51 protein-coding genes (1 of these 51 running past the window's edge) are annotated in these 56,776 nt (G+C 64.5%); 30 read left to right on the top strand and 21 right to left on the bottom strand.

Annotated features, from left to right (window positions below; translation table 11 throughout):
• Nucleotides 1-714 carry the start of a M13 family metallopeptidase gene (locus KW825_RS08595; protein WP_218328944.1) on the bottom strand. It extends 1,320 nt beyond the left edge of the window, so 714 of the gene's 2,034 nt are visible here — the first part of the coding sequence; its start codon is at nt 712-714; the stop codon falls past the left edge of the window.
• Nucleotides 715-842: 128 nt separating this feature from the next.
• Here KW825_RS08595 and tilS point away from each other — a divergent pair, with 128 nt between their 5' ends.
• Nucleotides 843-2,177 carry a tRNA lysidine(34) synthetase TilS gene (gene tilS / locus KW825_RS08590; protein WP_218328943.1) on the top strand — a complete coding sequence of 445 codons (1,335 nt, stop codon included), beginning with the start codon at nt 843-845 and terminating at the stop codon, nt 2,175-2,177.
• 77 nt (nt 2,178-2,254) lie between these two features.
• Here tilS and KW825_RS08585 read toward each other — a convergent pair whose 3' ends face one another.
• Nucleotides 2,255-3,175 carry a GGDEF domain-containing protein gene (locus KW825_RS08585; protein WP_218328942.1) on the bottom strand — a complete coding sequence of 307 codons (921 nt, stop codon included), beginning with the start codon at nt 3,173-3,175 and terminating at the stop codon, nt 2,255-2,257.
• A gap of 304 nt (nt 3,176-3,479) precedes the next feature.
• On the opposite strand from KW825_RS08585, the gene KW825_RS08580 reads away from it, so the two are divergent.
• Nucleotides 3,480-5,432 (top strand): cation:proton antiporter, encoded by a 1,953-nt coding sequence (locus KW825_RS08580; RefSeq protein ID WP_218289869.1) that lies wholly within the window; start codon nt 3,480-3,482, stop codon nt 5,430-5,432.
• Between the two features lie 13 nt (nt 5,433-5,445).
• On the opposite strand, the gene KW825_RS08575 is transcribed toward KW825_RS08580, so the two are convergent.
• From KW825_RS08575 to KW825_RS08560, 4 genes are all read right to left on the bottom strand, one after another.
• Nucleotides 5,446-6,591: a patatin-like phospholipase family protein gene (locus KW825_RS08575; RefSeq protein WP_218328941.1), complete on the bottom strand. Its 1,146-nt coding sequence runs from the start codon at nt 6,589-6,591 to the stop codon at nt 5,446-5,448.
• Nucleotides 6,592-6,770: 179 nt separating this feature from the next.
• Complete coding sequence (locus KW825_RS08570; protein WP_218328940.1) at nt 6,771-7,628, bottom strand: alpha/beta hydrolase; 858 nt, start codon at nt 7,626-7,628, stop codon at nt 6,771-6,773.
• Between the two features lie 69 nt (nt 7,629-7,697).
• Entirely contained in the window at nt 7,698-8,279 is a 582-nt protein-coding gene (locus KW825_RS08565; protein ID WP_218328939.1) for a TetR/AcrR family transcriptional regulator, read from the bottom strand.
• 90 nt (nt 8,280-8,369) lie between these two features.
• Entirely contained in the window at nt 8,370-9,014 is a 645-nt protein-coding gene (locus tag KW825_RS08560; protein WP_042654036.1) for a response regulator transcription factor, read from the bottom strand.
• Nucleotides 9,015-9,171: 157 nt separating this feature from the next.
• Here KW825_RS08560 and KW825_RS08555 point away from each other — a divergent pair, with 157 nt between their 5' ends.
• Nucleotides 9,172-9,798: a glutathione S-transferase gene (locus KW825_RS08555; RefSeq protein WP_218328938.1), complete on the top strand. Its 627-nt coding sequence runs from the start codon at nt 9,172-9,174 to the stop codon at nt 9,796-9,798.
• Nucleotides 9,799-9,866: 68 nt separating this feature from the next.
• Here KW825_RS08555 and KW825_RS08550 read toward each other — a convergent pair whose 3' ends face one another.
• From KW825_RS08550 to KW825_RS08530, 5 genes are all read right to left on the bottom strand, one after another.
• On the bottom strand, nt 9,867-11,990 hold the full coding sequence (locus KW825_RS08550; RefSeq protein WP_218328937.1) for an alpha-amylase: 2,124 nt from the start codon (nt 11,988-11,990) through the stop codon (nt 9,867-9,869).
• Nucleotides 11,991-12,224: 234 nt separating this feature from the next.
• Entirely contained in the window at nt 12,225-13,385 is a 1,161-nt protein-coding gene (locus KW825_RS08545) for a membrane protein (protein ID WP_042654033.1), read from the bottom strand.
• Nucleotides 13,385-13,756 (bottom strand): GtrA family protein, encoded by a 372-nt coding sequence (locus KW825_RS08540; RefSeq protein WP_042654032.1) that lies wholly within the window; start codon nt 13,754-13,756, stop codon nt 13,385-13,387. The genes KW825_RS08545 and KW825_RS08540 overlap by 1 nt, the downstream gene beginning before the upstream one ends.
• The gene (locus KW825_RS08535; RefSeq protein WP_042654031.1) at nt 13,753-14,817 is read right to left on the bottom strand and encodes a glycosyltransferase family 2 protein; all 1,065 of its coding nucleotides are present in this window, start codon (nt 14,815-14,817) and stop codon (nt 13,753-13,755) included. The genes KW825_RS08540 and KW825_RS08535 overlap by 4 nt, the downstream gene beginning before the upstream one ends.
• Nucleotides 14,818-14,872: 55 nt before the next feature.
• Complete coding sequence (locus KW825_RS08530) at nt 14,873-15,418, bottom strand: hypothetical protein (protein WP_042654030.1); 546 nt, start codon at nt 15,416-15,418, stop codon at nt 14,873-14,875.
• Nucleotides 15,419-15,738: 320 nt separating this feature from the next.
• On the opposite strand from KW825_RS08530, the gene KW825_RS08525 reads away from it, so the two are divergent.
• The 4 genes from KW825_RS08525 (at nt 15,739) to KW825_RS08510 (ending at nt 19,141) form a co-directional block, all read left to right on the top strand.
• Nucleotides 15,739-16,506 (top strand): ABC transporter substrate-binding protein, encoded by a 768-nt coding sequence (locus tag KW825_RS08525; protein ID WP_218328936.1) that lies wholly within the window; start codon nt 15,739-15,741, stop codon nt 16,504-16,506.
• Nucleotides 16,507-16,585: 79 nt separating this feature from the next.
• On the top strand, nt 16,586-18,067 hold the full coding sequence (locus tag KW825_RS08520; protein ID WP_042654028.1) for a murein L,D-transpeptidase: 1,482 nt from the start codon (nt 16,586-16,588) through the stop codon (nt 18,065-18,067).
• Between the two features lie 149 nt (nt 18,068-18,216).
• Nucleotides 18,217-18,762 (top strand): YcbK family protein, encoded by a 546-nt coding sequence (locus KW825_RS08515; RefSeq protein ID WP_042654027.1) that lies wholly within the window; start codon nt 18,217-18,219, stop codon nt 18,760-18,762.
• Between the two features lie 127 nt (nt 18,763-18,889).
• Nucleotides 18,890-19,141, top strand: coding sequence for a DUF3862 domain-containing protein (locus KW825_RS08510; protein ID WP_218289878.1), 252 nt, complete (start codon nt 18,890-18,892; stop codon nt 19,139-19,141).
• 93 nt (nt 19,142-19,234) lie between these two features.
• On the opposite strand, the gene KW825_RS08505 is transcribed toward KW825_RS08510, so the two are convergent.
• Nucleotides 19,235-19,849, bottom strand: coding sequence for a trimeric intracellular cation channel family protein (locus KW825_RS08505; RefSeq protein ID WP_218289879.1), 615 nt, complete (start codon nt 19,847-19,849; stop codon nt 19,235-19,237).
• Between the two features lie 136 nt (nt 19,850-19,985).
• The gene (gene cysZ / locus KW825_RS08500) at nt 19,986-20,747 is read right to left on the bottom strand and encodes a sulfate transporter CysZ (RefSeq protein WP_042654024.1); all 762 of its coding nucleotides are present in this window, start codon (nt 20,745-20,747) and stop codon (nt 19,986-19,988) included.
• Nucleotides 20,748-20,908: 161 nt separating this feature from the next.
• On the opposite strand from cysZ, the gene KW825_RS08495 reads away from it, so the two are divergent.
• The 3 genes from KW825_RS08495 (at nt 20,909) to ligA (ending at nt 27,518) form a co-directional block, all read left to right on the top strand.
• On the top strand, nt 20,909-24,283 hold the full coding sequence (locus KW825_RS08495; protein ID WP_218328935.1) for an AAA family ATPase: 3,375 nt from the start codon (nt 20,909-20,911) through the stop codon (nt 24,281-24,283).
• A gap of 15 nt (nt 24,284-24,298) precedes the next feature.
• Nucleotides 24,299-25,411 carry a cell division protein ZipA gene (gene zipA / locus KW825_RS08490; RefSeq protein ID WP_042654022.1) on the top strand — a complete coding sequence of 371 codons (1,113 nt, stop codon included), beginning with the start codon at nt 24,299-24,301 and terminating at the stop codon, nt 25,409-25,411.
• A 100-nt stretch (nt 25,412-25,511) separates the two neighbouring features.
• A complete protein-coding gene (gene ligA / locus KW825_RS08485; protein ID WP_218328934.1) occupies nt 25,512-27,518 on the top strand; it encodes an NAD-dependent DNA ligase LigA in 2,007 nt (668 codons plus the stop codon).
• A 60-nt stretch (nt 27,519-27,578) separates the two neighbouring features.
• Here ligA and KW825_RS08480 read toward each other — a convergent pair whose 3' ends face one another.
• Entirely contained in the window at nt 27,579-28,553 is a 975-nt protein-coding gene (locus KW825_RS08480) for an ABC transporter substrate-binding protein (RefSeq protein WP_218328933.1), read from the bottom strand.
• A 431-nt stretch (nt 28,554-28,984) separates the two neighbouring features.
• On the opposite strand from KW825_RS08480, the gene nrdD reads away from it, so the two are divergent.
• The 4 genes from nrdD (at nt 28,985) to KW825_RS08460 (ending at nt 32,570) form a co-directional block, all read left to right on the top strand.
• Nucleotides 28,985-31,102 (top strand): anaerobic ribonucleoside-triphosphate reductase, encoded by a 2,118-nt coding sequence (nrdD, locus tag KW825_RS08475; protein WP_218328932.1) that lies wholly within the window; start codon nt 28,985-28,987, stop codon nt 31,100-31,102.
• Nucleotides 31,103-31,191: 89 nt separating this feature from the next.
• On the top strand, nt 31,192-31,713 hold the full coding sequence (gene nrdG / locus KW825_RS08470; protein ID WP_218328931.1) for an anaerobic ribonucleoside-triphosphate reductase-activating protein: 522 nt from the start codon (nt 31,192-31,194) through the stop codon (nt 31,711-31,713).
• Between the two features lie 123 nt (nt 31,714-31,836).
• Nucleotides 31,837-32,007 carry a YqaE/Pmp3 family membrane protein gene (locus KW825_RS08465; RefSeq protein WP_042654017.1) on the top strand — a complete coding sequence of 57 codons (171 nt, stop codon included), beginning with the start codon at nt 31,837-31,839 and terminating at the stop codon, nt 32,005-32,007.
• 167 nt (nt 32,008-32,174) lie between these two features.
• Complete coding sequence (locus KW825_RS08460; RefSeq protein ID WP_218289887.1) at nt 32,175-32,570, top strand: TonB family protein; 396 nt, start codon at nt 32,175-32,177, stop codon at nt 32,568-32,570.
• A gap of 42 nt (nt 32,571-32,612) precedes the next feature.
• On the opposite strand, the gene KW825_RS08455 is transcribed toward KW825_RS08460, so the two are convergent.
• The 5 genes from KW825_RS08455 to slyA all read right to left on the bottom strand — a co-directional run bounded on the left by KW825_RS08455 (nt 32,613) and on the right by slyA (nt 37,048).
• Nucleotides 32,613-32,972: an MliC family protein gene (locus KW825_RS08455; RefSeq protein WP_042654015.1), complete on the bottom strand. Its 360-nt coding sequence runs from the start codon at nt 32,970-32,972 to the stop codon at nt 32,613-32,615.
• 104 nt (nt 32,973-33,076) lie between these two features.
• Nucleotides 33,077-33,949, bottom strand: a complete 873-nt coding sequence (locus KW825_RS08450) for a beta-1,6-N-acetylglucosaminyltransferase (protein ID WP_218328930.1) — start codon at nt 33,947-33,949, stop codon at nt 33,077-33,079.
• A 529-nt stretch (nt 33,950-34,478) separates the two neighbouring features.
• On the bottom strand, nt 34,479-35,507 hold the full coding sequence (locus KW825_RS08445; protein WP_218328982.1) for a DUF2955 domain-containing protein: 1,029 nt from the start codon (nt 35,505-35,507) through the stop codon (nt 34,479-34,481).
• 10 nt (nt 35,508-35,517) lie between these two features.
• Entirely contained in the window at nt 35,518-36,573 is a 1,056-nt protein-coding gene (locus KW825_RS08440) for an HlyD family secretion protein (protein ID WP_218328929.1), read from the bottom strand.
• A 1-nt stretch (nt 36,574) separates the two neighbouring features.
• Nucleotides 36,575-37,048, bottom strand: a complete 474-nt coding sequence (gene slyA, locus KW825_RS08435; protein WP_042654012.1) for a transcriptional regulator SlyA — start codon at nt 37,046-37,048, stop codon at nt 36,575-36,577.
• 270 nt (nt 37,049-37,318) lie between these two features.
• On the opposite strand from slyA, the gene KW825_RS08430 reads away from it, so the two are divergent.
• The 4 genes from KW825_RS08430 to KW825_RS08415 are packed head-to-tail and all read left to right on the top strand — an operon-like array spanning nt 37,319 to nt 42,471.
• Nucleotides 37,319-38,629 carry a 2-hydroxycarboxylate transporter family protein gene (locus tag KW825_RS08430; protein ID WP_218328928.1) on the top strand — a complete coding sequence of 437 codons (1,311 nt, stop codon included), beginning with the start codon at nt 37,319-37,321 and terminating at the stop codon, nt 38,627-38,629.
• Between the two features lie 12 nt (nt 38,630-38,641).
• On the top strand, nt 38,642-40,192 hold the full coding sequence (locus tag KW825_RS08425; RefSeq protein ID WP_218328927.1) for an NAD-dependent malic enzyme: 1,551 nt from the start codon (nt 38,642-38,644) through the stop codon (nt 40,190-40,192).
• Nucleotides 40,193-40,209: 17 nt separating this feature from the next.
• Entirely contained in the window at nt 40,210-41,775 is a 1,566-nt protein-coding gene (locus KW825_RS08420) for a sensor histidine kinase (protein ID WP_218328926.1), read from the top strand.
• Nucleotides 41,776-41,778: 3 nt separating this feature from the next.
• Nucleotides 41,779-42,471, top strand: coding sequence for a response regulator (locus tag KW825_RS08415; protein ID WP_218289894.1), 693 nt, complete (start codon nt 41,779-41,781; stop codon nt 42,469-42,471).
• A 79-nt stretch (nt 42,472-42,550) separates the two neighbouring features.
• Here KW825_RS08415 and KW825_RS08410 read toward each other — a convergent pair whose 3' ends face one another.
• Entirely contained in the window at nt 42,551-43,450 is a 900-nt protein-coding gene (locus tag KW825_RS08410) for a DMT family transporter (protein ID WP_218328925.1), read from the bottom strand.
• 95 nt (nt 43,451-43,545) lie between these two features.
• Between KW825_RS08410 and KW825_RS08405 the strand changes: the two genes are divergently transcribed.
• Entirely contained in the window at nt 43,546-44,340 is a 795-nt protein-coding gene (locus KW825_RS08405; RefSeq protein WP_218328924.1) for a helix-turn-helix transcriptional regulator, read from the top strand.
• 90 nt (nt 44,341-44,430) lie between these two features.
• On the opposite strand, the gene KW825_RS08400 is transcribed toward KW825_RS08405, so the two are convergent.
• Complete coding sequence (locus KW825_RS08400) at nt 44,431-45,948, bottom strand: aldehyde dehydrogenase family protein (RefSeq protein WP_218328923.1); 1,518 nt, start codon at nt 45,946-45,948, stop codon at nt 44,431-44,433.
• Between the two features lie 262 nt (nt 45,949-46,210).
• On the opposite strand from KW825_RS08400, the gene KW825_RS08395 reads away from it, so the two are divergent.
• The 11 genes from KW825_RS08395 (at nt 46,211) to KW825_RS08345 (ending at nt 56,722) form a co-directional block, all read left to right on the top strand.
• On the top strand, nt 46,211-47,860 hold the full coding sequence (locus tag KW825_RS08395; protein WP_218328922.1) for a sigma-54-dependent Fis family transcriptional regulator: 1,650 nt from the start codon (nt 46,211-46,213) through the stop codon (nt 47,858-47,860).
• A gap of 326 nt (nt 47,861-48,186) precedes the next feature.
• A complete protein-coding gene (locus KW825_RS08390) occupies nt 48,187-49,467 on the top strand; it encodes a GGDEF domain-containing protein (RefSeq protein ID WP_218328921.1) in 1,281 nt (426 codons plus the stop codon).
• A 119-nt stretch (nt 49,468-49,586) separates the two neighbouring features.
• Nucleotides 49,587-49,997, top strand: a complete 411-nt coding sequence (locus KW825_RS08385) for a VOC family protein (RefSeq protein ID WP_218328920.1) — start codon at nt 49,587-49,589, stop codon at nt 49,995-49,997.
• 102 nt (nt 49,998-50,099) lie between these two features.
• Nucleotides 50,100-50,789, top strand: a complete 690-nt coding sequence (gene phoB, locus KW825_RS08380; RefSeq protein ID WP_042654001.1) for a phosphate regulon transcriptional regulator PhoB — start codon at nt 50,100-50,102, stop codon at nt 50,787-50,789.
• Nucleotides 50,790-50,797: 8 nt separating this feature from the next.
• A complete protein-coding gene (phoR, locus tag KW825_RS08375; RefSeq protein WP_218328919.1) occupies nt 50,798-52,090 on the top strand; it encodes a phosphate regulon sensor histidine kinase PhoR in 1,293 nt (430 codons plus the stop codon).
• 288 nt (nt 52,091-52,378) lie between these two features.
• Nucleotides 52,379-53,353: a PstS family phosphate ABC transporter substrate-binding protein gene (locus KW825_RS08370; RefSeq protein ID WP_042653999.1), complete on the top strand. Its 975-nt coding sequence runs from the start codon at nt 52,379-52,381 to the stop codon at nt 53,351-53,353.
• A gap of 153 nt (nt 53,354-53,506) precedes the next feature.
• Nucleotides 53,507-54,316: a M48 family metallopeptidase gene (locus tag KW825_RS08365; RefSeq protein ID WP_218328918.1), complete on the top strand. Its 810-nt coding sequence runs from the start codon at nt 53,507-53,509 to the stop codon at nt 54,314-54,316.
• A complete protein-coding gene (locus tag KW825_RS08360) occupies nt 54,304-54,810 on the top strand; it encodes a GNAT family N-acetyltransferase (RefSeq protein WP_218328917.1) in 507 nt (168 codons plus the stop codon). The genes KW825_RS08365 and KW825_RS08360 overlap by 13 nt, the downstream gene beginning before the upstream one ends.
• A gap of 111 nt (nt 54,811-54,921) precedes the next feature.
• Entirely contained in the window at nt 54,922-55,824 is a 903-nt protein-coding gene (locus KW825_RS08355; protein WP_218328916.1) for an ROK family protein, read from the top strand.
• A gap of 42 nt (nt 55,825-55,866) precedes the next feature.
• Nucleotides 55,867-56,592, top strand: a complete 726-nt coding sequence (locus tag KW825_RS08350; RefSeq protein WP_218328915.1) for a copper homeostasis protein CutC — start codon at nt 55,867-55,869, stop codon at nt 56,590-56,592.
• Nucleotides 56,593-56,599: 7 nt separating this feature from the next.
• On the top strand, nt 56,600-56,722 hold the full coding sequence (locus tag KW825_RS08345; protein WP_371315791.1) for a copper homeostasis protein CutC: 123 nt from the start codon (nt 56,600-56,602) through the stop codon (nt 56,720-56,722).
• Nucleotides 56,723-56,776: the final 54 nt, after the last annotated feature.

Here is a 56,776-nt window from a genome sequence, read left to right as displayed (position 1 = left end):
GTCCCACTGGATCTGGGCGATCCGGGTCTCCAGGGCCAGGATGCGTTTCGCCTTGGGCCCCGCATCCGTCTCGCCGAAGCGGCTCAGCATGCCGGCGATGTGCTGCTCGTACTTCTGTCTCAGCGCCTGGCTGGCCGCATCACTCTTGAGGTAGTAATCCCGATCCGGCAGGCCGAGCCCGGACTGATAGAGGTAGACAGCGTAGCTGTCCGGCGCCTTGGCGTCGGCATCGATCCAGAAGCCGAACGGGGCATTGCCGCCGAGGCGGCCGGCCTGGGCGAAGGCCTTGGCCAGCGTGCTCTGGTCGCTGATCCGGTCGATCTCGCTGAGCTGGGGCAGCAGCGGGGCCGTGCCCTTGGCGTCTCGCGTGCCCTGATCCAGGTAGCTGCGATAGAGATCGTGGATCTGCTGGGCCGGCGTCCCCGCCGCGGCCGCCTTGCCGTCCAGCCCTTCCACCAGCACCCGCACATCGGCGAGGGACTTGTCCCGCAGCAGGTAGAAGGCGCCATCGGCCGGCCTGTCGTCCGGGATCTTGGCCGTCGCGAGCCAGTGGCCGTTCACGTAGCGGAAGAAGTCATCGCCGGGCTTGACCCGGGTGTCCATGTTGGCCAGCGCGAGGCCGGAGTGCTTGCTTGCTGTGTCCGGCGCCTGACTACAACCGGCTAACAACGCCAACCCGATGAGGCCGGCCAGTATGCTTTTCTTATTGTTCATTCGCTTGATTCCAATTCGGGTTATTCAGCTTCCCAGCCCAGCTCGGGAGGGATCTCACTCTAGCAGTCCGGTTACAGCTTGATAAGCCTGACTCTGCTAAGATCCCACCAGCCGTTTTGGGGAAGCCTATGATTTCTCGTATTTATTCTCGTTTTTGTCAGACCCTGCCAGCGCCGGAAGGTTCCAAAGGCCTGCTGGTTGCCTTCAGTGGCGGGCTCGATTCCACCGTCTTGCTGGTGCTGGCGGCGCAATTTGCCCGCGAACACCGGCTCGGGTTGCGCGCCCTGCACGTGCATCACGGCCTGAGCCCCCATGCCGACGCCTGGGTGGCGCACTGCGAAGGCCTGTGCCGGCAGCTGGCAGTGCCGCTCCTGGTCGAGCGGGTGCAACTGGCGCGCGGCAACGGTGAGAGCCTGGAGGCCCAGGCCCGTGAGGCGCGCTATCTGTGCCTGGCCGCCCACCTCGGGCAGGGGGAGTGGCTGCTCAGCGCCCATCACCAGGACGATCAGCTGGAGACCCTGCTGCTGGCGCTCAAGCGCGGTGCCGGCTTGCGGGGGCTGGCGGGCACAGTGCCGAGCCAGCCCTTCGCCGGGGGGCTCCTGTTGCGGCCGCTGCTCGAGGTCAGCCGGGCCGAGCTGGCGGAGGCGGCGGCGAGCCTGCCCCATGGCTGGGTGGAGGACGAGAGCAACCTGGACGAGAGCTATGATCGCAACTTCCTGCGCCAGACGCTGATCCCGCAGCTCAAGGCGCGCTGGCCCGCCATGGCCCAGACGGCGGCGCGCAGCATGGCGATCTGCGCCGAGCAGGAGGCCTTGATCACCGAGCTGGCGGAAGAGGATTGGCATAGAGCCGGGGAGGGGGATGCCTTGCACATAGCTCCGCTGCAGGCCCTGTCGCCGGCCAGGCGCAACAACCTGCTGCGCCACTGGATCCGCCGCCAGGGCGGGGAGATGCCCTCGCGGGAGCTGCTTGGCCTGCTCTGGCAGGAGGTGGCGCTGGCGCGGGAGGATGCCAATCCGCAGTTGGGCTTGAAGGATCTGCAGTGCCGCCGCTTTCAGGGACGGCTGTATCTGGTGCGGCCCAATCTGCTGCCCCGGCACGAGGAGTTGCCCATCCGGGTGGGAGAGTCGGTTGAGCTGCCGGACGGGCTGGGCTGGCTCAGCCTGTGCCTGCAACCCGAGGGGGAGGGGCTGCGCTTGCCCCGGGCGGACGAGCCGCTGTCGGTGCGTTTTCAGGTGGCGGCGGGCAGCATGCTCAAACCGGTGGGGCGGGTGGGCAGCCGGCGGCTGAAGAAGCTGCTGCAAGAATATGGGGTGCCTTCCTGGCAGCGGGGCCGCATCCCCATCCTCTATTACGGCGAGCAGGTGGCGGCGGTTGCCGGCCTCTTCGTCTGTGACGGTTTTCAGGTGCCGGCGGGCGGCATCGGCTGGCATTGGCAGAAACCTGAGTCAGTCGAGATTTGAACCCGGCCCATCATTCCGATGGACCGGTCACTGCGGCCCGCTTGCGTGCGTATGGATGAGGGCATCGGCCTGGACCATCACTCTGACGCACCGCTGACTCCGGCTCTCTTGCGGGCGTAGAGGTGGGCATCCGCCGCCTCATACAGGCTCTGTACATCCACCCCGACCTGCCAGCTGGCGGCGCCCAGGCTGCAGCTGACCGCGAAGGCGCTGAGCTCCTCGTGGCTATGCATCACATGTTGCAGGCGTAGCCAGACCGGGCGCCAGGCCTCGGGTTCGGCGGGTTGCAGCAAGAGCGCGAATTCGTCGCCACCGAGACGAAAGGCCTGATCCGTGCCGCGGATGCAGCCGTTGAGCAGTTGCGCGAAGCGGCTCAGCACCAGATCCCCCACCGGGTGACCCCAGGTGTCGTTGACCTGCTTGAACCTGTCCAGATCCAGCAACACCAGCACCAAGCCGTGGGATTCTCGGCAGTGCTGCTCCACCGCACGACCTATGGCCTCATCGAAATAGGAGCGGTTGCCGAGCCCGGTCAGGTGATCGAGCCGTACCTGCCGCTCCAGCCCATCCAGCCGCAGATAGAGCGGCAGTGGCAGGCAAAGCAGCTGATGATATTGGCGCAGCAGCCGCTGCTGATCGTCGCTTAGGGGCTGCTCCAGCTCGTATTGCAGCAGACCGAGGCGCTGATCATGCTGGCCACGCAACTCGAATCGATAGCTATGTAGCACCTGATGGGTCTGGGGCGGGCGGCAGATGAGGCTATGGGGCTGGCCGCAGTCGAGATGGAGGCTATGGATACGGACAACCTTTGCCACCCGCTCGGCAAAGATTGCCAGCAGGGCGTCAAGATCCCGTTGTGCCAGCAGCCGCTCGAGCAACTGCTGGCGCTCCTGGCCGGCCAGCGGCCTGAGCCGCTCCATCTGCTGCACCCACTGTTCGATGCCATGCCCGAAGCCATTCAATGATGATGTGTTTTCCACGCGACAGCCCCTAACCATCCAGCTTGCTTGTCCTTGCCTGCCCCTTCCCTGCAATACTTGTGCCCTAAATATGTTCGATAGTGAACAAGGGCGCTGGCTAGGCTTAACGAAACAAAAAGGAAGGAAAAAAGAGGTGGCTGGCGGGGTGCCAGCGGCGCGGCTAACGCCTCGTCGGCCCCGTCGTGCACGGGCTTTGGCCCAGTGCAGAACCGCCAGAGGCAAGCGCGGGTGAAGCGGACGCCGGGAGCCCGAGGCGTTCCTCAACGCTGGTGAAGGGGTTGGCCTCGCGGCCGCCGCGCCGGGAGATAAATGGGAGAAGCCATTGTATGCAGACGTATTGATCCTGCTGCTCGCCGCCGTCCTGCTGGTGGCGATCTTCCGGCGCCTCGGCCAGCCGGTGATCCTCGCTTACCTGTTCGTCGGCATGCTGCTCGGCCCCCATGGCGCCGCCATCGTCACCGGGCAGGCGATCATGCAGACCATAGGGGAGCTCGGCATCGTCTTCCTGATGTTCTCCCTCGGGCTCGAGTTCTCACTGCCGCGCCTGCTCTCCATGCGCAAGCTGGTGCTGGGGGTCGGCGGCCTGCAGGTGCTGTTCACCACCTCGCTGTTCTTCTGGCTAGGGTGGTGGTGGGGGCTGACCCTGCCCCAGGCGCTGGTGGTCTCGGGCACCCTGGCGCTCTCCTCCACCGCCGTGGTGATCAAGCAACTGGGGGAGCTGAAGCAACTGCACACCCGACGGGCCCAGCTCGGGGTGAGCATCTTGCTGTTCCAGGATCTGGCGGTGGTGCCGCTGCTGGTGATGATCCCCATACTCGCCAGGCCCGAGGTGCAGGGCAGCGCCCTGTTGGCGGAGATCGCCTGGGCCTCCCTCAAGGGGCTGTTCGCCCTGATCGCCCTGCTCGCCGTGGGAAAATGGCTGCTGCCCACCCTGTTTCACGAGGTGGCACGGGCGCGCTCCGACGAGCTGTTCGTGCTCAGCGCCCTGCTGGTGGCCTTGCTGGCGGCGTCGCTGACCCAGTGGATGGGGCTCTCCATGGCGCTCGGTGCCTTCCTGGCCGGCATGATGCTGGGGGAGTCCCACTATCGCCATCAGCTCGAGGTCGACATCAAGCCGTTTCGGGACGTGCTGATGGGGCTCTTCTTCATCACCATCGGCATGGCCATGGAGTGGCAGCTGGTGGCGCGGGTCTGGTGGCTGGTGCTCGCCAGCGTGCTGGGGCTGATCCTGTTCAAGTCGTTGCTGGTGCTGCTGGCGGGCCGGTTGATGGGGGAGCGCAAGCGCGATGCCATGGCGGCCGGCATCATGCTGAGCCAGGTGGGGGAGTTCGGCTTCGTGCTGCTGGCGCTGGCGAGCCACCATGGTCTGCTCAGCCAGCAGCAGGTCTCCCTGCTCATCGGCATCGGGGTCACCTCCATCGCCCTGACCCCCTGGCTGGTGCAGAAGGCGCAGGGGCTGGCCCACTCCCTTACCGATGCTGCGCTGCTCTCCCGCTCCGAGGTGGCCCAGTCGGGATTGAGCAAGCATCAGCACGTCATCATCGCCGGCTTCGGCCGCACCGGGCAGACCTGTGCCCGTTTTCTCAAGCTCGAGGAGCTGCCCTTCCTCGCGCTGGATCTGGATCCGGAGCGGGTGAACGAGGCCAAGCTGGCGGGGGAGCAGGTGGCGTTCGGTGACGCCAGCCGCCGGGATATCCTGCTGGCCGCCGGCCTCATGCGGGCAAAGTTGGTGATCATCACCTTCGATGATCGCAAGCGGATCGATGCCATGCTGACCCTCATCCGGGAGCTGGCGAGCGGGGTCAAGGTGCTGGTGCGCACCCGGGACGACAGCTTTCTCGAACACTACAAGCAGGCCGGGGCCTTCGAGGTGATCCCCGAATCCCAGGAGGGGGCCCTGATGCTGGTGTCCCACCTGCTGGTCAACTGCGACATCCCCATCGGCCGGGTGATCCGGCGCATGGAGCACGAGCGCAGCAGCCAGTACCGCTTCCTGCACGGCTTCTACTGGGGGGATCAGAGCGCCAACAACCTGGAGACGGATCAGCTGCTCGAGCGGCTGCATCCCGTGCTGCTGCACGATCAGGCCTGGGCGGTGGGGCGTCGGGTGCGGGAGCTGGCCCTCGGCGAGGTGCGGATCAAGGCGATCCACCGCGGCGAGCAGAGCTTGGAGCCGAGGCCCGAGCTGCGGCTGGCCGCCGGCGATCGACTGGTGCTGTTTGGCAATGCGGTGGCGATGGAGCGGGCCGAGCAGCGCCTGCTGGAGGGGCACTAGGCGAGCCGCCTCCTCACGCCTCCTCGCGGATCCGCTCCTCTATGCCCAGGAAGGCCTCGATGCGCTGGCGTTCCCCCAGCGCATCCTGATAGCCGAGCTTTATCAGCTGCTGGCAGTAACCCGGATCGAACATCAGGAAGCTGGCCAGGCTGCTGCTCTCGCTGCCGGTGACCCCCATCACCCGCAGTAGGCGGCGCACATGGGTCGGCAGCCTGGGCAGGTAGTCGAGGGCGATGAGATCCAGATCCTGGCTAGGTCTTATCACACAGGTCTCCACCTGGCGCAGCTTCAGCCGATTGCGCTCCCGCTCCGGAATGAGTGCCAGGGTCTGGTTGATGCGCCCCAGCCGCTCCAGATCCGAGTTGAGGGTGTCGGAGAAGACGGTGTTGAGCAGATGGCCGGCGATGTTGGAGCTGGTCAGATGGCGCTGATGCGGCGCCATCGCCGCCGGGTGTGGCGAGTCCAGGGTCACCAGCAGGATCCGCTCCGCCCCCAGGTGGATGGCGGGGCTCAATGGGCTCAGCTGGTGGATGGAGCCGTCCCCGTAGAAGCTGTCGCCGATGCGGGTAGCCGGGAAGACGAAGGGCAGCGCCGAGGAGGCCAGCAGGTGATCCGAGGTGAGCAGGGTGCGCAGGCCGCGCCGTCTGGCCCGCTCCCAGGGCTGATGCTCGGCCCGCCCCTGGAAGAAGGTGGTGGAGAGGCCGCCATCATAGTCCGAGGCGGTGATGGCGATGGCCTCCAGGCTGCCGTAGAGGATGTTGTCATCGATGCGGTGATAGTCGATGACCTGCTCCAGCAGGCGGCGCAGCGGCGCATTGTCGAACAGGTGAAAGGCGCGGTTGCTGCTCGGGCTGATGAGGCCGGCCGAGCCCTGATACAGGGTGCGCCACAGCAGCTGGCAGGGGTGGAAGTCGAAGATGTGGTGGGTCTCGAAGCGGCGCCAGATCCACTCCAGCTTGCGCACCCCCAGATGGAAGCAGGAGGCGTAGCAGGCCAGCGCCGTGACGTTCAGCGCCCCGGCCGAGGTGCCGCACAGGATGGGAAACGGGATGCCGAGGTTGCGGGGGTAGAGCTCGGCCACGGCCTTGAGGACACCGACCTGATAGGCGGCGCGGGCACCGCCACCGGTCAACAGAAGCGCTGTATTGGGTCTGGCCATGACGCTACCCCTTATGTTGTTGCCGGCAAGCAGCCACCATGGGCGGGTCTGAGCATGATGTTGCGCCTTGTTGTTGCCATCTGCGCGTTTTACCACCGAGCAATTCAACTATAAGCCGCTGTATCAAATATAAAAATGGCCGCCTCATCATTTTTTGAGGCGGCCAGTTAGCGGCAGTATCAGGCGGCGCCCTGGGGCTGGGTCAGCCGATCGAAGGCGGCGAATACCGGGGGGCTGGCGAGGATGCGGCCATGGCCGAGGCCACGGGTGCTCACCAGCCGGGTGCGGCCATCCTGCGCCGCGCGTAGCGAGTCCTTATGGGGGGCGAACCTGTCCTCCTCGTCGTGGACGATGAGGGCATGGCCGGCGCGACTGGCGAGCCGGCCGAGGGGATCGACGGTGCTGAGGGGATGCTGGTATTCGTGCTCTATCTCTTTCACCACCGCATCGAACAGCCGGATGGAGTAGCCGGAGCGCGCCACCATGCCATAGAGCTGGGGCACGTAGTCGAGCACGGGGGAGATCAGCAACAGCGGCAGCCTGTCGAGGGCGGGATGCTGGCTGGCGAGGGTGACGGCGCCGCCCATGCTGTGGGTGATGACCCCCTCGATGGGGCCGAACCGCTCGAGCAGCTCGTCGAAGGCGCGCACGAACCTGGGCAGGTGGCCGGTGTGGCCGTCACTCCGGCCGTGGGCCGGGTGATCGTAGGCCAGCGCCGTGAAGCCCTGGGCGGCTATATGGGCCATCAGCGGGTAGAACTGGCTGGCGCTGCCGGACCAGCCGTGCATCAGCAGCCAGACCGGTCCCTGGCCGAGCCGATAGCTCATCAGCGCCCCTTCGCGGGTATGCACCGCCTGTTGCACCAGCCCGGCCGGCGCGTCGGTTTCACGGCTGGGTCGTTGCGGGGTCAGCAACAGCTTGCTGGCGGTACGCCTGGCGTGGGCGGGGGCCAGCACGTGGTGCAATCGGGTGCCGAGCCCCAGCAACAGCTTGCTCGGGCTGAAACGGCGGGTGTTGAAATAGATCTTGCTGCTCATGGTCATCCTGTCGTTTTTATGTGCGAACGGTCGTGCTTTTTTATCGGTTTTTAAAAGGAAAACTGAAAATCAGCGCCAGCTCAGCAGCAGACTCTCCACCTCGGGCCAGAAGTGGCGGGCCGGATCCTGACACAAATCCAGCGCATTGAACACCTGATCCCCGAGATAGAGGCCATAGAGCCGGTAGACGGCGCGCCAGGGATCCAGATCCCTGCGCCACTCGCCCTGGGCCTGGCCCTGCACCACCTGGCGAGCCAGGTAGTCGAGCCAGAAGCGCACCAGCTGGCGGGCCGCCTGCTGCACCTCCCCCTCCTGGGCCGAGGTCCAGGCGTCCAGGAACATGCAGCGGCCGGCAAAACTCTGGTTCCAGGCGAGCCAGGCGTGGAGCAGGGCGGTCAGCTTCTGCTGCTGGGTCTGATGCTGCTGCCGGCGCACCGGCTGGATCACCCGCTCCCTAAACACCTCGGCGGAATAGCCCAGCACGGCGATCTGCAGGTTGTCGCGGGACTGAAAATGGGCGAACAGGCCGCTCTTGGACATCTCGCACAGGCTGGCGAGGGAGCCTATGGTCAGGCTCTCCAGCCCTTGCTGGCTGGCCTGCTCGAAGGCGGTCTGCAAAATGTTCTCGCGGGTCAAACGGCCCTTGCTCATCGGCGGATCCTCACTGTTGCCAGCAGCATAAAGTACGATCGTACTATTTGTCGAGTCACAAACCGGCGGAAGGCGCTAGACCGCCCGGGCTCAGTCGTCCTTGATGCCCATCTGCTGCAGGGCGATGACCGCCTGGGTGCGGTTCTTGACACCGAGCTTGCGGAAGATGGCGGTGATGTGGGCCTTGATGGTGGCCTCGGAGACCTTGAGCTCCCAGGCGATCTGCTTGTTGAGGCTGCCGTCGCGCAGCATGATCAGCACCTTGTACTGCTGGGGGGTGAGGCTGGCCAGCTTGCTGGCGAAGTCGGGGCCATCCTCGGACTCGGGCCGCAGGGAGATCCCCTCCGGCACCCAGTTATCGCCTCCGATCACCGTATTGAGGGCGCTGACCAGCTCCTTCATGGGGACGGACTTGGGGATGAAGCCGAGGGCGCCGAGGCGCAGTACCTGCTGGATGATGGCGGGATCTTCCGAGGCGGACACCACGACGATCGGCAGATCCGGGTATTGGCCACGCAGGTAGGCGAGCCCTTCGAATCCGTTGGCTCCCGGCATCTTGAGATCGAGCAGCAGCAGATCCACCTCGGGGTGTTCTCCCAGCAGCTGAGTCAGGCTGTCGATGGAGTCGGCCTCCAGCAGTCGGGCCTCGTCGATGGCCATGTGCACCGCCTGATAGAGGGCGCCCCGAAACAGGGGGTGGTCATCTGCGATGACGATGGTAAATTGGCTGTCCATTGCTCACATTATTGCTAACTGATTGTTTTGAAAAATCAAACTAGCACTGCTCCTGTGGGGGGTCAAACCCGCAGCGGTGCAAATGTGAGGCGACCATGGGATGTCGTGCCAACGGGGCCGATCCATGGCCATCAACAACCCAAGCAGGAGGCAATAAATGGGATCCTTGGTACTGACGGTGGGCACGGGCTCCACCTGGGCGATGCGGGCGGCACTGGTGCTCACCATGAGCGGGCTGGAGTGGCAGGAGCAGGTGTTCGATCTGGAGGATGCCAAGGCGCTGCAGCGGTTGAAGCGGGTCTCGCCGACCGGGTTGGTGCCCTGGCTGGATGATGGCGAACTGCGGATACACGATTCGCTGGCCATCGCCGAATACCTGCATGAGCTGTGCCCGGAACGGCAGCTCTACCCGCAGGATAGGGCCGAGCGCGCCCTGGCCCGCAGCCTGTGCGCCGAGCTGCACTCGGGCTTTGGCCAGATCCGCAGCCGCCTGCCCTTCTTCCTGGGGGCGCCGACCCAGTGCGAGCCGCCGGTGGAGACCATAGGCGAGCTGGCCAGGCTGCAGACGCTCTGGGCCCAGGCGAGGGGCACCTTCTATTTCGAGGAGGCGGGGATCATCGACGCCTTCTACGCGGTGATGGCCTACCGGCTGGCGAGCTATGGCATCCAGTTGCCCGGCCAGGCCGGCGCCTATCAGCAGGCCCTGCTGGCCTGGCCCCTGTGGCAGGCGCAGCTGGTCAAGGCGCGGCTGCAGTGGCCTGTGCTGGCCCGCCAGCCAGGTTAGCAGCCTCAGTCAGAGAAAAGGGGAGCCACTGGCTCCCCTTTTTGCGGCTGGCTTTTACGCTGGCCCGGTCATTGTTGCCGGCCGGCAAACACCACCACCACCTTGTCGGCGCCTTTTTCTCGCACGAAGCTGTAGGGTGCATCGGACAGCTTCTGGTGGCTGCCCGCCGCCACCGCCGGATGGGCGGCGCGGAACTGGCCGAGGTGCTGCCAGTGCTTGACCAGCTCGGCCTTGTCGCCGCTCCCCAGCTCCTGCCAGTTCATGTCAGAGCGCACGCTCTGGTCAAAGACGCCACCATCCTTGGCGAGATCGCGGCCGGACTCGTCGCCGTAGTAGAGCTGGATGCCGCCCGGCAGCAGCATAAAGCTGTTGGCCACCCGGCGCTGCAGCGGCACGTCCCGATAGTCGCCGAAGAACAGCTTGGTATCGTGGGAGCTGATGTAACTCAGCACGTTGAACTCCGGATCCTGATTGATGCGGCTGGCGTAGCCGGCATAGGTCGGCTCGGCCGCCGCCATGCACTGGGCCTGGGGCAGGGCGAACTCGCGCTGGTAGTCGAAGTTGATCAGGGAGTCGAAACCGTGTCGGTACCAGAAGTCCTTGGCCACCCCGTGATCCCACACCTCGCCCACCATGTAGAACGGCAGGTTGTCGAGGGCCTTGGCCGGGTTGGCGGCCTTCCACTCCTTGAGCGCCGCCGTGCCCGCCTGCTTGAGCCTGGCCCACACTGCCGGCTCCAGGTGCTTGACGGTGTCGGCCCTGAAGCCGTCGATGCCAAAACGCCGCACCCAGTCGGTGTGCCAGGCGATCAGGTAATCGCTGACCGTGGCATCGGGCAGCGCCCTGGCCAGGCTGTCCTTCTTCGCCGCGAGCAGGGGGGGCAGACCCACCGGCTTGGTCGATTCGGTCAGGAAGTCCGGCAGCCCAGCCACCGAGCCGGTCACATCGTCGGTGCCGGGTTGCGGGTAACCTGGCAGGCCGGCGCGCACCCAGTCAGGCCCCCACCACTGGTTCCAGTTCGGGGACTGGTAATCGATAAACTGGTTGTAGCCATGCCAGTCGAGGCCACCGCTCGGGCGCCACTCGTTCCAGCGGGCCGGCAATTTCCCCGTGTTCTGGGTCAGGCTGTCGAGCCCCAGATCCTGCAGATCCGCCAGGGTGGCGTAGCCGGCGTGGTTCATCACCACATCGAGGATGATGCGCATGCCGCGCTTGTGGGCCTCGTCCACCAGGGTCTTCAGGCTCTCCTCGTCGCCGTAGTTGGGGTCTATCTTGGTGAAATCCAGCGCCCAGTAGCCGTGGTAGGCGTAGAAGGGAAAGTTGCCCTGTTCGCCGCCGCCGATGAAGCCGTGCACCTGCTCCACCATGGGGGTGATCCAGATGGCGTTCATGCCGAGGGACTTGATGTAATCGAGCTTCTCGGTCAAGCCCTTGAAGTCGCCGCCGTGCCAGGTGGCGACCTCGTCCTGACCGTCTTTCTGGCGACCGAAGCTGTGATCGTTGGCGGGATCGCCGTTGTGGAAGCGGTCGGTCAGCAGGAAGTAGACGCTGGCCTGATCCCAGCTGAAGGGCTCGGGCTTGGGCGCCGCTATGGGCTCGAGCAGCAGCAAGCCGCCGCTCTCTTTCGATGGCGTTAGCGTCAGCTTGCCGCCCTTGACCACAGCCTCCTGTTTTGAGTAGGCATCCCGTAGCCGGGTGCCATCCGGCCAGACGCCCTTGAGCGACACAGTGACCGGGCCGCCATCCCAGGCGATGCAGGGCTCCTCGGGGGGCTGGCGCTTGAACTCGCTCTTCTTGGTCGCCCGCAGCACCTTGAGGCTGGGGGTCGCCGGGTTGAAGGTGAACTCGTAGTCCCCCGCCAGCATCACCCGCAGGCTAAAGCTTTGATCCTTGGCGCACTTGTCCATGGGTTGGGCGGTGCCGAAGGGGAGTGGCTGGTTCTCGCTCGGGCCGAAGCTGGTGCCGCAGCTGTTGTTTGCGTCGCTGATGCGGATCTGGTGGCTGCCCTTGCTTAAGGTGTGAGTCAGGCTGACGGTGCCCTCGTCCAGTGCCAGCGTCTCGGCCACCGGCTCGCCATCCACATAGAGGTGCAGCGCCGGTGCGGCCAGCGCCTGGCTGGCGAACAGTGGCGTGGCCAGCACGGCGAGCCACAGGGGCGAGAGGCTGCGATCGAGGCGAAGAGAGGGACGCATAAGCCATTCCTTGAGCTGGGTGAGCGGATTCCGTTGAGGAGCTCATTCTAGGGGGCAAGGTGGCGGGTCTGGATCGGTAAAATCCCGATTTGTGAGGTCAGTTCAAATGGTTACGTTTTCAAGCAGAGCAAAGTGTGATGGCTGCCGTGCAGGCCCCCGGACGGGGGCCAAAAAAATGCCGGTCAGTCGACCGGCATGTTCAGGTGGGGCTGCTCGCCTGCAGGCGAGCCCGCGTCAGACGGTAAAGAACTTGAAGTTGACGAAGGCCACCGCGATGAAGGAGGCGACCATGCCGCTGACGCAGAGCACCGCCGGGCGGATGGCCGGCCAGCGATGGGTCAGCAGTACGATGGCCAGCAGGGTCGGGTAGAGGCCGAACATGTAGCGCGGCATGGCATTGAGCCCGGTCATCAGCGGTATGGTGCAGCAGATGAACATCAGGGTCGCCTCGGCCCAGCGCTTCTGGCTGAACAGATAGCCGTTCAGGCACCAGCCGAAGATCACCATGATGGAAAGGTAGGCCTTGCGGCCGCCGAGCTCGAAGCCACTGAGCCACCAGTCGAGGGGGCTGTCCATGTAGCGGCCCCAGGCCACCTGGATGTGCTTGAAGGCGAGCGCGTCCCCGGTGAGGTGGTAGAGATAGACCATGTAGGCGAACAGGCCGAACGGAATGAGCCAGAGGGTGAACACCACCTTGAAGGCTCGCTCGGTGAAGCGGAAGAACTCGCGCCAGCCATAGGCCTGCAGCGCCAGGATCAACACCGGGAACACCATCATCACCCCCAGGTTGCGGGTGCCGGAGATGAGGACGCCGAGGAAGGCCACCATCAGCCACTGCTCGCGGTAGGCGAACAGGAACATGCCCAGCATCAGCGCCATGAACATGGGCTCGGTATAGCCGGAGACGAAGTAGGCGGAGAAGGGAGAGAAGGCCAGCAGCCAGACCCCGAAGCGGGCTGTCTCGTCACCGAGCTTGAGCTGGCGCAGTACCAGCAGCATCAGCGGCAGGCTGATGAAGAAGGCGATGTTGGCCACCAGCATCAGGCCGATCAGGCTCTCGATGTTGAGCAGGCTGGCGAGGCCGCCGGCGAGCATGGGGTAAAGCGGCATGAAGGCCCAGTTCGCCGCGTTGCCCTTGCTGAGCCAGCGCGGATAGAGGTCGTAGCCGTTCTCTATGATGCGCTGGAACCAGACGCAGTCAAACTGGCAGTAAGCCTGCAGCGGGCCTATGGGGGCCGTGCCGTAGAGCTGGACGCCGAAGTAACCCATGCCGTAGAGGGCGGCCCGGCTCAGCACGAAGGCGGCGATGATCATCAGCCAGTCGCGGTTGCTGATCCGCAGGGAGGGGCGGTAGGGGCCCGCGGTGTCGGGGGTCGGAATTGTCATGTCATTCATCAGGCAAATACCCAGATCCTGGAGAGGAGGTAGGTGAGAACTGTGACCGCCAGGGTGGCGATTACCACGGGGAGCAGGCCGGAGAGGCCCGCCAGCAGCAGGCCGGAGAGCAGCAGGTTACGCACCACCAGCGAGAAGAGGGCCACCAGCAGGAACTTGCCGGCCGCCCCCTGTTTCTGGAAGGTGATGTAGCGATGGCCGAAGAAGGAGAACCAGAAGGCTACCGCAAATGCGAGCGTGGTGACCAGGTGCTCTGAGATGGTGGGCCAGGTGCGAAACAGCGCGATCGAGGTGCCAAGATCGACGAGGGTAGCCCCCCCGCCGACGAAACCGAAACGAACCAGACGCCAGAATTCCTCGCGGGAGATCATTGAGGCGCTTGCTCCTGCTGGTCGTCAGCGGCCTTCACTGTGGCCGCCTTCTTGCCGGCACTCTTCTTGCTGCCGGTGGCCGCGCCGTCCTGTGGTTGTGCTTCATCCTGCTTGGCATACTGGCCGTACACACCTTCGATGAGGTAGACCGGGCGCTGCTTCACCTCGACGAACATGCGGCCAATGTACTCGCCGATGATGCCGAGGGAGAGTAGCTGGATGCCACCGAGGAACAGCATCACCGACATCAGTGAGGCGTAACCGGGCACATCGATGCCAAAGAACAGCACCTGGGTGATGATCTTGAGGATGTAGAGGAAGGCGATCAGGGAGACGCCGACCCCGACGTAGCTCCATACCCGCAGCGGCCAGCTGGAGAAGCTGAGCAGGCCGTCGAGGGCGAAGTTCCACAGCTTCCAGTAGTTGAACTTGGTCTCACCGGCGTGGCGGGCGGGACGCTCGTAGGGGACGCCGACGGCGCGGAAACCGGCCCAGGCGAAGAGCCCCTTCATGAAGCGGTTGCGCTCGGGCAGTTGCTTGAGCGCCTCGACCACCTTGCGATCGATCAGGCGGAAGTCACCTGCGTTCTCCGGCAGCTTGGTGCTGGTGGAGAGGGCGTTGAAGAAACGGTAGAAACCGCCGGCGGTGAGGCGTTTCATCGGGGTGTCTGCGCTGCGATCGACCCGGATGCCGAAGACGGTGTCGTAGTCGCCGGTCTGCCACAGCTTGACGAATTCCAGGATGAGGGCGGGGGGATCCTGCAGATCCACATCCATCGGCACTATGGCATCGCCCTTGGCCTGATGCAGGCCGGCGGTCATGGCGGCCTCTTTGCCGAAGTTGCGGGCCAGGTTGACCAGGGTGACGCGGGGGTCGCGGGCGATGGCCTGCTCGACCACCTCACGGGTGCGATCGCGGCTGCCGTCGTTGACGAACACTATCTCAAGCTGATCCTTGAGCGGGGCCAGCTCGTTGTCTATCGCGCTGATGAAGGCGTCTATGCTCTCTTCCTCGTTATAAACGGGAACGACCAGAGAGAGTCGAAAATCGGCATGCGACATGGGAACTTCCTTATTGGAAAATGGTGTTATAAAACAATATTTTATATTTTTAGATTCACTGGGCGACGGTCAGACGCACCGACTGGACGTTGAGTGGTGTCGGTGCGGACAGGGCCAGGAAGTTGGGGTGCTTGGGATCGGCGGTCAGCGATTCGCCGGGCAGGTTGAGCCGGATCTCGTTGATGCCCGCCTTGGCCAGCTTGACTGTGGTGGTGATGTCGTGACCCAGCGCGACCTTGAGCAGGGTACCCGCCTCCGGGCTGTTGATCCTGGCCTGGATGGTCACCTGCCCGGGCTGTGCCTGGTGTTTGGGCAGCACGAAATAGAGGCCACCCTGGCCGCTGAGTTCGGTGCCTTCGGCGTTCGGCTTCTTGGCCCAGCCTTCGCTGGAGAGGAAGCGGCTCGGCTTGGTGAGGTTGAGTTCGTTACCCGGCTGGTAGGTCATGCTGGAGTTGTGCTCCCAGAAGCGGGTCTTGCCTTCCAGGTAATAGAGCTTGTAAGCCAGGCTCACGTTGGGGTGAGCGGCCAGGTAGAGGGTGTAGAGGTAAAAACCACTCAATGCCATGATGGCAGCCAGAAAACCGAACTTTTTATAGGTCATATCACTCACTCGATGCCTGACGGATGGGTAGGCTGATTTCGCGCATATGCTAATCCAATTGCAAAAAAAGCATAGTGGATCACAAAAATATATTCGCTCAGATATTAACCCCTTTTCCCCCACGCTCCAAATGTCGCCGACGGCCTCCCTTTATCCTCGCCATCGGGGCCTGTGCCCCCGCATCTGGCTCATGGCCATGCCCGCGTCAAAGGGGGGCCTCATCAGGCAAATGACTGATATTGCTCATTGCTGTGGCAGGATCTGTCGCCATTTGTCCTGCGCAGATCTAAGATGGCGCGTCCCATCGTCAAGGATGATCCATGAGGCTGCTCTTTCTCTGCCTGCTCTGCTTGTTGCCTGCCCAGCTGGCGTGGGCCCGCTCGGGTTGTGCCACGCCCTTGCGCGTCGGCTTCGACAACTGGCCACCCTATCACTATTACCAGCAGGACGGTGAGCGTCGGCGCCTGCACGGCTTCTCGGTCGATTATCTCAACGCGGTGGCGGCCCGGCTGGGGTGTCGCCTGGTCTATGTCGAGCGCCCCTGGAAACGGGTGCTGCAGGACTTGGCACAGGGCCGGCTGGACATCGCCATGGAAGCCTATTTCTACGATGACAGGGCGCGTTACGCCTGGTTCTCCACCGCCTACAACCCGGGCCGCAGCGCGCTCTGGGTGCGCAAGTCCGACAGCTATGCCGAGCTGGACCTGGCCAGCTGGCTGGCCAGGGGATACAAGCTGGGGGTGACCAAGGACTATTACTACGGCGCCGAGATTGCCGGGCTGCTGCAGCGCCATCGAGAGCAGGTGAGCGAGGTCAACGATGCGCAAAACTATCGCAAGCTGTTGCTGGGGCGGGTCGATGGTTTCCTCGGGGATATTCTTGCCACTCCCTGGGGTCTGAAGAGAGAGGGGCTGGCGGAAGGCATAGTCCCCCATGTCATGCGGGTCTATGAGACGCCAACCTATTTCATGTTGAGCAAGAAGACCCTGTCGAGCGACTTTGTGCAGCGCTTCAACCAGGCGATCGAGGCGGTTGGCAAGAGTGATGAGCACGCGCTCATCTGGCGTCGTTACGCGCCCGCCCGCTAGCAAAGTCGCTGGCATTCACGCATCATGGGCACCTGACCGTGGCGCCTGACAGGCCGAAGTGAACCGATTTGAGGTAAGCATGGGTAAGAAGTATTGGTGGGCATTGGCAAACCTTATCTGGTTGGGCTGCTGGCCGGCGGGCATGGCCCAGGCCAGCACGGAACAGATGGTGGTGGCCAGTCCCAGCATCCAGCACGACTGGTATCAGAACAGCACGGCCCAGCAGGCGCGCCTGGAGCTGGAGCGTCAGCTGCAGGAGGCGGTGCTCGCCCAGCTGCACCCGGACTTCTACCGACTCTGGCAGCAGTTGCAGAAGGCTCCTGCCGATCGGCGCGGCGCCCTCTACGACGAGGCCTTTGGCAAGCTGGCCCGTTTCCAGCAGGCCTGGCGTGCCATGGATCTGGTCGCCCGCGAGCAGATGCAGACCCTCAAGCTCGACCTGACCAAGCCGCTGGCCCACGAGCCGGTTGGTGACAACCTGCTGGATCAGGTCAAGCAACTCAGGCCCCAGGTCGCCGAATATGAGGCCGTGCGCGAGGAGGTGGGCAAGCTGCTGGCGATGCCCATGGCCAAGCACTGGCCCAACCTGGACATGCCGACCCTGCGTGCCGGGGAGAGTTCGACCGAGCTCGGACAGATCCGCTCCATCCTCAACGAGCTGGGGGATGGCGCCCCCACCCATCAGGACGCCACCTATGATGCGGACACCGAACAGGCCATCAAGCAGTTCCAGCGTCGCCACGGCCTGACCGCCGACGGCATCATAGGCCGTCAGACCCGCTCCTGGCTCAACACAGGCCCAGAGGTGCGTGCCAGCCTGCTGCTGCGCAACCTGTGGCGCCGGGATCTGGTGGATCATCTCGCCGGCCGCTATGTGCTGGTCAACATCCCGGATTACCGCCTGAGCGTGGTGGAGTCTGGCAGCGAGGTCTTCACCAGTCGCGTCATCGTCGGCAAGGAGCAGCGGGCCACCCCCATCCTCGCCAGCGAGATCCGCTCCATCGTGCTCAACCCTGCCTGGCACGTGCCGCGCTCCATCCTGAGCAAGGACATTTTGCCCAAGCTGGGACGGGATCCGGCCTACCTCAATCGGGAGCAGTTCGAGGTGATCGACGGCGAGGGCAACCCGGTGCAGTTCAGCGAAGATGGCTGGCATCAGGCGCTGGCGTCGGGCTTCCCTTACCGGTTGCGGCAAAAGCCCGGCGATCACAACGCCCTGGGGCGCTACAAGTTCTATCTGCCCAACAACGATGCCATCTATCTGCACTCGACGCCGGGCAAGGCGCTGTTCGAGCAGGGGGCGCGCGCCTTCAGCTCCGGCTGCATCCGGGTCGAGCATGCGGACGATCTCGCCGAGCTGCTGCTGGCGGACTCCCGTTATCAGCCGGACAAGGTCGCCAATATCCTGAAAGAGAGCCAGACCAAGTGGCTGCCCCTGACCACGCCGATCCCGGTGTTCACCGTCTACTGGAGCAGCTGGATCGACGAAGAGGGTCGCCAGCAACTGCGCAACGACATCTACGGATTCGATCGAGTGAGCTTCCAGAGTCGCTTGTTGTGATCCCTGCCACAGAGTGAAAAGCCCGGCTCATGCCGGGCTTTTCTATGGGCGTTTGCGGTTTGACAGGGCTTTTCTCGGCGGGTAGTTTCAGGCCTCGGTACCACATTCATTCACCAGTTTCACTTAACGATGCGATGGACGGACAACGGATGCTGGAACAAGAGATAAGCCGACGCCGTCTGCTGCTGGGCGCCGGTTGCCTGATGGGGGCCAGCCTGCTGTCGTTCCCGGCCATGGCGAGCCGCAGTACCTCGGGGCGTGAACTCAGCTTCTTCAACCTCAATACCGGCGAGCGGGTGCGCACCAGCTATTGGGAGAATGGCCGTTATCTGAGCGATGGCCTGGCCGAACTCAATCATATTTTCCGCGACTACCGTCGCAACGAAGTGTTCAACATCGACAAGAAGCTGTTCGATCAGCTGTTTCTGTTGCAGCACAGACTGGGTCGCCAGGGCGAGATCCAGCTCATCTCGGGCTACCGCTCACCGGCCACCAATCGCCAGAAGCGGCAGCGCAGCCGTGGCGTCGCCAAACACAGCTACCACACCCTGGGTCAGGCGGTGGATGTGCGCATCCCCGGCGTGCAGCTGGCACACCTGCGCAAGGCGGCCCTGAATCTCAAGGTCGGCGGTGTGGGTTACTACCCGTCTGACAACTTCGTGCACCTCGACACGGGCCCGGTACGCAGCTGGTAACCGGCGGTTCGGCTCTGCCGTTCGCTGCTCGCCAACAGGGGATTCCGGGTTGGTGTGCCGCGGCGCAGGGTTGGCACAGGGGGCCCCTGAGCTGCTAGGCTCTGGACACTATCCAGAGGAGAAATAAATGAAGCAGATTCTGATCGGGGGGCTGATCGCCCTGCTGTTGACCGGGTGCAGCAAGCTGAACCGGGAGAACTACGACAAGTTGAAGATGGGGATCAGCTATACCGAGGCGAGCAGCATCCTGGGCAAGGCCGAGAGTTGTGACGACAAGCTGGGAACTACCAGCTGCATCTGGGGAGGGGAGGGCAAGAATATCAAGATCCGCTTCATCGCCGACAAGGCGACTTTCTTCAGTTCGGAAGGGATAAACTGAGCCCGTCTTGTGTCGTCGTCACCAACAAAGAAGCGCCGGAAGGCGCTTTTTTGTTGGTGATAATAAACTCAATACAGTCAGAAGCTGGCGCACTCAGTGAGTGGCATATTGATAATTGAAGGTGGGCAGCCCCCACTTGAAGCGCACCGCCAGCAGCCGCAGCACGAAGCCGACGCCGATGGCCCCGAAGGCGGCCCAGTCATTGGGCAGGCCCTGGGCCAGCGCGAAGCAGTAGAGGGCGGCCGTCACCAGGGAGACGGCGGCGTAGAGCTCGCGCTTGAACACCAGTGGGATGCGCTGGCACAGGAGATCCCGCAGCACGCCGCCGAAGACGCCGGTCACCACGGCCATGATGCAGGCGATACCGGCCCCGTGGCCCATCTCCAGCGCCCGGGCCGCGCCAAAGATGGAGAACACCACCAGCCCCAGCGCATCGAGCGCCAGGAACAGCTTGCCGAGATAGCGCATCAGCGGTGCCGAGATGACCCCCGCCATGGCCGCCCCCGCCACCAGCAGCACGTATTCGGGATGCTCCACCCAGAGCAGGGGATAGTGCCCCAGCAGCACATCCCGGATGGTGCCACCGCCGATGGCCGTCGCCGACGCTATGATCACCACACCAAACAGATCCATCCGCCGCCGACCCGCCGCCAGCGCGCCAGTCATCCCTTCGGCCACCAGGCCGAGCAAGAAGAGAGCATGTAACATGAGTTATCCCAGGGTGCGAGAAAGGCCCGCATCCTAACAAGACTGGTCTGGCACGACAAGCACTCTCACATTTGCATTAGAATAAGTAATTAAAAGGGGGCCTATGCCCCCGTTTTTAGTTGTGGCAGGCCGCTGCTCAGCGGCGGAGCTGTTCGTTGCGGTATTGATCCACCCACATGGCGGTGGCGCCGCAGATGGCGACCGGCATCACGAACAGGTTGACCACCGGAATGGCGGAGAAGAGGGTGACCAGGGCGCCGAAGCTCAGGCACTTGCCGCGGCGCTGCTTGAGGGCATCGCGCATGGTGATGAAGTCGATCTTGTGGTTGTCGAACGGATAATCCACGTACTGGATCGCCATCATCCAGGCGCTGAACAGGAACCAGAGCACGGGCGCCAGGGTCTGCCCCACCACCGGGATGAGGAACAGGATGAGGCAGCCGATGGCCTTGGGCAGGTAGTACTTCAGCTTGGTCCACTCGCGGCCGAAGGTGCGCGGCACATCCTTGACCACATCCAGCATGCCGGTGTCGCTCACCGCCTCACCGGTCAGGATCTGCTCCACCTTCTCCGCCAGCAGGCCGTTGAAGGGGGCGGCAATCCAGTTGGTCACCGAGCTGAAGATGAAGGAGAACACCACCAGTATGGTGACCAGGGCGATGGGCCACAGCAGGTAGTCGAGCCAGCCGAGCCAGGCCGGGATCTGCTGATGCAGCCAGCCGAACAGGCCGTCGAGCTGCAGCAACAGGGCATAGAAGGCGCCGGCAAACAGCACCACGTTGACCAGCAGGGGGATCAGCACGTAGGTGCGAATGCCGGGTTGGCGGATGAGCGAAAAGCCGCGCAGGAAGTAGTCTGCACCGCTGACTGAATCTTTGACCAGGGGGGATTGGCTCATCTGAGCTCCATCTGTTAACGGGAAACTGCCAGCATATTACAAACAAGCCCTTGATTTGGTAAAGTCGCTGACCATTCCTTTTCCGTCGCAGTTCAGCTGAGCGCCGGATATTGATGGAAACCGCCCGCCTTTTCGTTATTTCGTTACCCAGATAGGCCCTCATGCGTCTGAAATTGATCAAACTCGCCGGTTTCAAGTCGTTTGTCGAGCCGACCCGCATCGAACTGTCGGCCGACATGACGGCCGTGGTCGGGCCCAACGGCTGCGGCAAGTCCAACGTGATCGACGCGGTGCGCTGGGTGCTGGGGGAGAGCTCGGCCCGTCATCTGCGCGGCGAGAACATGACGGACGTCATCTTCAACGGCTCCCTCAACCGCAGCCCCCATGGCCGCGCCTCGGTGGAGCTGGTGTTCGACAACCCCCACAATCGGGTGCCCGGCGAATTCGGCCGCTTCAGCGAGATCTCGGTGCGCCGGGAGGTGCTGCGTGACGGCACCAATCACTACCAGATCAATGGCCAGAAGTGTCGCCGCAAGGATGTGACCGATCTCTTCCTCGGCACCGGCCTTGGCCCCCGCAGTTACGCCATCATAGAGCAGGGCACCGTCAGCCGGCTGGTGGAGTCGCGTCCGGCGGATCTCAAGCTGTTCATGGAGGAGGCGGCAGGGGTCTCCCGCTACAAGGAGCGGCGCCGGGAGACGGAGCAACGCATCCGCCACACCCAGGAGAACCTGGAGCGGCTCGGCGACATTCGCGGCGAGCTGGGTTCCCGCCTCGATCACCTCAAGGCCCAGGCCGAGACCGCCGAACGCTACAAGCAACTCAAGGGCCGTTCGCGCGCCGCCCGGGCCGAACTCATCGGCTCCGAGCTGTGGGCGCTGGAGACCCGCCTCGGCGAGGCCAAGGCCGAACTGAGCCAGGCCGAGCAGGCGCTGGCGGCGCTGGACGCCAAGCGAACCCAGGACGAGGGGCGTCACGTCAGCCTGTCGGTGGCCCGCCAGGAGGCCCAGGCCGAGCAGGCCAACCGACAACAACAGATCTTCCTCGGTGGGCAGGCCATCGCCCGCCTCGAGCAGCAGCAGCTTCACCAGACCGAACTCGGCCGTGACTGGCAGGTCAGGCGCCAGGCCCTCGGCGAGCGGATAGACGGCATCAAGACGCAGCTGGCGAGTCAGCAGGAGCAACTGACCGACGGCACGCTCAGGGGGGAGCTGGAGTCGGCGCGGCTGGAGCAGTGTGAGCAGTTGCTCACCGGCCAGCAGACGCAGCGCCTGACTGCCAGCGAGCAGCTGGAGCAGGCCCGGCTGCGCCAGCAAGAGTGGCAGCAGCAACTGGGGCAGTTGCAGGGGCGGCTCAATCAGACCCGAGCCCAGGTCAATGGCCTGCAGGAGCTGCAGGCCAAGACCCGGCTGGCGCGGCTCAAGCTGGAAGACGAACAGGCCGGACCGCTAGGAGGGGAGAGTGACGATCTGCAGCCCAGGCTGGATGCCCTGGCGGCCGAGCTGGAGCTCGCCCGGGCGCGGCACGCCGAGCTGGATGAACAGTGGCAGGCCGCGGTGGCCGGCCACGAGGCACTCAAGGCGCAACGGGGCCAGCAGGGCGGCCTGGTGCGCGAACTGGAGGCCCGCCTCACCACGCTTGACCAAATTTTGGGGGAGCAGATGCAGGGGGCTACCCTGGCCGATCGGCTGCAGGTGGCGCCCGAATGGGCCCAGGCACTGGACAAGGTGCTCGGTCGCTGGCTCACCGCCCAGCCGGCGGATGAGTGCAATCTCGAACAAAGTGGACTCTGGATAGGCCCGGCCCATCCGGCGGTGCCCGGCACCCTGGCGGCCCAGCTGGCGGGGGAGCATATCCCCGCCTTCCTCAACGCCATCTGGCTGGTGGAGAGCCGGGAGGCGGCCCTGGCCCGTCAGGCCGGGCTCGCGGCCGGTGAGTCGCTGCTGACCCCGGCGGGGGACTGGTTCGGTCCGAACTGGGCCGATCTCGGCCAGGGGGGGGCGCTCGGTACCCTGGCCCTGCTCGGTGAACGTGAGCGGTTACACACCGAGCTGGCGGCGAGCCAGCAGGCGTTGGTCCAGCTGGATGCCCAGCTGGGTGCGGCCGATGCAACGCGGGCCCAGTTGCATGCTGCCTTCGAGCTGGCTAAGCGCACCCTGCGCGAGCGGGAGCAGCAGTGGCAGCAACTGCGGGAAGCCTGGAGCCTGCAACAGGGCCAGCGCCAGGAGCGGTTGCAGCGGCTCGGCCTGCTCGGTGAGGAGCTGCTGCGGCTGGACAGGGAGCAGGCCGACGAGGCGCAGCGGCTGGAGAGAGCCCTGCAGCAGCTCGAGCTGGATGAGGCGCGGCTGATGGAGTTGCAGGAGCAGGGCGAGCCCTTGGCCGAGGCCCTGCTGCTTGCCCAGGAGCGGGTCAGCCAGGCCGAGCGGGCGCTGGAGGAGGCGCGCGCGCGCCGGGAGCAGCAGCAGGCCCACTGTCAGCGCTGGCAGCTGGAGCAGCAAAATCTGAGACAGCTCATCGCCCTGCGTGAGCAGGAGCTGGCGCGGCTAGGGCTGGAGCTGGCGGAACTCAAGGCGCCGGGGGACACGCCGGGTCAGGATCTGTCGCCCCTGCTGACCGAGCAGCGCAACCTCGAGGCGCAGCAGCTGGCCTGTCATCAGCGCCTGGCGGAGCTGGAGCGGCAGCTGACCGAGCTGGAGCAGGCACGCAGTGCCGATCACAAGCAGTTGGTGACCCTGCAGGAGAAGCTCGCCCAGCTCAGATTGGAGCGGGAGCGCAACCTGACCCGGCGCCAGGGGCTGCATGAGCAGTTCGAGGAGCTGGGGGTGCGGCTGGTGGATCTCGATCAGGCGGTGCTGATCGCCGCCGATCGCGGCAAGTTGCGCCAGGAGATCCAGACCCTGGAGACCCAGGTGGAGGCGCTGGGGGCCATCAACCTGGCGGCGCTGGAGGAGTATGAGGCGGCGAAAACCCGCTCAACCTACCTCGAAAACCAGTGCCAGGATCTGGAGCAAGCGCTGGAAACCCTGAGCCAAGCCATTAAAAGAATTGATAAAGAAACACAAATACGCTTCCGCGACACTTTCGATAAGGTCAACGAAGATTTAAAATCCCTGTTTCCGAAAGTGTTCGGGGGGGGCAGTGCCTGGCTTGAGTTGACCTCGGATGATCTTTTGGAGGCCGGAGTGAGCATCATGGCAAGACCTCCGGGCAAGAAGAATGCTACCATTGCCCTGCTTTCCGGGGGGGAGAAGGCGCTAACCGCCCTTGCGTTGGTTTTTGCCATCTTCAGACTCAACCCAGCACCCTTTTGTTTGCTGGATGAGGTGGATGCGCCGCTCGATGAAGTGAACGTTGGTCGCTTCTGTTCTCTTGTCAAAGAGATGTCGAGCACAGTACAGTTCGTTTACATCAGTCATAATAAGGTCTCCATGGAGATGGCTGAGCAACTGATAGGCGTCACTATGCAAGAGCCCGGGGTTTCTCGCATTGTGTCGGTCGATATCGGTGAAGCCGTCGCTTTGGCTGAGCAAAACTAGAAAGAGAAGCAGCTAATGCAGGAATTGCGTTACATCTTGGTTGCCCTGGGCGGTATTGCCATCGCGGCATTGCTCATTCACGGGTTGTGGAGCAACAGAAAAAACCGTCAGGCACCGATCAAAGAGAAACCTCTGGGCCGGATGGATTCCAAGTCACGGGAACGTGACAACGATACGTTCGACAGCGATGGCATCGGCCAGGTGCGTGTGGTCAGTGGCGGGCGTCGTGCCGAGCCCAAGCTGCACAACGATGAGGCGCGCCAGCCTGAAGCCAGCCGCCGTGCTGCCGTCCCCGCCTTCGATGACGAAGACGAGGATGACGAGCTGCCACCGCCCGTGCGCAAGCCTGTCGCCCGCCCGGTGGCTCCCGCGCCCGTCTATGAAGATGACGAGGACGAGTATGAAGAGCCGCTCGCCGAGACCATGGAGGAAGCCCCTGCCGCCCCGGTGCGCAAGCCTGCCCAGGTGATCCGTCGTACCCCGGTGCACCGCTCCCGTCCCCAGCGCGAGCCCATGCTGCAGCCGCTGGACGAAGAGCCGCTGGTGGAGCCGGCCTACGCCACGGCGCCGACCTTCGGTGCCCGCGAGCCAGCCCCCGAACACAAACCCCGTTATGTTGCGCCTGAGCCAGCCTACGAAGAGCCGGTCTATGATGACGAGCCCCTCATGGCCGACCCCGTGCAGGAGCTGCCGCCGGTCGAGAAGATCTGGCAGGATGTCTATGTCATCAACCTGATGGCCCGCCCCGGTCACGATCTGCAGGGGGCGACGCTGCTCTCTTCCCTGCTGACGCTGGGCTTCAAGTTTGGCGAGATGGATATCTTCCACCGTCACGAGGATCTGGGTGGCAAGGGTGAAGTGCTGTTCTCCATGATCAACATGGTCAAGCCGGGCACCTTCAACCCCTACCGCATGGAGCAGTTCAGCACCCCGGGTGTCTCCCTGTTCATGCAGTTGCCCCTGCGCAGCAACGCGGCCTTCGCCTTCGAGCACATGCTGCAGGCGGCGGATCAGCTGGCAAGCGACCTCGATGCCATGCTGACCGATGCCTCGCGCAGCCCCCTGAGCGACGACGACATCGCCCGTTACCGTCACGAGCTGGCGGCCTACGAGGCCAGTCGCGACTAAGGCGCCTGCGGGTCTATGACATCAAAAATGCGGTACCTGGGTGCCGCATTTTTGTTTGTGCGATTAACTTACTATTCCAACCACAGTCCGAGACTTCTCCATGAGCGAAATCCTCTCCCGCCACCGTCAACTGTGTGAGCTGCTGATCGAATATGGTCATCAGTACTATGTGCTGGACAACCCCTCCGTGCCGGACGCCGAATACGATCGGCTGATGCGCGAATTGATTGCGCTGGAGGCCGAGCATCCCGAGTTGAAAACCCCGGCCTCACCCAGCGTGCGGGTCGGCGGCCAGCCGTTGTCTGCCTTCCGGCAGGTGCGCCACGAAATCCCCATGCTGAGTCTGGACAACGTGTTCAGCAGCGAGGAGCTGCAGGCCTTCGAGCAGCGCATGAGGGATCGCCTCAAGCGCGAGCTGAGTTTCAGCTTCTGCTGCGAGCCCAAGCTGGATGGGCTGGCGGTCAGCCTGCTCTACGTGGATGGCCAGCTGGTGCAGGCGGCGACCCGGGGCGATGGCGCCACCGGTGAGGAGATCACCGACAACGTGCGCACCATCAAGGCCATCCCGCTCACCCTGCGGGGCACCGGCTGGCCCGCCCGGCTGGAGGTGCGCGGCGAGGTATTCATGCCCAAGGCCGGTTTCGCGGCGATGAACGAGAAGGCGCTGGCCGCCGGCGAGAAGGTGTTCGTCAACCCGCGCAACGCCGCGGCAGGCAGCTTGCGCCAGCTCGATTCCCGCATCACCGCCAGCCGTCCTCTGAGCTTCTATGCCTACGGGGTCGGGGTGGGCGGTGAGCTGCTGGGGGATTCCCACTTCGGGCGGCTGTGCCAGCTCAAGGAGTGGGGCCTGCCCATGAGCGCCGAGGTGAAGCTCAAGGAGGGCGCCGCCGGCTGTCAGGCGTTCCATGACGACATCCTGGCCCGCCGTGGCGAGCTGCCCTACGAGATCGACGGCGTGGTCTACAAGGTCGACAGCATACCGCTACAGCTGGAGCTGGGCTTCGTGGCGCGCGCCCCGCGCTGGGCCACGGCGCACAAGTTCCCGGCGGAGGAGGAGATGACCCTGCTGGAGAACGTCGAGTTCCAGGTCGGCCGCACCGGCGCCGTGACCCCGGTCGCCAAGCTCAAACCCGTGTTTGTCGGCGGCGTCACCGTCTCCAACGCCACCCTGCACAATGCCGACGAGATCGAGCGGCTCGGCGTCATGATCGGCGATACCGTGATCGTGCGCCGGGCGGGGGACGTGATCCCGCAGATAGTGGCGGTGGTGGAGGCCCAGCGCCCCGCGGATGCCCGCGCCATCCTGTTCCCCACCCAGTGCCCTGTCTGTGGCTCGGCGGTGGAACGGCTGGAAGGGGAGGTGGTGACCCGCTGCTCCGGCGGCCTGTTCTGCGAGGCGCAGCGCAAGGAGGCGATCAAGCACTTCGCCGCACGCCGCGCCATGGACGTGGATGGCCTGGGGGACAAGATAGTGGAGCAGCTGGTGGACAAGGGGCTGGTGAAGACCCCGGCCGACTTGTTCAGCCTGACTGCCATCCAGCTCGCCGGGCTGGAGCGGATGGGGCCGAAATCCGCGCTCAACCTGGTGGCGGCCATCGATGCGGCGCGCAGCACCACACTGCCGCGCTTCCTGTTTGCCCTCGGCATCCGCGAGGTGGGGGAGGCGACAGCCCTCAACCTCGCCAACCACTTCCTCACCCTGGATGCCCTGCGCGCCGCCTCGGTGGAGCAGCTGCTGACGGTGGCGGACGTGGGGGAGGTGGTGGCCAAGCATGTCTACTACTTCCTGCGCCAGCCGCACAACATCGAGGTGCTCGACGCCCTGCTGGCGGCCGGTATCCACTGGCCGGCTATCGAGAAGAAGGCCGCCGCCGAGCAGCCCTTCGCCGGCAAGACCTTCGTGCTGACCGGCACCCTGACCACCCTGTCACGCAACGATGCCAAGGCGGCCTTGCAGGCGCTGGGGGCCAAGGTGGCGGGCTCGGTCTCCGCCAAGACCGACGTGCTGGTGGCCGGCGAAGCCGCAGGCTCCAAGCTCGCCAAGGCGCAGGAGCTCGGCATCACCGTCTGGACCGAAGAGGAGTTGCAGGCGGCGATCCAGCCTTGAATCGAGGTGGGACACTGAACGACAAACCCGGCCATCAGGCCGGGTTTGTCGTTTCTGGGCTCACTCCAGCCATTGGGCCTTCTCCTGCCACTTGGGTGGCACCCTGAGTTGCCAGCGCGCCAGCTCCTCCCGGCTGAACACGTATTCACCGCGCAGGGCCGCCCGCGGGGAGAGGGATTCGGGGGTGGTGCCCGCCAGGATGGCGTTGACCAGCTCGGCGGCTTTCTCCCCCTGGGCATGGCCGTTGAGCACCAGGCCGCCGATGGCCCCGCCCTTGCCGACCGAGAACTCCCAGAAGGAGAACAGCGGCACCGGGCTATGCTGGCTGGTCCATGTCAGCACCTGTTTCTCGCTCACATGGACTCCCCGTTCATCGGTCAGGGTGTGGTAGAGGCCGATGAAGAGCGCCTCATAGCCGTTCTGCCGGCTGGCGAGCACCACCTCCTGCCAGCGCCGGTAGTCGTCGATCTGCTGGCTGTTGACCCTGGTCTGGCCGACCCGCTGTTCGTCCGGGGTCGTGAACTCATCCTCGATGGCGGTGCGCGATACCTCGCTCGCATCGAACAGCACCAGCGCCTTGCCCAGCCCCCCCATCAGCTGGCTCATCTCGCTGATGTTGCGCTTGAGCAGGGGGCGTTCCAGCACCCCGGTGATCTGGGGGTGACCGACCAGCCCCTTGTGGCGGGGATTCTCGTTCATGCCGAGGAACACCACAGGGGTGCCCTGGGCCGCGATCGGCCGGGCGAGGGCGTTGATGGCATTGTCGTCGCCGAGCACCACCAGATCCGGCTTGAGTTGCCGGTAGGCGCTCATCGCCCTGGCGGTGCTCTGCTCCACCTCCTGGCGGGGTTGGCGTTTGCTGTCCAGATAGAAGTGACTGAGATGATGGGCGCCCTTGAGGTGCTCCTGCAGACTGGTGTTGTAGCTCTGATCCCACAGGTTGGCGGGGTGATAGCTGCTGATCACCAATATCTCGGCGGCCCGGAGGGGGAGAGGGAGAAGGGCTAGCAGTAGCAACACCTTGGTCACGTTCATTTCCCGTTGGCAGGACACTGCACCCAGTATGTGCGCGTTGGCTCGGGTATGCCTTCGTCAATTGTTGTCGGATGGCTACGCCATCCCCATAGGGGGGTGATCGGACGCCAGCCCGCCCCCCGTCTGGGGTGGCTTTAATGAGGCTCTTTTGGTGCTGGTTGTGAACTGCCCCACTCCTCTCAAAACCTGATGTGGATCAAGAAATGAGGCCGCGCTTTGGTGCCTAATAGACACCACATATAGGGATGCATTCATTAAAAACACCTATATGTTGTGTTGTTAAGCTGTGTATAAGCTGTTCTCTTCTCATCGTCAGCCCAGGCTGGTCAAGCCTCGGCTGAATTTATTTGCGCCCAGGACGAGGCGCGGGGAAGGGTACCAAACAAGGTAAGCCGAAGGCGACAGCCTGGCCTTTAAAACGGGGAAAACGCATGAAACCGGTTGTGATCAAACGTGATGGATGTCGCGCACCATTCGATGCCCAGCTGATTGCCGAGGCGGTGAGCCGGGCGGCGGCAGCGGTCAGCCAGGCCAATCCGGCGCTGGGCGAGCGGGTTGCCAGCGCCGTCAGCCTGGAGTTGGAAGGGCGGGGCGAGGTCGACATTCACGAGATCCAGAACCGGGTCGAGAACCATCTGATGGCCTCCGACGACAAGGCGATCGCCCGTGCCTACATCGAGTATCGCCACGACAGGGATCTGGCCCGCGAGGCCCGTGGTCGGCTGGCCCAGGAGATCCGTGGCCTGGTGGAGCAGACCAACGCGGCCCTGCTCAACGAGAACGCCAACAAGGATTCCAAGGTGATACCGACCCAGCGGGATCTGCTGGCCGGCATCGTCGCCAAGCACTACGCCACCAGCCACATGCTGCCCCGCGAGGTGGTGCAGGCCCATGAGCGCGGCGATCTGCATTTCCACGATCTCGACTACTCCCCCTTCTTCCCCATGTTCAACTGCATGCTGATCGATCTGCAGGGCATGCTGACCCACGGCTTCAAGATGGGCAACGCGGAGATCGACACCCCGAAGTCCATCAGCACGGCCACCGCCGTGACCGCCCAGATCATCGCTCAGGTGGCGAGTCACATCTATGGCGGCACCACCATCAACCGCATCGACGAGGTGCTGGCGCCCTATGTGACCATCAGCTGGCAGAAACACCGGGAGGTGGCCGAGGAGTGGGGGATAGCCGATGTGGACGCCTACGCCATGGCCCGCACCGAGAAGGAGTGTCACGACGCCTTCCAGTCGCTGGAGTACGAGGTGAACACCCTGCACACCGCCAACGGCCAGACCCCCTTCGTCACCTTCGGCTTCGGCCTCGGCGACAGCTGGGAATCCCGCCTCATCCAGCGCGCCATCCTCGGCAACCGTATCGCTGGCCTTGGCAAGAACAGGAAAACGGCGGTGTTTCCGAAGCTGGTGTTCGCCATCAAGGATGGCCTCAACCACAAGCCGGGGGATCCCAACTACGACATCAAGCGGCTGGCGCTGGAGTGCGCCTCCAAGCGCATGTACCCGGACATCCTCAACCATGATCAGGTGGTCAAGGTGACCGGCTCCTTCAAGACCCCCATGGGCTGCCGCTCCTTCCTCGGCGCCTACGAGGAGAATGGCGAGCTGGTCCACGAGGGGCGCAACAACATCGGGGTGGTAAGCCTCAACCTGCCGCGCATCGCCCTGAAGTCCCGCGATGAGGCGGACTTTTGGGACAAGCTGGATGCGGCGCTGCGGGTCGCCAAGCAGGCGCTGATGTATCGCATCGAGCGACTCGATGGCGTCAAGGCGCGGGTCGCCCCCATCCTCTACATGGAGGGCGCCTGCGGCGTGCGGCTCAAGGCCGACGACAACGTCAGCGAGATCTTTAAACATGGCCGCGCCTCCATCTCGCTCGGCTACATAGGGGTGCACGAGACCATCAACGCCCTGTTCGGCACCGACACCCATCTGTTTGACAGCGAGGCGCTGCGCCAGAAGGCCATCGCCATCATAGCGCGGCTCAAGGCGGCGACCGACGAGTGGAAAGAGGAGACCGGCTACGGCTTCAGCCTCTACTCCACCCCGAGCGAGAACCTCTGCACCCGCTTCTGCCGCATCGACGCCAAGGAGTTTGGCGTGGTGGCCGGGGTGACCGACAAGGGTTACTACACCAACAGTTTCCACCTCGACGTGGAGAAGCAGGTCAACCCCTACGACAAGCTGGACTTCGAGGCGGCCTATCCGCCCATCGCCAGCGGCGGCTTCATCTGCTACGGCGAGTACCCCAACATCCAGCACAACCTGGAAGCGCTGGAGAACGTCTGGGACTACAGCTATGACAGGGTGCCCTATTACGGCACCAACACCCCCATCGACGAGTGCTACGACTGCGGCTTCACCGGCGAGTTCGAGTGTACCTCCAAGGGCTTCACCTGCCCGCGCTGCGGCAACCATGATCCCGCCAAGGTGTCGGTGACCCGCCGGGTGTGCGGCTACCTCGGCAGCCCCGATGCGCGCCCCTTCAACGCGGGCAAGCAGGAAGAGGTCAAGCGCCGCGTCAAGCACATGTAAGACGAACGGCTGAGCGACGAGATGGCTCCTGATGAGGGAGCCATTTTTATTGGCGGATCTGGCGCCCGTGCAGGGGCCGAGGAGAGAGGATGCATTACCACCAGTACTACCCGGTCGATGTGATCAACGGCCCCGGCACCCGCGCCACCCTGTTCGTGGCGGGCTGCGAGCACCAGTGCCCCGGTTGCTACAACCAGGCCACCTGGCGGCTCGATGGGGGCACGCCGTTCGACCAGGCCATGAGCGATCGCATCATCAATGATCTCAACGACAGCCGCATCAAGCGCCGTGGCCTGTCGCTCTCCGGCGGCGATCCGCTGCATCCGGCCAACGTACCGCAGGTACTGGCGCTGGTAAGGCGGGTGCGGGCCGAGTGTCCGGGCAAGGACATCTGGTGCTGGACCGGCTATCTGCTCGGCGAGCTGTCGGCAGCCCAGCGTGAGCTGGTGGCCCTGCTGGACGTGCTGGTCGACGGCAAGTTCGAGCGGGGGCTGGCGGATCCCGGCCTGCTCTGGCGTGGCAGCAGCAACCAGCAGATCCACGATCTCAACGCCTGGCGGGAGAGTATGGAAGAACGGATCCCCTGCGTGACGCTGACCGCAGCCAGCTGAACCCTGGCTCAACGCCAGGGAAGAAACGAGGGAAAGGATCCCCGTCGGGTTTGCAGTTGCAGGCAAGGCTGTTTATGGTTAGCCCATCCGAATCACGCGACGTCTTTCATGAGGAACCATGAGATGAACAATCTGCTCAAGATCCTGCTGGCCATCTTCCTGCCCCCGGTCTGTGCCTTTATCCAGGTGGGCTTCAGCCTGCATTTCTTTCTCAACATAGTGTTGACCCTGCTCGGCGGCCTGCCCGGCATGGTGCACGCACTCTGGCTGGTGGTCAGCGACAAGCGCGCCTGACACCACAGGCTCACGGATGAGCAAGCTGGGTGATACAGGGTCAACCACTCGGGATTGGTCTGGTTGGCGGTGTTCAAACGGATACTTTTTCGTTAGGATGGGCGACTGACCGACAGGGGTGGTTCATGACGGCCTCTGAGCCCAGTAGAGAGAACAAGGAGCCTTGCATGAAATGGAAAGTCGCAGTCTGGTCAGGACTGGTGTTGGCGTTGTTGCAGGGGTGCTCATCCCGACCTGAGGCGGCACTCGATCGCGCACCTATAGTGATCCCGCTCGAGCAGTTGTCCCATTACTGGATCCAGGAGAACCAGCGTTCATTCTTCGGTGATGATGAACCGGTACGGCGGCCTGCCAAGCCGGTCAAGGGCTATGTGGAGGTGCGCTATCTGATCGACTCCAATGGCATGCCGACCAAGCCGGAAGTGGTGGCGGCAGAGCCACCCGGTGAACTGGAGCAGAGTGCGCTGGCTACTCTGTCCCGGCTCCGTTATAGCCCGGCAGAGGGCAATCCGGATGCTCACCCGGTACAGGTGGTCAACCGCTTCGAAATCGAGATCAACTGATCTCTGGGTGATAAAACAGACCCCGGCCAGGCCGGGGTCACTTTATTGTTGTTTACAGTCGTTGTAGAGGCTCTGCCACTCGCCATCCTTGTCGCGCATCTCCACGAAGCCCTCCTTCCCCTTGTTCCACCAGACCACCTCATGATCATCGGTATAGCGGGCACCGGAGGCGGAGACCGCCTGTGGCAGGGTGTAGTCCTTGCCGTTGGGCAGGGACAGCTTGATGAAGTTCAGGCTCTCGTCCGAGAGCGAGAAGTAGCGCACCTGCACCTTCTGGTTCTGTTCGCACAGATAGCTGACCGGATCGCCGCCGGTCACCCCCAGGCCGCCGGCACCGCGCTCGCAGCCGCCGAGCAGGGTCAGGGCACCCAGGCTCAGCAGGAATAGGTTGATCTGTTTCATGTTGTAGCTCCCCTTGGTGTCATATGGACTTGAGCCTAACAGCTTGAGCCAGCGTCGCAATCTCGAAGAGTGCTGACCGCGTCGGTATGTGTCCGGATGGATAGTCAGGCCGGCACTGGCTGCCGGATAGCCGGTGTGGCGAGGGGACACATCATGGCGCGCTCCAGAATATCCAGGATGTCGCTGTCGATGGTCTCATCAAACTTGCGGGCGAACAGGTGATTGCTTTGCTGCAGGGCATCTGCGTCATGCACCGTGTAGTCGCGCGGGCGCAGCTTGATGTCGCCCATGGGGATCCAGTCGATGGCACGCTTGTCATCGTTGACTATCTGGCCCTGATAGCTGGTGTTCATGATCACCGTCTGGAAGAAGCCCTCGTCGGCGATCAGGGTGTGGCGGTAGAAGGCCTTGAAGCGATCGACCTCAGGGCTGTGGCTGACGAACTCGCAGAAGGCCCGGCTCAGGATCATCCACTGATTGCCAATGTAGGGGGTCACCCCCTCCAGGTAGGGGCGGGTCTTCACCGGCTCGCACACCAGTTCCCGGGCGGTCTCGGTCACATAGTGATCGATGCGGTGCAGGGTGTCCGGTCGGTGCTGGCGTTGATCCGCGACCTTGAGGAAATCCTTGCCCTTGTGATCGCGCAGGAAATCGTGAATGTCGTGCTGGGAGCGCAGCGGGAAGTCCTGGGCGCTCAGATTGATGAAGAACTCCCACTCCTTGTTCTGCTCCAGCAGCGCCGCTATGCCGCGCAGCTCCGCATCCACCAGGCTGTAGCCGCCCCAGAGTGCATTCTTGCTGGGTAGCATGGCGGCGTTGGGGTAATCGGCAAGGAAGTCGGCGATCTCCTGTTGCAACTCGGGACCCGAGCGCTTGTCCACGTGGATCAGGTAGTGGTTGCTGTCGTGGTAAATCGCCTTGAACAGGCGCTTGAACTGGTCGGGATAGCGATGAACCAGAATGAGGTAGGCAATCATGGCAGGTGTCCTGTGTTGGCGGCAGGGCTGCGCCAAACAGAAAGTGCCTCAGGCGGATGGCTTGAAGCTGGTTCCCGTCGGGATGGCCGCTGTCGCAGTAAAAAAGAGTGGATAGCAGATAACAACAGTGAGAACAGGCTGCGGCAGGGAGGGATGCGCCTTATGGCATCGGGTCAATACAGCGGGTCCGGCGACGTCGGGTTGAGGGTGAGAGGTGGGCAAGGGCTGCCCTGGCTGGCGACTCTTTTGCATGACAAGCCTGTCATCAGGTGCAGAGCGCAATCGGCCGGTGAGTGAGGCGCCACAGTAGCACGGTTCGGGCCAGGTTCGTCATATATCGCCGGTACCGCAGAAATACCATTCAATGGAGTCCACATATGGCCTCGACATCCCGTCCGGCACCTCGCAGACGGAGTGCAGTCTCTCGGTACCACAAGCCTATGGCCCGGCCAGCGCACAGGACGCAAAAAAACGCCCCGGTAGGCATAGCGGGGCGAAAGGGAGCCATCCTTTGGCTGCAGAAAAGGGGTCAATAACCGAAGCGGGTCGCCTCGAAGCGGTTGAGCAGGCGGTGAATGAGGTAACAGGCCAGCAGGGTGACGACGATGGCAAACAGGATGCTGCTCACCCGGTACAGGGCGCTGAACACCAGATCGTTGCCCGGGGTCAGGTACTGGCCAAACAGGATGCCGAGGGTGGTGAGGGCGCCGAAGCCGACCCCGGAGCCGCTGGCCTCCTTCACGTGGGCATGGCTGAACAGCATGGCCCCGAGCCAGAGCAGGGGGGCGACCAGCAGCAGCAAACCGGACCAGTCGTACAGCACCAGCTGACCGAGGATGCCGAAACTCACCCCGAGCAGGGTGCCCATGGCGCGCTTGCGAGCGTAGCTCAGTGCACCGTCCCAGTGCATGGGGAACAGGACCAGCAGGGTGGTCGCCTGGGCGGACATGGAGTCGCGCAGATCGAACAGCTGGAATACCAGAAATGAGAGGGTGGCGATGCTGGCGCCGAGCAGCGCCTCGTGCCGCATCCGGTGCGGGGCCTTGGGCGCGGCGGCGGGTTTGGGCCGCTCCTCCACATCCGGGATCAGGGCCGTCATCAGGTAGGCGATGAGCACCGACAGGACGCTGGCCCACAGGTTGCTGAAGATCAGATCGTTCAGGTCTGTCCCGGGGTAGCTGGCAAAGTGCAGCATGATGCTGAGGCTCAGCACGCCGTTGGCGCCGAACAGGAACAGGCTGCCGCGGGACATGGCGGCGAAACGGTAGAGGAACAGCAGGAAGACGATGGGGGTCATCAGGCCGGGATGGCCGCCGAACAGGCCGCCGAGCAGGCCGACCTCCAGCCCGCACGACGCGGCGGACGCGATGAGCTGGCGGGCGGCGTGACCGTTCATCACCGGTATCATCCCCAGCAGCAGCACCGGGGTGACGGTGAAGAAGACCCCGTTGCTCCAGCCGAAGATCTTGCAGAGCACGAAACCCAGGGTGCAACCAAAGGCGATGCGCAGGCACTGGCGCAGCTCGTTGGCGGTGAGGGGCCTGTGCCACAGGTTGATGGCCGTCATCTCAGTAGATGTAGTGCAGCAGGCTGAGCAGGCGGATCTGGCCGCGTGCCAGCAAGGCGGTGAGGGCGTTGTCCGGCAGCAGCTGGACGGTGGCGCGAGCCCCGGCCGGCAGATGGGCTGGCAGCTGCTCGAGGGCCAGATGCAGGCGCAGGCGCTGGGCATCGCGCACCCAGCGATCCGATTCGATGGGATTGGCCAAGAGGCCGTTGGCATCGAACTGGCCGGCGCTGACCCCGGCATCCAGGCTGGAGACCCGGGCGGTATAGAGGCGACCGGGCTCGCCGTCGAAGGCGATCAGGGCTTGGCTGCCGGGGCTGACATGGCGCAGGCTCTTCTCGCGAAAATCGGCGATCACGTCCACCTGCTCCGAGACCAGGGCCAGCAGGGGAGCCCCCGCGCTGGCCACGCTGCCCGGCTTGAGCTGCAGGTTGGTGATGATGCCATCCTGGCTCGCATGGACCTGGCTGTAGGTGAGGTTGAGCTCGGCCTGGGCGAGGCGGTTGCGCGCCTGGCGCAGCAGCAGGTTGTCGTCACCGGCCAGGCCACGATTGACCCTGGCCTGCTCCATGCGGGCCTGGCTGGCCAGCAGGTTGGCCCGGGCGGTGCGGGCGGCGCTGTCCGCGTCATCTTTCTGCTGCTCGGACACCATGTGGCGACGATAGAGGGCATCGATGCGCTCGGCCTCCCGCTGTTTCTGGGCGGTCTGGGTCTGCAGCGAGCTGTAGTCGGCGGCGGTGGCGTTCAGGGTCGCATCCAGCTGGCGATTCTGTTGCTCGGCCTGAGCCAGGGCGAGGCGGGCCTGCTCGACCGCGAGTTCGAACGGTGCGGGATCCAGCACGAACAGCAGATCTCCCTGTTTGACGTGCTGGTTGTTCGCCACCGCGACCTCGACCACCTTGCCGCTGACCTGGGGCGCCATCCTGGTGACGACCCTAGTGGCCATGGCCTGCGGGGTGAGCGGCATCTTGATGTCGGCCAGCAGGAAGTAGCCGAACACCAGGATGAAGCACAGGATGGACCACTTGATCCAGCGTTTGAATTGTTGATCCGGGGTCATCTTATTCTCTCTCTTCCTGCGGGGCGCCAATCTTGCCGAGGGCATTGGCGGAAATGCGGTGCACTATCTCTTCAAACTGCGCCAGCTCCTGCTGGCTGATGCCGCTGAGCAGCTCATGGCGTATCCCCATGATGCGATCCTCGATCTGATCGAGCAGCGCCTTGCCCGCCGGGGTCAGGGTGACGATGCGGGCGCGCTTGTCCTGGCTGCAGCAGTGGCGCTCGATCAGGGCCTGCTCTTCCAGCTGACCCAGGGTGCGCATCAGGGAGGGCAGCTCTATCTCGAGGGCCTCGGCCAGGGTCTTCTGGCTGAGGTGGCCGCCGAGGCGGCTCAGCTTCCACAGCGCGGTCCAGCGCGGATGGGTGAGCCCAAGTGGGGCCAGCTCGATATCGGCCACGGTGCGCCACAAGCGGTGCAGCCGCCCCAGTTGCTCGGCGAGGGACAACTCGCGCAACATCTCCAGATCCTTTTTCATGGCAGACACCTCATATACTTAGCCTGCTAAGCATTATATTTATTTAGCAGGCTAAGTAAAGCGTGATTCAGCTCACATTAAGGTTGCGGCGGCGAGAGGCACAAAAAAGAGGCGGTGACGGGGGTAGGGGCATTCAGCGGGCCGGGCCGGCGTCCGGTGCTGAATGGTGCTTAAGGTTTCAATGTTTTTATATGGCTTTGCAAGCCTGCTAACCGACAGCGCCGGGGGGGATCACTAGAGTAGCGCCACACCACACGCTGGAGCATAACAATGAAAAACCTCTCTACCCCCCAAGCACAAGCCAAGGTCGCCTGGAGCGACCAGCAGATCGCCGGCATGCCCATGATGATCTTCCTCGGGCTGGCCACCTGCGTCCTCTTCTCCGGCTGGAACGGCTCCCTGCCGCTCGGCATGGTCGGCGCCCTGGCGCTGATGTTCGTGCTCGGCACCCTGCTGACCGAGCTCGGCGAGCGCATCACCCCCATCCGCGAATACCTGGGGGGCGGCACCATACTCGCCATCTTCGGCGGCGCCGCGCTGTTTGAGTACCGGGTCCTGCCGGTCGAGGCGGGCCAGGTGATCATCGGCTTCATGAAGGAGGGGGGCTTCCTCAACTTCTTCATCGCCAGCCTGGTGACCGGATCTGTGTTCGGCATGAGCGGCGCCCTGCTGAAAAACGCCGCCATGCGTTACCTGCCGGTGATCCTGGGGGGCGTGGCCCTGGCGCTGCTCAGCGTCGGCCTGGTTGGCTCCCTGCTGGGCTACGGCTTCAAGAATGCGGTGCTGCTCATCGGCCTGCCCATCATGGGTGGCGGCATGGGCGCCGGCGCCGTGCCGCTGGTGGAGATCCTCTCCGGCCCGATGCAGATGTCCAGCGCCGATCTGCTGTCACGCATGGTGCCGGCGGTGGTGATCGCCAACACCCTGGCCATCCTGGTGGGCACCATGCTGGCCCGCCTCGGCCGCCGTTATCCCTCCCTGACCGGCAACGGCAAGCTGATGATCAAGGAGAGCGGCGAGAGCGTGGCCGACGAGAAGGTCCAGGCCCCGACCCTGGAGAGCCTGGGTCTCGGGCTCTTCATCAGCTCCAGCATGTTCGTGCTGGGCTCCCTGCTCGGCAACTTCATCCCCATGCACCCCTTCGCCCTGATGATCCTGGCGGTGGCCATCATCAAGGTGAGCGGCGTGCTGCCGCGCCGCTACGAGCAGGCGGCTGCCGACTGGTACCAGTTCGTGGTGAGCAACCTCACCCCCTCCCTGCTGGTGGGCATAGGCGTCGCCTACACCAGCATCCCCGAGCTTATCGGTGCCTTCTCGGTCAACTACTTCATCATGGTGCTGGTCACCGTGGTCGGTGGGGCCCTGGGGGCGGCCATCGTGGGACGGATGATCGGCTTCTATCCCATAGAGGCGGCCATCACCGGCGGCCTGTGCATGGCCAACATGGGGGGCACCGGCGACGTGGCCGTGCTGTCGGCGGCCCAGCGCATGAAGCTGATGCCGTTCGCCCAGATCTCTTCCCGTCTCGGGGGGGCCGTGATGTTGATCCTGGCCACCCTGCTCATCTCGCTGCTGGCATAAAAGGAATCGACAATGAACGACATCATGATGGGCACCAGCCTGCCCTATGCCGAACGCAAGCGACAGGGCCTGATGGGGCGCATGCCCCACAAGGAGGAGTCACTCTCCCAGCAGCGCCGCCGCATCTACCGCCTGGTCTCGGCCATGCAGAGCCCGTTCGATCAGCACCTGCTGCTGCGCCAGCTGCAGGAGGACAACCCGGTGCTGTTCTACGATCTGGTGCGCCACCACCTGCCGGAGCTGCTGCCCATCATCTACACCCCGGTGGTGGGCGAGGCCTGCCAGCGCCACAGCGATCTCTACCTGCGCAGCCACGGCCTCTACCTCTCCTGGCACGACCGGGACGATCTCGACGACATCTTCGCCGCGGTGGAGCAGGAGGTGGACGTCATCGTCATCTCCGACGGTGAACGGGTGCTGGGGCTCGGCGATCTCGGCATCGGCGGCATGGGGATCTGCATCGGCAAGCTGGCGCTCTACTCCGCCGCCGGCGGCATCAACCCGGCGCGCACCCTGCCGCTGTGCGTGGATGTGGGCACCAACAACCCGGAGCTGCTGGAGGATGATTCCTACCTCGGCTGGCAGGCGCCACGGGTGGACGGGGAGCCTTACTACCACTTCATGGACAAGGTGGTGGCGGCCATTCGCCGGCGCTGGCCCCAGGTGGTGTTGCAGTTCGAGGACTTCGCCGGCAAGCACGCCGCCAACCTGCTGGCCCGTTATAGAGACGAGCTGTGCATGTTCAACGACGACATCCAGGGCACGGCGGCGGTCGCCTCCGCCTGCGTGCTGGCCGGCCTGCAGCAGGCCGGCAGCACCTTGGCGACGACCCCGGTGCTGATCGTCGGCGCTGGCTCCGCGGGCTGCGGCATCGCCGCCATGCTGGCCCAGCTGGCGGGCAGCCCTGAGGGAGTACAGCTGTTCGATCAGGACGGCCTGGTCTGCCTGGACAGAGCCAACCTGACGCCGTCCCAGCGCCCCTTCGCCCGCCCGGCGGAGGAGGCCTGCGCCTCCCTGCCCGAGCTCATAACGCGGCTGCGCCCCGGGGTGCTGATCGGGGTGAGCGGCCAGGGCGGCCTCTTCACCGAGCAGGTGCTCGGCGCCATGGGGGCGGTGTGCGAGCGGCCGGTGATACTGCCGCTCTCCAACCCGACCCGCAGCGCCGAGGCGACGCCGGCGCAGGTGTGGCAGGCCACCGCCGGGCGCGCCCTGCTCGCCACCGGCAGCCCCTTCGCCCCGGTCGAGGTGGCTGGGGAGGCGCGGGTGGTCTCCCAGTGCAACAACGTCTACGTCTTCCCCGGCATCGGCCTCGGTGCCTGCGCCGTCAAGGCGCGCCGCATCAGCGATGGCATGTTGCAGGCGGCGGTGCGGGCGGTGGGGGCCTATCCGCTGGCGGAGGGGCGGCTGCTGCCTCCCATCGAGCAGGTGGGGGAGGTGGCCCGCGCCGTGGCCAGGGCGGTGGCGCTCTGCGCCCGGGACGAGGGGCTTGCCGATTTCAGCGGCGATCCCGCGCCGCTTATTGACCAGACCTGGTGGCGCCCGCACTATTGGTCCGCCTCCTGACGCTGCAAGGTTAATCGATGAAACTGCGCCACCAACTGGTCACCCTCTCCCTCGGGCTGTCACTGCTGCTGATTGTGATCCTGGGGGGCTTGCTCGCCCTCTTCATCCGCCACCTGCTGGAGAGCAACCTGCAGGAGAAGGGCAGCGATCTGGCGCGGGTGCTGGCGGCGGACACCCGGGTGGTGCAGGCCCTGCAGCAGGGCAGCGATCCCGGCCTGCGCGACTACGTGCAGGGGATCTGCAGCCGCACCGATGCCGCCTACATGGTGGTGACCGACGAACATGCCCGCCGTTTGAGCCACCCCTCCCCCGAGCTGGTCGGTGAGGTCTTTCGCGGCGAGGACATCTGGCCGGCGATCCAGGAGCGGCGCAGCTATTGCTCCAAGGATGCGGGCACGCTGGGCCCGGCCATCCGCTGCTTCTCGCCGGTGATAGGGGCGGACGGGCGCGCCATAGGCGCGGTGGCGGTGGGCTACCTGATGCAGACGGTGGAGGGCATCTATCTGGAGAGGATCGCCCTGCTCATCAGCGCCATCGGCGCCGTGCTGGGCTGCGGCCTGCTGCTGGCGTTCTGGTTGCAGCACCGGCTGCGGCGCACCCTGCTGGATCTGGAGCCGGAGACCATAGTCAACCGCTTCGCCCAGCAAGACCTGGTGCTGGAGGGCATCTCGGAGGGGATAGTGGCCCTCGATGGCAACCATCGCATCAAGATGCTCAACAGCGCGGCCTTCTACCAGTTGCGGCTGCCGGGTACCGGCCGCCATGCCCTGCTGGGGCAATCCCTGGCCGAGCTGGCCCCCAGCCTGTTGCCGGCCCTGAACCAGCAGGGCGGGGTGAACTTCACCGTGCAGGGGGAGGCGTTCGTCGGCCACTGGCAGGAGCTGAGCGGCCGCGAGCCGGGCCGCATGCTGATCTTCAGCCGACCGGATGGCACCGGCAGCCTGGGGATGCAGGTGACCCACCTGCGCCAGTATGCCGAGATGCTGCGGATCCAGACCCACGAGTTTGCCAACAAGCTGAGCAGCCTCTCCGGCCTGCTGCAGCTTGGCCACGTGGACGAGGCGGTGGAGCTGATCCAGCAGGAAAACGAGGCCTGCCAGACCATGCTGCAGGATCTGCTGCGCTCCATCGAGAACAAACCGGTGGCCGGGCTCATCCTCGGCAAGTTCAGCCGGGCGCGGGAGCTGGGGGTCGAGCTGGTGCTGGATCCCGGCTCGGCGCTCGGGGAGTACTCGGCCGAGATATCGGCGGATCTCATCACCTGCCTCGGCAACCTGCTGGACAACGGCATCCGCGCCGCCTGGGCCAACCGCCAGCAGTGCCCCCCCAGGGTGCTGCTCTCCGTCGACGACTTCGGGCGGCGGCTGGTGATCGAGGTGGAGGACAGCGGTGAGGGGGTGGACGAGGCGCTGGCGGATCACCTGTTCGACTACGGCGTCAGCCGCCAGATCGGCGATCACGGCGTAGGTCTCTTTCTGGTCAAGAAGACGGTGGCCCGCCGTGGGGGTGTGATAGAATGGCGACGCACCGCCGAGCAGACGACATTGTTCGGTATCTATTTGAATAAAAACCAATTGGTGTGAGCGATGAAGCCAATTTTCACTCTTGTTATCGAGGATGACGAGCGGATCGGCGCCATCCTGGCCGAGCTGATCTCCTCGACCCCGGGTTACTCCCTGCTGGGCCGGGCAGAGAGCCTGGCCCAGGCCGATCTCATGATGCGCGCCACCGAGCCCCAGCTGCTGGTGGTGGATATCTCCCTGCCAGATGGCTCCGGCCTGGAGTGGGTGAACCGGCTGCGCAGCCACAATCGCGAGGTCTATGTGGTCATGGTGACCGCCTCCTGCGACGTGGAAACCATACAGCAGGCCCTCAACCTGGGGGTGCAGGATTACATCATCAAGCCGCTGCGGCTGTTTCGCATCCAGCAGAGCCTGGACGAGATCCTGACCCTGCACCGGCGCCTGTGCGAGCGCGGCCTGCTGGAGCAGAGCGATCTCGACCGCCTGATGGGCAAGGGTCGCATTCAGCCGCGGGAGGTGCGCGACACCCCCAAGGGCATAGATGCCATCACCCTGCGCCAGGTGCTGGAGCTGCTGGCGGGGGAGCCGGACCAGGCCTTCTCTACCGATACGGTGGCGCTGCGCCTGTCGCTCAGCCGTACCACGGCGCGCCGTTATCTGGAGTTTCTGGAGTCCGAAGACAAGCTGGATGTGGATCTCAACTACGGCCAGCGCGGCCGCCCCGAGCGGCGTTATCACTGGCGCCGCCCCGGTTGAGGCGAGCAGGATAAACAACAAGGGAGCCTCGGCTCCCTTGTTGTTTATCTGCATCCTGCACCCTTGGTGCGGCCGGGGATCAGGCCCCTTCCAGCTGGGGCGCGCGCCGTCTCGGCTTGAACTGGGAACACATGACCCCCCCCAGGATCAGGCCGCCGCCGAGCAGGTGATAGCCGTGGATGGGCTCCCCCAGGCTGCTGACCGCGATCATGGCGGTGAACAGCGGGATCAGGTTCATGAACACCGAGGTGCGCTCAGGTCCGAGGCTGGCTAGGCCGCGCATCCAGCAGTAGGCCGCCAGCAGGGAGGAGGCCAGCCCGGCGAACAGCACCATGCTCCAGCCTTCCCGCGGCACCGCCAGCGAGTCGGCGCTGAGGGCGACCGGGATGAGCAGCAGCACCGCCAGCAGGATCTGCACATAGAGGTTGAGCCAGGGGCCGAACGGCAGCTGCCAGCGGCGGATCAGCAGGCCATAGAGCGCATAGCTGGCCGCTCCCAGCAGCATCATGCCATCCCCCGGGTTGATGCCGTTGTGCAGCAGCGCCAGGGGCTGGCCCTGACTCAGCAGCCAGAACACCCCGAACAGGGAGACGCTCATGCCCCCCAGCGCCTGCTTGCCGGGCCGCTGGCCGAAGAAGCAGGCGCCGATCAGCAGGGTGAGCAGCGGCAGCAATGAGCCGATCACCCCCATGTTGGTGGCCGAGGTGCTGTGGGCGGCGTAGTAGGCCAGGCACTGGTAGAGCACCATGCCGAGCAGGGAGAGCACCAGCAGCTTGCCGAGCCAGAGGCGGACCTCGGCGCGGCGGCGCCACAGCTGCGGCAGGCAGAAGGGGGAGAGCGCCAGGGCGGCGAGCACCCAGCGGTAGAACGAGATGGCGGCGGGATCGACGACACCGGCCGCGGCCTTGGAGACCACGGTGTTGGTGGCCCAGATCAGCACCGCCATCAGGGGGAACAGGAGGGGGGAGAAGATACGCATTAAAGACTCCTTAGCATCAGGCCATCAGTCTACTCTTGTCTTTTTGTTGGCAAGTAACGTAAAACTGACAATCTATCCCGCAGAAAGGACAACCCATGCAGCCGCGTCCCCATCAGCGCCAGGATGCCGAACTGGCCGAGCCCAATCCGCTCTACCTGCGCTATCAGCAGATCCAGGCCGACAGCGCCTGCGCCTCCCACAGCCACCCCTGGGGTCAGCTCAGCATGATAAGCCTCGGGGTGATGGAGATAGTGCTGGACGAGCAGCGGCTGCTGGCCCCGGCGGACTACCTCATCTGGGTGCCGGCCGGGCTGGAGCACGCCTCCTACAACCAGCAGGCCCTCGACTACACCTCCATCTACGTCAACGACAGCCTGGCCGCCCGGCTACCCACCGAGCCCAGGCTGCTGGAGATGACGCCGCTGATCCGGGCCATGCTGGCGGATTTCTGCGACCGGCGGCTGGGGCACATGGAGGACGAGTGGGACAGGCGTCAGGCCGAGCTGCTGGTTGAAAAACTGAGCCGGACCCGCTGCCAGGAGAGCTACCTGCCGATGAGCCAGGACAAGCTGCTGGCCCCCATGCTGGCGGCCCTGCGCAGCGATCCCTCCGATCCCCGCACCCTGGCCCAGTGGGCCGAGCAGTTGCACAGCACCGAGCGCACCCTGGCCCGGCGCTGCGTGCGCGAGCTCGGCATGAACTTCGGCCAGTGGCGGGCCCGGCTGCGGCTGCTCAAGGCGCTGGCCTGGCTCAAGGGGGAGCTGCCCATTCAGGAGATAGGCTGGCGGCTCGGCTACGGCTCCACCTCTGCCTTCATCGCCATGTTCAACCGGGAGCTGGGCTGCTCCCCCCAGCGTTATCGTCAGCAGCTGGCCCAGCCAGGGGGCTGAGCCCGGGCTGGCGGCCTGCCGGGATGAGAGCGATGGACAAAGAGAGGGCGCCCTAAGGCGCCCTTGTCGGTTGGGATGAGCACTGCCTGGCTAGAAGAAGCCGAGCGGGTTGATGTCGTGGCTCACCAGCAGGTTCTTGGTGTTCTGGTAGTGATCCAGCATCATCTTGTGGGTCTCGCGGCCTATCCCCGACTTCTTGTAACCGCCGAAGGCTGCGTGGGCCGGATAGGCGTGGTAGCAGTTGACCCAGACCCGACCGGCCTGGATGCCGCGGCCCATGCGCCAGGCCAGGTTGCTGTCCCGGGTCCACAGACCCGCCCCCAGCCCGTACTGGGTGTCGTTGGCGATGGCCAGCGCCTCCGCCTCGTCCTTGAAGGTGGTGACCCCGAGCGCCGGGCCGAAGATCTCCTCCTGGAACACCCGCATCTTGTTCTGACCGTGGAAGATGGTGGGCTGGATGTAGAAGCCCCCCTCCAGCCCGCTCACCCTGGCGGCGTTGCCGCCGATCAGCATCCTGGCCCCCTCGCCACGGCCTATCGCCATGTAGCTCAGGATCTTGTCGTACTGCTCGCGGGAGACCTGGGCCCCCACCTGGGTCGCGGTGTCGAGCGGGTTGCCCTGCACTATGGCACGGGTGCGGGCCAGCACCCGCTCCATGAAATCGTCGTAGATCTTCTCGTGCACCAGGGCGCGGGAGGGGCAGGTGCACACCTCGCCCTGATTGAAGAAGGTCATCAGCATGCCCTCTACCGCCTTGTCGATGTACTGGCTCTCGTGGCTCATCACATCGGCAAAATAGATGTTGGGGGACTTGCCGCCGAGCTCGACGGTGGAGGGGATCATCTTGTCGGCGGCGCAGCGCAGTATATGGGCCCCCACCTCAGTCGAACCGGTGAAGGCCAGCTTCTGGATACGGTCGCTGGTGGCCAGCGCCTGGCCCGCCTCGGCACCGAAGCCGTTGACCACGTTGACCACGCCGGGGGGCAGTATGTCCTTGATGAGATCCATCAGCAGCATGATGGTGACCGGGGTCTGCTCGGCGGGCTTGAGCACGCTGCAGCAACCGGCCGCCAGCACAGGTGCCAGCTTCCAGGTCGCCATCAGCAGCGGGAAGTTCCAGGGGATGATCTGGCCGACCACGCCGATGGGCTCCTTGAAGTGGTAGCTGACGGTGTTCTGATCCAGCTCGGCGGCCGAGCCCTCCTGGGCGCGGATGCAACCGGCGAAGTAGCGGAAGTGATCCACCACCAGCGGCAGATCGGCGGCCAGGGTCTCGCGCACCGCCTTGCCGTTCTCCCAGGTCTCGGCGACGGCGAGGCGCTCCAGGTTCTGCTCGATGCGATCGGCGATGCGCAGCAGCAGGTTGCTGCGTTCGGTGACGCTGGTCTTGCTCCAGCTGGCGAACGCCTTGTGGGCGGCATCCAGCGCCAGTTCGATGTCGGCGGCGTCGGAGCGGGCCACCTCGCAGAACACCTTGCCATCCACCGGCGAGATGTTCTCAAAGTAGCGGCCGGCGCGGGGGGCGACCCAGTCGCCACCGATGAAATTGTCGTAACGGGACTTGAAGCTGACCAGGGCACCTGCCTGGCCGGGGGCGGTATAAATCATCTCGACGTCCTTATGTGTGTGGTCCTGATCGGTTGTGCCTGGGCACTCCGGCTGTCATGCCTGTTCCCTGCCGCAATCACCCATCAGCCATCGCAAGGGTCATGCCAGAGGGTCTGACCAGCACGATAAAAGTTACAAAAACGTTATCAAACGGGGTGTGGCGTCGTATCTTGATTAACCAGTGAGCCCGGTGGCGGCGTCCAGCCTGTGCCGTTTCTGGACAGTGACCGCGACACTGTGCCCTTTATGAACAGGAGGCGTGATGATCGAGTTACCTCAGTTTGCCGGCCCCATCCAACGCTCCTGGCAGCGCTGCCTGCATCAGGGGCTCAGCCGCCAGCAGAGCACCGAGCTGGACTTGCTGCCCCAGGGGGAGCTGTCCGCCCGGCTGGAGGCGAGCCAGGGCCTCGTCGCCTGCTTCCAGCGTTTCGTGTTGCCGCTGTTTGCCCAGCTGCTGGCCGGGCGACCCTGCCGGCTGCTGCTGTGTGACGCCGAGGGGGCCATCCTGGCCGCCAGCGGCGACGATGGCTTCGCCCGTCACGCCGAGCGCATCTTCTTGCGCAGCGGCGCCCGCTGGGGGGAGGCGAGCAAGGGCACCAACGCCATCGGCACCGCGCTCGCCGAACAGAGCGAGGTGCAGGTGCTGGGGGCCCAGCACTTCTTCGCCCAGCACAGCTTCCTCAGCTGCAGCGCCAGCCCGCTGCTCGGGCCAGACGGTAGTCTGCTCGGGGTGCTCGACATCTCCACCGATGCGGCGCACCACGACGGCGACATGCTGGGCACGGTGCGGCTGCTGGCCATGACGCTCGAGAACGCCTTGCTGGCCCGCCAGCCGGGCTGGCTGGTGGATCTGGAGCCCCAGAGCCTCTGGTCTGCCCGGCTGCTGCTGGGGGAGGCGGGGGAACTGCTCGGCGCGAACCGGGCCGGGCGACTCTGGCTCGGCCAGTATCCCTTCGATGGGCAACAACTGCTGCGCGAGTGCCGTGGCCTGCGGCTGGCACCCGAACCCGCGCCCGTCGTGGCGCCTCGTCAGGACGCGGCATCGGTGCCGCTCAAGATGCTGGAGCGGGGCATCTCCCTGCTCGTCGAGGGGGAGACCGGCAGCGGCAAGGAGCACCTGGTGCGCATCCTGCACCGCCAGTCGAGCCGACGGGACAAGGCGCTGCTGTGCGTCAACTGCGGCGCCCTGCCGGCGGAGCTGGTGGAGGCCGAGCTGTTCGGCTACGTGGGGGGGGCCTTCAGCGGCGCACGCAGCCAGGGCAGTCAGGGCTACCTGCGCGCCGCCCACGGCGGCATCCTGATGCTGGACGAGATCGGCGAGCTGCCGCTGTCGGCCCAGACCCGCTTGCTGCGGGTGTTGCAGGAGCGAGCCGTCACCCCGGTCGGCAGCCACAGACCCGAGCCGGTGGACTTCTGGCTGGTCAGCGCCAGCCACCGGGATCTGGCCGCCATGGTGCAGGCCGGCACCTTTCGCGAGGATCTCTACTACCGCATCTGCGGCTGGCGCCAGTCACTTGCGCCGCTGCGGGCGCGACCGCTGGCCGAGCGCAGGGCCCTGATCCTGCACCTGCTGCGGGAGATGGATCCCGCGTTGCGGCTCGATGAGGCCGCCGAGCGCCAGCTGCTGGCCCACTCCCTGCCCGGCAACGTACGCCAGCTCAAGCAGGTGCTGGAGGTGGCCTGCGTGCTGGCGGAAGGGCTGGGCATCATCCTGCCCTCGCACCTGCATCTGCCCGAGGCGCAGACGCTGTCGCGAGCCCAGTGTGTGGGGGAGGCCGTCACCCTGAGGGAGCAAAACCGGCTGCGGGTGCAGCAGACCCTGGCGGCGTGCGACGGCAACGTGAGCGAGGCGGCGCGCCGGCTCGGCATCAGCCGCACCACCCTCTACCGGACGTTGCGAACGGGCGGCTGAGGGCGCTATCGCTTCCTGCCCGCCTTGTGTACTATGGGGCGCAAGACGATTTCTCTTTATTTTTCCGTAGCATGGAGTGCTCTGTGGTAAAGATATCAAGACGTTGGCCCGCGCCCTCCCACCCCGAGCATGGGTCTGATCCCGAACGGAACTCAAGCAGGGTTATCCCTGCGTCTGGGAGCGGCGGCCCCGCATGCCCCTAGGCATGTCACCGGTCCGTTAGCCCATGGCGCCCGCGGCGGCGCGTGTAATAACCTTCGGATCCGGAGCAGGTTGGAGCCGGATCGGAAGGTGTAGAGTAAGAGTCCTGTTTAGGCGTGATACATATGCTTCCTTCCTATTCTCGCGTGACCAACCTGCTGTTCTGGGTGTTGCTGGTATTGAGCCTGCTGGCGATCCTGCTGTTTGAATTCGGGCCCGATCGACGGCTGGAGATGGTGGCCAATACCGAACTGTCCGTCACCGTGCATGATGATCGCCCGCTGGGGGGCCATTCGGTCACCTCTCTGCTCCCATCACGGGAGCAACCCGCCATCGACTGCCAGTTGCGCGCCGGCTACGAATTTCCCTTCTGTGAGCTGGCATTGACCCTGGCCAAGCCCGAGCAGGGAATCGATCTCTCCCATTTCGACGGGGTGCGCATCAAGTTGCGGGTCGAGGGCGAGGGGGAGCAAGTATGGCGACTCTATCTGCGCAACTATCACCCCGCCTACTCCAAGCCCGGGGATGAGACCTCCCACAAGTTCAACGAGGTGATCTTCCGCCCCGACGATTACGGCCGTGTCCAGGACGTGCCGCTCAAGGTGTTTACCCCGGCCACCTGGTGGGTGCAGCAGTACAAGATCCCGCTCTCCCAGCAGGGGCCGGATCTGCACCACGTCTTTGCCATCGAGATCGCCTCCGGTGTCGGCATGAAGCCCGGCCACTACCGGCTGGCGCTGGAGCAGATGGAGTTTTATGGCCGCTGGGGGCGGGCTGGCTCCTTCTATCGTCCCCTGCTGCTGAGCTGGCTGGCCTACGGGCTCACGCTGTTTCTGGTGCAGCATCTGCTGATGCGGGACCGGCTGCGCAAGGCCAGGGCGGCGCGGCGGGCGGCCGAGGCGCTTAGCCAGAGCCTGAGCGAGCAGAGTCGGCGCACCGAGGAGGAGGCCCGTTACGATCCCCTGACCGGGGCCCTCAACCGGTTCGGCGGCGAGAAGCTGCTCAGCGAGCTCGGCGAGATACCGCTCTCCTTCATCTATATCGACATCGATCACTTCAAGCGGGTCAACGACAACCATGGCCACCCCATGGGAGACGAGGTGCTCAAGCACATGGTGAGCGAGGTGCTGCGCCACTGCGATAGCCTCTGCCGTCTGGTGCGCTGGGGGGGAGAGGAGTTTGTGCTGGTCTGCCTGCACCATGAGCAGGCCAAGGCGCTGGCGCTGGCCGAGCGGCTGCGGGCCGCGCTGGTCGGCTATCCGCACTGGCCAAGGGGCCTGAAGATCACCGCCTCCTTCGGGGTGGCGGAGCGGCGCGGCGATCCGCTGGAAAGCGTGCTCAAGCGGGCCGATGAGGCGCTCTATCGGGCCAAGAAGCAGGGGCGCAACCGGGTCGAGGTGGGGTAAGGGCGCGCGGTGGTGCCCTCAAATGCCCTGGCCGTGCTGGCCTCTGCGGGCAAAAACCCGCTATGCTGCGCCGCAATGAGGGCGCTCGCCGCCCGGCTCATCTGACGAGGAACATCCCCATGCCGCAACACCTTGGCGCCCTGACCCTGCTGGTGGCCGACTACGACCAGGCCATCGCCTTCTTCACCCAGGGGCTCGGCTTCGTCCTGCTGGAAGACAGCCCGCTCGACGAGCCGGGCAAGCCCGGCAAGCGCTGGGTGCGGGTCGCCCCCCGTGGCGCCTCCGGGTCGGCGCTGTTGCTGGCGCGGGCCGCCAATTCCGAGCAAGAGGCCGCCATCGGCCGGCAGGGCGGTGGCCGGGTCTTCCTGTTCCTCGAGACCGACGATTTCTGGGGCGATTACCATCGGATGCAGGCCTATGGCGTGCACTTTTGTGAACAGCCCCGCGTCGAGGCCTATGGCACCGTGGTGGTGTTCGAGGACCTCAGTGGCAACCGCTGGGACCTGCTGCAACGCGTCGCTGCCAACTGAAACTGAAAACGTTTATTATCCCGCCCGTCATAAAGTCATAAAAGTGTCACAGAAAGTTCTAATAATTGGCGCACCCATCTTCACAGAGGAGAGAGAAGGGATATGGCTAAGCGAATTCTGGTGGTCGAGGACGAGGCACCAATCCGCGAAATGCTCTGCTTCGTGCTCGAGCAAAAAGGATATGAGACGATTGAAGCGGAAGACTATGCCGATGGCTTGGCGAAGGTGCGTGAGCCCTACCCGGAACTTATCGTGCTGGACTGGATGATGCCCGGTGGCAGTGGCATCCAGTTTATCAAGCAACTCAAACAGGATGAGGTGACCCGCCAGATCCCGGTGGTGATGCTGACCGCCCGTGGCGAGGAGGAGGACAAGGTGCGCGGTCTGGAGGCGGGAGCCGACGACTACATCACCAAGCCGTTCTCCCCCAAGGAGCTGACCGCGCGCCTGCATGCCGTGATGCGTCGGGTCTCCCCCACCTCGGTGGACGAGGTGATCGAGGTGCAGGGGCTTAAGCTGGATCCGGTTTCCCATCGCGTCAGTGCCGAAGACAAGGCGCTCGACATGGGGCCGACCGAGTTCAAGCTGCTGCACTTCTTCATGACGCACCCGGAGCGGGTCTACAGCCGCGAGCAACTGCTCAACAACGTCTGGGGCACTAATGTGTATGTGGAGGACAGAACCGTGGATGTGCACATCCGTCGCCTGCGCAAGGCGATCGAAGAAACGGGACACGACAGATTGATCCAGACGGTGCGTGGAGCCGGATATCGCTTCTCAACCCGTCTCTAGGGGCTAACATGTTGCAACCTTACGCCTGGCGGCGACAGTTGTGGCGAATGGCGTTCTTCTACGCCCCCTTCGTCTTGGTAGGTTGGTTGACGAATTACCTCACCCTCTGCCTGCTGCTAGCCACTCTGCTGCACCTCGGCTGGCATTACCGCTTCCAGAAGCGGCTGTCGGACTGGCTGTGGCACGATCGCAGCCTGGTGCCCCCCAATGGCAGCGGCAGCTGGGAATACATCTTCAACGGCATCTACAAGTTGCAGCAGCGCCACCGGGCCCGGCGCCGCGAGCTGGCGGGTCTGATCCGCCGCTTTCGGGAGGGGGCCGAGGCGCTGCCCGATGCGGCCGTGGTGTTTCGCACCGATGGCAGCATCCTCTGGTGCAACCGGCTGGCGGAGCAACTGCTCGGCTTTCGCTGGCCTGAGGATGCCGGTCAGCACATCGGCAACCTGATCCGCAATCCTGCCTTCGTCGCCTACCTCGGCAAGGGGCAGTATGACGAACCCTTCGAGATGAACTCCCCGATCAACGAGGAGAAGTCGCTCGAGTTTCGCATCATGCCCTACGCCGAGGATCAGGCCATGCTGGTGGTGCGCGACGTGACCCGGTTGCGCAGTCTGGAGAAGACCCGCAAGCACTTCGTCTCCAACGTCTCCCACGAGCTGCGCACCCCGCTCACCGTGCTCAAGGGTTATCTGGAGATGACCGAGGAGCCGCCGCCCCCCGCCATGTGGGCCAAGGCGCACAGGGTGATGATGGAGCAGACCATCCGCATGGACAATCTGGTCAATCAGCTGCTCACCCTGTCGCGGATCGAGGCGGCCCCGACCGTGGATCTGTCCCATCTGGTGGACATGCCCGCCATGCTGGGGTTGCTGGAGCAGGAGGCGCGGGCGCTGTCCGGGGAGCATGCGCACCAGATAGAGTTCAGGGTGCAGCCCGGCCTGCTGGTGCGAGGGGACAGGGATCAGCTGCGCAGCGCCGTCTCCAACCTGGTCTACAACGCCATTCACTACACCCCGGCGGGTCACAAGATCAGCGTGGAGTGGCGCAAGCAGGGGGCCATGGCGCTGTTCGCGGTGCAGGACGAGGGGGAGGGGATACCGCCTGAGCATCTGGCGCGTCTCACCGAGCGCTTCTATCGGGTCGACAAGGCGCGCTCCCGCCACACCGGCGGATCCGGGCTCGGCCTCGCCATCGTCAAGCACGCGCTGAGTCATCACGATGCCCAGCTCGAGATAGAGAGCCAGGTCGGCGTCGGCAGCCGCTTCAGCTTCCTCATCCCGGCGAGGATGGTGGTGAAATAGCCTCGGCAGCAATGCGTTAGCGTCATCAAGGGGGCCTCTGCGAGGCCCCCTTCTCATCTGCCAGCATCTGCCGCCATGTCATCAAAGTGTCACATTAAATCCATAAATTTGTCATTGCCAGGTCAGATACTGGCGCCGTCTTAAGAACAGACCTTCTGTCACTTTGGAGATAGAGGCTAGGGAATGAAACTCAACAATCTGACTGATGCAGTCGGGTTGACCACCGCAAGACAGTGTTAATCGGCGCCATGTATTGGCAATAGCCTTCTGTAATTTTGGAGAGATTGGATGAAACTCAACAAACTGGCCGGTGTGATCGGATTCACCGCAGCAACCCTGTTTTCTGTCAGCACTCTGGCTGCCGGTGTGGATAAAGACCTGCCGGAATACGCCCCGACCAGCGGCATCTCGGGCAACCTGTCCTCTGTCGGCTCAGACACCCTGGCCAACATGATGACCCTGTGGGCCGAAGAATTTAAGCGCATGTACCCCAACGTCAACGTGCAGATCCAGGCCGCCGGTTCTTCTACCGCGCCGACCGCACTGACCGAGGGCGTCGCCCAGTTTGGCCCCATGAGCCGTGCCATGAAGGCCGGTGAAGAAGAGGCATTCGAGAAGCGTTACGGCTACAAGCCGACCGCCATCCGCGTCGCGGTCGATGCCCTGGCCGTGTTCGTCAACAAGGACAACCCCATCAAGGGGCTGACCATGCCGCAGATCGACGCCATCTTCTCCAGCACCCTCAAGTGCGGCGAAGCCAAGGCCGCCACCAAGTGGTCCGATCTGGGTCTGGATGGCAGCTGGTCCAGCAAGGATCTGCAGCTGTTCGGTCGCAACTCGGTATCCGGTACCTACGGTTACTTCAAGGAGCACGCCCTGTGTAACGGCGACTTCAAGAGCGGCGTGAACGAGCAGCCGGGTTCCGCCTCCGTGGTGCAGTCCGTCTCCTCCTCCCTGAACGGCATCGGCTACTCCGGCATCGGTTATGTCACCTCAGGCGTGCGCGCCGTGCCGCTCTCCAAGGATGGCAAGACCTTCATCGAGGCGACCTCTGACAACGCCATCACCGGCAAGTATCCGCTGTCGCGCTTCCTGTACGTTTACGTGAACAAGCACCCGAACAAGCCGCTCTCCCCGATGGAGCAAGAGTTTGTGAAGATGATCCTCTCCAAGGCCGGTCAGACCATAGTGGCCAAGGACGGTTACGTGCCGGTCCCCGCCAAGGTGGTCCAGGCCGACCTGAAGAAGCTGGGCCTGATGTAAGCCATCGCCTCGCCAGTACAGAACAACGAGCCCCATGCGGGCTCGTTTTTATTGGTGCCATGGGATCTTTTTGGTCGCATGTCATGGCTGCCGGCTTGCACCGGACGACGGCATTCCCGAAAATAGGGCAACTTCAAGGTAAAGGATCCCTTCATGCGCACCTCTTCTCTGTCCAAAATCGGTCTGGTGGCTCTGTGCGGTTCGCTGCTGGCCGGCTGTGCCCAGTCGCCGACCGGCCGCAGCCAGATGCTGCTCTTCTCCCCCCAGCAGATGAACCAGCTGGGGGCCGACTCCTTCGATCAGATGAAGAAGCAGGAGAAGGTGAGCAAGGATGCCAGGCTCAACGCTTATGTCTCCTGCGTGGCCAAGGCGATCACCGCCCAGGTGCCGGCCAGCTACGGCATCACCAGCTGGGAGGTGGTGGTGTTCGACTCCAAGGAGGTGAACGCCTTCGCCCTGCCTGGCGGCAAGATCGGGGTCTACAGCGGCCTGCTCAAGGTCGCCAAGAATCAGGATCAGCTCGCCACCGTCATCGGTCACGAGCTGACCCACGTGCTGGCCCAGCACTCCAACGAGCGTCTCTCCCGGGATCAGTTGACCGGCATAGGGCTGGCGGTGGCCGATGTGGCTCTGGGCAGCAGCCAGGGCGGCGGTGCCACCATGGCGGCGCTCGGACTCGGGGTCCAGGTGGGGATCACCCTGCCCTATGGCCGTGAACAGGAGAGCGAGGCCGATCGGCTTGGGCTGGATCTGATGGCCCGTGCCGGCTTCGACCCGGCCCAGGCCATTCCCCTGTGGCAGAACATGAGCGCGGCCTCCGGTGGCAAGGCGCCGCCGCAGCTGCTCTCCACCCACCCCAGTGATCAGAACCGCATCGCCGAGCTGCAAGCCCAGCAGGCCGAGGCGCAGCCCCTGTATCAGCAGGCCCGTGCCGCAGGTCTGACTCCTCAGTGCAAGGCATAAGTCTGCGCATGGCCCGCCCCGCTGACGCTGCCGCCATGACGGTGATGCAGCGGGCCAGCTGGCTGGCGGCCTATGGCAAGGTGCTCGGGGAGGCGCCGCTGACCCGGTTGGCGGTCACCGCGCACCTGCGGGTGTGGCGCCACCGGCTCGCCGAGCCCGGTCCCCATCCCATGCTGCTCTGCCTGGGGGAGCTGGTCATCGGCCTGCTCTATTGGCAGCCGGCGCGGGAGGGGGAGCTGACGACGGCCCGCATCCTGGCGTTTTACCTGCATCCCGACCATTGGTGCCGGGGCCACGGCAAGCGGCTGTGGCAGGCGGTGGCGATGCAGATGCGCCGGGAAGGCTGCGAATGCGTCAGGTTGTGGCTGCTCGATGGCAACGACATTGGGGAGCGCTTCTACCAGCGGCGCGGCTTCATCTTCGATGGCCAGGAGCGCACCCTGCAGAGCTTCGGGCAACCCTGCCTGCAGCGACAAATGTTCCGTTTGCTTTGAGCTGGCTCCCGTTTTTCGCCTCCGGTCACTTTATTTTTTTTGCGAATTAATACAATGTGCCCCTTCTGGACAGACTGAGGTGACCCGGTTCACCGGCAAGGGAGTGTGGGCATGTATTACGGCTTTGATATTGGCGGCACCAAGATCGCCTTCGCGGTCTATGACGGCGGCTTGAATCTCTGTCACGAGGAGCGCATGAGTACCCCGGGTGACGACTATCAGGGATTGCAGCAACTCATTCTCGCCAGGACCCTGGAGGCCGACGCCCGGTTTGGCACCAGAGGGGCGGTCGGCATCGGTTTTCCCGGCATCCTCAATCGCCACGATCGGAGCATAGTGGCCGCGAACCTGCCCGCCATCCATGGCCGTCATCTGGGAGCGGATCTGGCGACCCTGCTGGGTCGTACCGTCAGTGTCGACAACGACGCCAACTGCTTCCTCTGGTCCGAAGTGCAGCAAGGGGCTGCGGCCGACGCGGAGAGCGCCCTGGGGGTGACCATAGGCACCGGCATCGGCGGCGCCGTCTATCTGGCAGGCAGGCTCATCCAGGGACGCAACTGGCTGGCGGGGGAGATAGGCCATTACCCGCTGCCGGCCACCATCCTGATGAAGTATCCCGACCTGCCTCGTCCTCGCTGCGGCTGTGGCCGCCTGGTCTGTTTCGAAACCTATGCCTCCGGCACCGGCCTGGAGCGGCTCTATCATCATTTCCACGGCGAGCGGGCCAGCGGCCACCAGATCGTCGCCTGCGCCGATGCCCGCGAGCCCAGCGCCCTGGCGGCCATCGACTGCTGGCTGGAGATCATGGCCGCCGGTCTCGCCACCGCCATCTCGGTGATCGACCCCGAGGTGGTTGTGCTGGGGGGTGGCCTCAGCGGCCTGCCCGCCCTCTATGAACAGTTGCCGCAGCGCCTGCCCGGCCATCTGCTGCCCGGCGTCGCCCTGCCGGCGATCCGCCAGGCCCGTTTCGGCGGTGCCGGCGGGGTGCGCGGTGCGGCCCTGCTCAATTTATGAGATCAGACACAGGGTCTGATCTCCCCGGAATAAGGAGTCTTCATGACCCGTCTTGAAATCTGTATCGACAACCTGGAATCCCTGTTTACCGCTCAGCAGGCTGGCGCGGATCGCATCGAGCTCTGCTCTGCGCTGGGACTGGGTGGTCTCACCCCCTCCTATGGCTTCATGCAACAGGTGGCGCGCCACGCGACCATCCCGGTGTACGCCATGATCCGCCCCCGCGCCGGGGATTTCTGTTTCAGTGCCGCCGAGTTCGAGCTCATGCTGCTGGATGTGGCCGCCGCCCGCGCCGCCGGCTTGCAGGGTGTGGTGGTGGGGCTGCTGGACGAGGCCGGCAGGGTGCCCGCCGCCTTGCTCCAGCAGCTGGTCGATGCCGCCGGTCCCCTCGGCGTCACCTTCCATCGCGCCATCGATCTCAGCTCCAACTGGCGCGCCGATCTGGAGACCATAGTCGCGGCCGGCTGTGAGCGGATCCTGAGCTCTGGCCATGCGCCGACCGCCCTGGCGGGTCTGGAGACCCTGCAGGCCATGCAGCAGACGCTGGCGGGCCGCGCCAGCCTGATGCCGGGGGCCGGGGTCAATGCAGACAACGTGCGCACCATCCTCGAGTTCACCGGGGTGAGCGAGGTGCACATGTCCGGCATGGGCTGGCGCGGCGGCATGGTGCCTCACGGCGTCAACATGGGGACCTCGGACGACGGCCGGGTCAATATCACCGACGGCGCCAAGGTGGCGGCGGTGCGGGCCCTGCTGGACCGTGTCTGAGAAGAGAGTGACGCGGCGGCATGGTGCCTCTCTTTGCCAAGGTGTCAACATGGGCACCTCGGACGACGGTCGGGTCAATATCACCGACGGCGCCAAGGTGGCGGCGGTGCGGGCGCTGCTGGACGCCTGACGAGAGTGGTTAGCTCTTGAGGAGATCGCCGCCAATGGGCGGCGTTCGCCTCCG

This window comes from Aeromonas sp. sif2433 (assembly GCF_019218705.1).
GTDB lineage: Bacteria > Pseudomonadota > Gammaproteobacteria > Enterobacterales > Aeromonadaceae > Aeromonas > Aeromonas encheleia.
This window is presented reverse-complemented; position numbering and strand designations above follow the sequence as displayed.

Excerpts from the sequence above, each read along its gene's own strand:
- tilS (WP_218328943.1), top strand. The coding sequence starts at position 843 with ATGATTTCTCGTATTTATTCTCGTTTTTGTCAGACCCTGCCAGCGCCG.
- KW825_RS08585 (WP_218328942.1), bottom strand. The coding sequence starts at position 3,175 with ATGGTTAGGGGCTGTCGCGTGGAAAACACATCATCATTGAATGGCTTC.
- KW825_RS08575 (WP_218328941.1), bottom strand. The coding sequence starts at position 6,591 with ATGGCCAGACCCAATACAGCGCTTCTGTTGACCGGTGGCGGTGCCCGC.
- KW825_RS08570 (WP_218328940.1), bottom strand. The coding sequence starts at position 7,628 with ATGAGCAGCAAGATCTATTTCAACACCCGCCGTTTCAGCCCGAGCAAG.
- KW825_RS08565 (WP_218328939.1), bottom strand. The coding sequence starts at position 8,279 with ATGAGCAAGGGCCGTTTGACCCGCGAGAACATTTTGCAGACCGCCTTC.
- KW825_RS08560 (WP_042654036.1), bottom strand. The coding sequence starts at position 9,014 with ATGGACAGCCAATTTACCATCGTCATCGCAGATGACCACCCCCTGTTT.
- KW825_RS08555 (WP_218328938.1), top strand. The coding sequence starts at position 9,172 with ATGGGATCCTTGGTACTGACGGTGGGCACGGGCTCCACCTGGGCGATG.
- KW825_RS08550 (WP_218328937.1), bottom strand. The coding sequence starts at position 11,990 with ATGCGTCCCTCTCTTCGCCTCGATCGCAGCCTCTCGCCCCTGTGGCTC.
- KW825_RS08545 (WP_042654033.1), bottom strand. The coding sequence starts at position 13,385 with ATGAATGACATGACAATTCCGACCCCCGACACCGCGGGCCCCTACCGC.
- KW825_RS08540 (WP_042654032.1), bottom strand. The coding sequence starts at position 13,756 with ATGATCTCCCGCGAGGAATTCTGGCGTCTGGTTCGTTTCGGTTTCGTC.
- KW825_RS08535 (WP_042654031.1), bottom strand. The coding sequence starts at position 14,817 with ATGTCGCATGCCGATTTTCGACTCTCTCTGGTCGTTCCCGTTTATAAC.
- KW825_RS08530 (WP_042654030.1), bottom strand. The coding sequence starts at position 15,418 with ATGACCTATAAAAAGTTCGGTTTTCTGGCTGCCATCATGGCATTGAGT.
- KW825_RS08525 (WP_218328936.1), top strand. The coding sequence starts at position 15,739 with ATGAGGCTGCTCTTTCTCTGCCTGCTCTGCTTGTTGCCTGCCCAGCTG.
- KW825_RS08520 (WP_042654028.1), top strand. The coding sequence starts at position 16,586 with ATGGGTAAGAAGTATTGGTGGGCATTGGCAAACCTTATCTGGTTGGGC.
- KW825_RS08515 (WP_042654027.1), top strand. The coding sequence starts at position 18,217 with ATGCTGGAACAAGAGATAAGCCGACGCCGTCTGCTGCTGGGCGCCGGT.
- KW825_RS08510 (WP_218289878.1), top strand. The coding sequence starts at position 18,890 with ATGAAGCAGATTCTGATCGGGGGGCTGATCGCCCTGCTGTTGACCGGG.
- KW825_RS08505 (WP_218289879.1), bottom strand. The coding sequence starts at position 19,849 with ATGTTACATGCTCTCTTCTTGCTCGGCCTGGTGGCCGAAGGGATGACT.
- cysZ (WP_042654024.1), bottom strand. The coding sequence starts at position 20,747 with ATGAGCCAATCCCCCCTGGTCAAAGATTCAGTCAGCGGTGCAGACTAC.
- KW825_RS08495 (WP_218328935.1), top strand. The coding sequence starts at position 20,909 with ATGCGTCTGAAATTGATCAAACTCGCCGGTTTCAAGTCGTTTGTCGAG.
- zipA (WP_042654022.1), top strand. The coding sequence starts at position 24,299 with ATGCAGGAATTGCGTTACATCTTGGTTGCCCTGGGCGGTATTGCCATC.
- ligA (WP_218328934.1), top strand. The coding sequence starts at position 25,512 with ATGAGCGAAATCCTCTCCCGCCACCGTCAACTGTGTGAGCTGCTGATC.
- KW825_RS08480 (WP_218328933.1), bottom strand. The coding sequence starts at position 28,553 with ATGAACGTGACCAAGGTGTTGCTACTGCTAGCCCTTCTCCCTCTCCCC.
- nrdD (WP_218328932.1), top strand. The coding sequence starts at position 28,985 with ATGAAACCGGTTGTGATCAAACGTGATGGATGTCGCGCACCATTCGAT.
- nrdG (WP_218328931.1), top strand. The coding sequence starts at position 31,192 with ATGCATTACCACCAGTACTACCCGGTCGATGTGATCAACGGCCCCGGC.
- KW825_RS08465 (WP_042654017.1), top strand. The coding sequence starts at position 31,837 with ATGAACAATCTGCTCAAGATCCTGCTGGCCATCTTCCTGCCCCCGGTC.
- KW825_RS08460 (WP_218289887.1), top strand. The coding sequence starts at position 32,175 with ATGAAATGGAAAGTCGCAGTCTGGTCAGGACTGGTGTTGGCGTTGTTG.
- KW825_RS08455 (WP_042654015.1), bottom strand. The coding sequence starts at position 32,972 with ATGAAACAGATCAACCTATTCCTGCTGAGCCTGGGTGCCCTGACCCTG.
- KW825_RS08450 (WP_218328930.1), bottom strand. The coding sequence starts at position 33,949 with ATGATTGCCTACCTCATTCTGGTTCATCGCTATCCCGACCAGTTCAAG.
- KW825_RS08440 (WP_218328929.1), bottom strand. The coding sequence starts at position 36,573 with ATGACCCCGGATCAACAATTCAAACGCTGGATCAAGTGGTCCATCCTG.
- slyA (WP_042654012.1), bottom strand. The coding sequence starts at position 37,048 with ATGAAAAAGGATCTGGAGATGTTGCGCGAGTTGTCCCTCGCCGAGCAA.
- KW825_RS08430 (WP_218328928.1), top strand. The coding sequence starts at position 37,319 with ATGAAAAACCTCTCTACCCCCCAAGCACAAGCCAAGGTCGCCTGGAGC.
- KW825_RS08425 (WP_218328927.1), top strand. The coding sequence starts at position 38,642 with ATGAACGACATCATGATGGGCACCAGCCTGCCCTATGCCGAACGCAAG.
- KW825_RS08420 (WP_218328926.1), top strand. The coding sequence starts at position 40,210 with ATGAAACTGCGCCACCAACTGGTCACCCTCTCCCTCGGGCTGTCACTG.
- KW825_RS08415 (WP_218289894.1), top strand. The coding sequence starts at position 41,779 with ATGAAGCCAATTTTCACTCTTGTTATCGAGGATGACGAGCGGATCGGC.
- KW825_RS08410 (WP_218328925.1), bottom strand. The coding sequence starts at position 43,450 with ATGCGTATCTTCTCCCCCCTCCTGTTCCCCCTGATGGCGGTGCTGATC.
- KW825_RS08405 (WP_218328924.1), top strand. The coding sequence starts at position 43,546 with ATGCAGCCGCGTCCCCATCAGCGCCAGGATGCCGAACTGGCCGAGCCC.
- KW825_RS08400 (WP_218328923.1), bottom strand. The coding sequence starts at position 45,948 with ATGATTTATACCGCCCCCGGCCAGGCAGGTGCCCTGGTCAGCTTCAAG.
- KW825_RS08395 (WP_218328922.1), top strand. The coding sequence starts at position 46,211 with ATGATCGAGTTACCTCAGTTTGCCGGCCCCATCCAACGCTCCTGGCAG.
- KW825_RS08390 (WP_218328921.1), top strand. The coding sequence starts at position 48,187 with ATGCTTCCTTCCTATTCTCGCGTGACCAACCTGCTGTTCTGGGTGTTG.
- KW825_RS08385 (WP_218328920.1), top strand. The coding sequence starts at position 49,587 with ATGCCGCAACACCTTGGCGCCCTGACCCTGCTGGTGGCCGACTACGAC.
- phoB (WP_042654001.1), top strand. The coding sequence starts at position 50,100 with ATGGCTAAGCGAATTCTGGTGGTCGAGGACGAGGCACCAATCCGCGAA.
- phoR (WP_218328919.1), top strand. The coding sequence starts at position 50,798 with ATGTTGCAACCTTACGCCTGGCGGCGACAGTTGTGGCGAATGGCGTTC.
- KW825_RS08370 (WP_042653999.1), top strand. The coding sequence starts at position 52,379 with ATGAAACTCAACAAACTGGCCGGTGTGATCGGATTCACCGCAGCAACC.
- KW825_RS08365 (WP_218328918.1), top strand. The coding sequence starts at position 53,507 with ATGCGCACCTCTTCTCTGTCCAAAATCGGTCTGGTGGCTCTGTGCGGT.
- KW825_RS08355 (WP_218328916.1), top strand. The coding sequence starts at position 54,922 with ATGTATTACGGCTTTGATATTGGCGGCACCAAGATCGCCTTCGCGGTC.
- KW825_RS08350 (WP_218328915.1), top strand. The coding sequence starts at position 55,867 with ATGACCCGTCTTGAAATCTGTATCGACAACCTGGAATCCCTGTTTACC.